Source organism: Streptomyces sp. NPDC004539 (genome assembly GCF_040610055.1).
Classification (GTDB): domain Bacteria; phylum Actinomycetota; class Actinomycetes; order Streptomycetales; family Streptomycetaceae; genus Streptomyces.
Genome location: NZ_JBEXLS010000046.1, coordinates 1 through 52,189, shown reverse-complemented (window position 1 = coordinate 52,189; position 52,189 = coordinate 1). Strand labels below are relative to the sequence as shown.

At 70.5% G+C, this 52,189-nt stretch carries 54 protein-coding genes, 1 rRNA gene and 2 pseudogenes; 28 read left to right on the top strand and 29 right to left on the bottom strand.

What is annotated here, in order from left to right:
- Together rrf and ABZX85_RS47990 are read left to right on the top strand one after the other, a co-directional pair.
- Window positions 1-82: ribosomal RNA gene (gene rrf, locus ABZX85_RS47995) — 5S ribosomal RNA — on the top strand; the annotation flags it as partial.
- A gap of 73 nt (window positions 83-155) precedes the next feature.
- The gene (locus ABZX85_RS47990; RefSeq protein ID WP_355884605.1) at window positions 156-725 is read left to right on the top strand and encodes a GNAT family N-acetyltransferase; all 570 of its coding nucleotides are present in this window, start codon (window positions 156-158) and stop codon (window positions 723-725) included.
- Here ABZX85_RS47990 and ABZX85_RS47985 read toward each other — a convergent pair.
- The 7 genes from ABZX85_RS47985 to ABZX85_RS47955 all read right to left on the bottom strand — a co-directional run bounded on the left by ABZX85_RS47985 (window position 714) and on the right by ABZX85_RS47955 (window position 9,573).
- The gene (locus ABZX85_RS47985; RefSeq protein WP_355884603.1) at window positions 714-2,327 is read right to left on the bottom strand and encodes a type IV secretory system conjugative DNA transfer family protein; all 1,614 of its coding nucleotides are present in this window, start codon (window positions 2,325-2,327) and stop codon (window positions 714-716) included. The two genes, ABZX85_RS47990 and ABZX85_RS47985, sit on opposite strands and share 12 nt — an antisense overlap.
- A gap of 2 nt (window positions 2,328-2,329) precedes the next feature.
- Window positions 2,330-3,748, bottom strand: a complete 1,419-nt coding sequence (locus ABZX85_RS47980; protein ID WP_355884601.1) for an ATP-binding protein — start codon at window positions 3,746-3,748, stop codon at window positions 2,330-2,332.
- A 5-nt stretch (window positions 3,749-3,753) separates the two neighbouring features.
- On the bottom strand, window positions 3,754-5,313 hold the full coding sequence (locus ABZX85_RS47975; protein ID WP_355884599.1) for an SCO6880 family protein: 1,560 nt from the start codon (window positions 5,311-5,313) through the stop codon (window positions 3,754-3,756).
- The gene (locus ABZX85_RS47970; RefSeq protein ID WP_355884597.1) at window positions 5,310-6,644 is read right to left on the bottom strand and encodes a hypothetical protein; all 1,335 of its coding nucleotides are present in this window, start codon (window positions 6,642-6,644) and stop codon (window positions 5,310-5,312) included. Before ABZX85_RS47970 ends, ABZX85_RS47975 begins: the two co-directional genes overlap by 4 nt.
- The gene (locus ABZX85_RS47965; RefSeq protein ID WP_355884595.1) at window positions 6,634-7,467 is read right to left on the bottom strand and encodes a hypothetical protein; all 834 of its coding nucleotides are present in this window, start codon (window positions 7,465-7,467) and stop codon (window positions 6,634-6,636) included. The genes ABZX85_RS47970 and ABZX85_RS47965 overlap by 11 nt, the downstream gene beginning before the upstream one ends.
- A 158-nt stretch (window positions 7,468-7,625) precedes the next feature.
- Entirely contained in the window at window positions 7,626-7,934 is a 309-nt protein-coding gene (locus ABZX85_RS47960) for a hypothetical protein (RefSeq protein ID WP_010355696.1), read from the bottom strand.
- Window positions 7,935-8,256: 322 nt separating this feature from the next.
- The gene (locus tag ABZX85_RS47955) at window positions 8,257-9,573 is read right to left on the bottom strand and encodes a S53 family peptidase (protein ID WP_355884593.1); all 1,317 of its coding nucleotides are present in this window, start codon (window positions 9,571-9,573) and stop codon (window positions 8,257-8,259) included.
- Between the two features lie 241 nt (window positions 9,574-9,814).
- Between ABZX85_RS47955 and ABZX85_RS47950 the strand changes: the two genes are divergently transcribed.
- A complete protein-coding gene (locus ABZX85_RS47950; RefSeq protein ID WP_355884591.1) occupies window positions 9,815-10,447 on the top strand; it encodes a class I SAM-dependent methyltransferase in 633 nt (210 codons plus the stop codon).
- Between the two features lie 281 nt (window positions 10,448-10,728).
- On the opposite strand, the gene ABZX85_RS47945 is transcribed toward ABZX85_RS47950, so the two are convergent.
- Window positions 10,729-11,322 carry a TetR/AcrR family transcriptional regulator gene (locus tag ABZX85_RS47945; protein ID WP_355884589.1) on the bottom strand — a complete coding sequence of 198 codons (594 nt, stop codon included), beginning with the start codon at window positions 11,320-11,322 and terminating at the stop codon, window positions 10,729-10,731.
- 72 nt (window positions 11,323-11,394) lie between these two features.
- On the opposite strand from ABZX85_RS47945, the gene ABZX85_RS47940 reads away from it, so the two are divergent.
- From ABZX85_RS47940 to ABZX85_RS47920, 5 genes are all read left to right on the top strand, one after another.
- Window positions 11,395-12,303: an oxidoreductase gene (locus ABZX85_RS47940; RefSeq protein WP_355884587.1), complete on the top strand. Its 909-nt coding sequence runs from the start codon at window positions 11,395-11,397 to the stop codon at window positions 12,301-12,303.
- A 151-nt stretch (window positions 12,304-12,454) separates the two neighbouring features.
- Window positions 12,455-13,228 carry a serine protease gene (locus ABZX85_RS47935; protein ID WP_355884585.1) on the top strand — a complete coding sequence of 258 codons (774 nt, stop codon included), beginning with the start codon at window positions 12,455-12,457 and terminating at the stop codon, window positions 13,226-13,228.
- A gap of 380 nt (window positions 13,229-13,608) precedes the next feature.
- Complete coding sequence (locus tag ABZX85_RS47930; RefSeq protein WP_355884583.1) at window positions 13,609-14,616, top strand: bifunctional lytic transglycosylase/C40 family peptidase; 1,008 nt, start codon at window positions 13,609-13,611, stop codon at window positions 14,614-14,616.
- Window positions 14,617-14,791: 175 nt separating this feature from the next.
- Window positions 14,792-15,493, top strand: a complete 702-nt coding sequence (locus tag ABZX85_RS47925) for a phosphatase PAP2 family protein (protein WP_355884582.1) — start codon at window positions 14,792-14,794, stop codon at window positions 15,491-15,493.
- Window positions 15,494-15,729: 236 nt separating this feature from the next.
- A complete protein-coding gene (locus ABZX85_RS47920) occupies window positions 15,730-16,344 on the top strand; it encodes a DUF4328 domain-containing protein (RefSeq protein WP_355884580.1) in 615 nt (204 codons plus the stop codon).
- A 40-nt stretch (window positions 16,345-16,384) separates the two neighbouring features.
- Here the strand turns inward: ABZX85_RS47920 and ABZX85_RS47915 are convergent, their stop codons facing one another.
- A complete protein-coding gene (locus ABZX85_RS47915; protein ID WP_355884578.1) occupies window positions 16,385-16,732 on the bottom strand; it encodes a hypothetical protein in 348 nt (115 codons plus the stop codon).
- Window positions 16,733-16,984: 252 nt separating this feature from the next.
- Between ABZX85_RS47915 and ABZX85_RS47910 the strand changes: the two genes are divergently transcribed.
- Both ABZX85_RS47910 and ABZX85_RS47905 read left to right on the top strand, forming a co-directional pair.
- A complete protein-coding gene (locus ABZX85_RS47910) occupies window positions 16,985-17,653 on the top strand; it encodes a methyltransferase domain-containing protein (protein WP_355884607.1) in 669 nt (222 codons plus the stop codon).
- 190 nt (window positions 17,654-17,843) lie between these two features.
- Complete coding sequence (locus ABZX85_RS47905) at window positions 17,844-18,173, top strand: hypothetical protein (RefSeq protein ID WP_355884576.1); 330 nt, start codon at window positions 17,844-17,846, stop codon at window positions 18,171-18,173.
- A 313-nt stretch (window positions 18,174-18,486) separates the two neighbouring features.
- Here ABZX85_RS47905 and ABZX85_RS47900 read toward each other — a convergent pair whose 3' ends face one another.
- Window positions 18,487-19,485, bottom strand: a complete 999-nt coding sequence (locus ABZX85_RS47900; RefSeq protein ID WP_355884575.1) for an inorganic phosphate transporter — start codon at window positions 19,483-19,485, stop codon at window positions 18,487-18,489.
- 8 nt (window positions 19,486-19,493) lie between these two features.
- Window positions 19,494-20,114: a DUF47 family protein gene (locus ABZX85_RS47895; protein WP_355884573.1), complete on the bottom strand. Its 621-nt coding sequence runs from the start codon at window positions 20,112-20,114 to the stop codon at window positions 19,494-19,496.
- 194 nt (window positions 20,115-20,308) lie between these two features.
- Here ABZX85_RS47895 and ABZX85_RS47890 point away from each other — a divergent pair, with 194 nt between their 5' ends.
- Window positions 20,309-20,662, top strand: a complete 354-nt coding sequence (locus ABZX85_RS47890; RefSeq protein ID WP_355884571.1) for a metal-sensitive transcriptional regulator — start codon at window positions 20,309-20,311, stop codon at window positions 20,660-20,662.
- A gap of 42 nt (window positions 20,663-20,704) precedes the next feature.
- On the opposite strand, the gene ABZX85_RS47885 is transcribed toward ABZX85_RS47890, so the two are convergent.
- A complete protein-coding gene (locus ABZX85_RS47885; protein WP_355884569.1) occupies window positions 20,705-20,893 on the bottom strand; it encodes a hypothetical protein in 189 nt (62 codons plus the stop codon).
- A 119-nt stretch (window positions 20,894-21,012) separates the two neighbouring features.
- On the bottom strand, window positions 21,013-21,837 hold the full coding sequence (locus ABZX85_RS47880) for a hypothetical protein (RefSeq protein ID WP_355884567.1): 825 nt from the start codon (window positions 21,835-21,837) through the stop codon (window positions 21,013-21,015).
- 129 nt (window positions 21,838-21,966) lie between these two features.
- On the opposite strand from ABZX85_RS47880, the gene ABZX85_RS47875 reads away from it, so the two are divergent.
- Complete coding sequence (locus ABZX85_RS47875; RefSeq protein ID WP_355884565.1) at window positions 21,967-22,131, top strand: hypothetical protein; 165 nt, start codon at window positions 21,967-21,969, stop codon at window positions 22,129-22,131.
- Between the two features lie 127 nt (window positions 22,132-22,258).
- Entirely contained in the window at window positions 22,259-23,803 is a 1,545-nt protein-coding gene (locus tag ABZX85_RS47870) for an FAD-dependent oxidoreductase (protein WP_355884563.1), read from the top strand.
- 108 nt (window positions 23,804-23,911) lie between these two features.
- Here the strand turns inward: ABZX85_RS47870 and pstB are convergent, their stop codons facing one another.
- From pstB to ABZX85_RS47835, 7 genes are all read right to left on the bottom strand, one after another.
- Complete coding sequence (pstB, locus tag ABZX85_RS47865; RefSeq protein WP_355884561.1) at window positions 23,912-24,688, bottom strand: phosphate ABC transporter ATP-binding protein PstB; 777 nt, start codon at window positions 24,686-24,688, stop codon at window positions 23,912-23,914.
- Between the two features lie 41 nt (window positions 24,689-24,729).
- Window positions 24,730-25,779, bottom strand: a complete 1,050-nt coding sequence (gene pstA / locus ABZX85_RS47860) for a phosphate ABC transporter permease PstA (RefSeq protein ID WP_355884559.1) — start codon at window positions 25,777-25,779, stop codon at window positions 24,730-24,732.
- Complete coding sequence (pstC, locus tag ABZX85_RS47855; protein ID WP_355884557.1) at window positions 25,776-26,768, bottom strand: phosphate ABC transporter permease subunit PstC; 993 nt, start codon at window positions 26,766-26,768, stop codon at window positions 25,776-25,778. The genes pstA and pstC overlap by 4 nt, the downstream gene beginning before the upstream one ends.
- Before the next feature lie 101 nt (window positions 26,769-26,869).
- Window positions 26,870-28,003 carry a phosphate ABC transporter substrate-binding protein PstS gene (pstS, locus tag ABZX85_RS47850; protein WP_355884555.1) on the bottom strand — a complete coding sequence of 378 codons (1,134 nt, stop codon included), beginning with the start codon at window positions 28,001-28,003 and terminating at the stop codon, window positions 26,870-26,872.
- 197 nt (window positions 28,004-28,200) lie between these two features.
- Complete coding sequence (locus ABZX85_RS47845; protein WP_355884553.1) at window positions 28,201-28,632, bottom strand: NUDIX hydrolase; 432 nt, start codon at window positions 28,630-28,632, stop codon at window positions 28,201-28,203.
- A 41-nt stretch (window positions 28,633-28,673) separates the two neighbouring features.
- Window positions 28,674-30,104, bottom strand: a complete 1,431-nt coding sequence (locus ABZX85_RS47840) for a CHAD domain-containing protein (RefSeq protein ID WP_355884551.1) — start codon at window positions 30,102-30,104, stop codon at window positions 28,674-28,676.
- Window positions 30,085-32,310 (bottom strand): RNA degradosome polyphosphate kinase, encoded by a 2,226-nt coding sequence (locus ABZX85_RS47835; protein ID WP_355884550.1) that lies wholly within the window; start codon window positions 32,308-32,310, stop codon window positions 30,085-30,087. Before ABZX85_RS47835 ends, ABZX85_RS47840 begins: the two co-directional genes overlap by 20 nt.
- Window positions 32,311-32,610: 300 nt before the next feature.
- On the opposite strand from ABZX85_RS47835, the gene ABZX85_RS47830 reads away from it, so the two are divergent.
- The 6 genes from ABZX85_RS47830 to ABZX85_RS47805 all read left to right on the top strand — a co-directional run bounded on the left by ABZX85_RS47830 (window position 32,611) and on the right by ABZX85_RS47805 (window position 37,801).
- Window positions 32,611-33,051 (top strand): hypothetical protein, encoded by a 441-nt coding sequence (locus tag ABZX85_RS47830; protein WP_355884548.1) that lies wholly within the window; start codon window positions 32,611-32,613, stop codon window positions 33,049-33,051.
- 115 nt (window positions 33,052-33,166) lie between these two features.
- Complete coding sequence (locus ABZX85_RS47825) at window positions 33,167-33,709, top strand: RNA polymerase sigma factor (RefSeq protein ID WP_355884547.1); 543 nt, start codon at window positions 33,167-33,169, stop codon at window positions 33,707-33,709.
- Between the two features lie 73 nt (window positions 33,710-33,782).
- Window positions 33,783-34,619 (top strand): zf-HC2 domain-containing protein, encoded by an 837-nt coding sequence (locus ABZX85_RS47820; RefSeq protein ID WP_355884546.1) that lies wholly within the window; start codon window positions 33,783-33,785, stop codon window positions 34,617-34,619.
- 52 nt (window positions 34,620-34,671) lie between these two features.
- Entirely contained in the window at window positions 34,672-35,544 is an 873-nt protein-coding gene (locus ABZX85_RS47815; protein ID WP_355884544.1) for an ABC transporter ATP-binding protein, read from the top strand.
- Complete coding sequence (locus ABZX85_RS47810; RefSeq protein ID WP_355884543.1) at window positions 35,541-37,067, top strand: ABC transporter permease; 1,527 nt, start codon at window positions 35,541-35,543, stop codon at window positions 37,065-37,067. The genes ABZX85_RS47815 and ABZX85_RS47810 overlap by 4 nt, the downstream gene beginning before the upstream one ends.
- Complete coding sequence (locus ABZX85_RS47805) at window positions 37,052-37,801, top strand: ABC transporter (protein WP_355884541.1); 750 nt, start codon at window positions 37,052-37,054, stop codon at window positions 37,799-37,801. Before ABZX85_RS47810 ends, ABZX85_RS47805 begins: the two co-directional genes overlap by 16 nt.
- On the opposite strand, the gene mshD is transcribed toward ABZX85_RS47805, so the two are convergent.
- Window positions 37,761-38,678 carry a mycothiol synthase gene (gene mshD, locus ABZX85_RS47800; RefSeq protein ID WP_355884540.1) on the bottom strand — a complete coding sequence of 306 codons (918 nt, stop codon included), beginning with the start codon at window positions 38,676-38,678 and terminating at the stop codon, window positions 37,761-37,763. The two genes, ABZX85_RS47805 and mshD, sit on opposite strands and share 41 nt — an antisense overlap.
- Window positions 38,679-38,837: 159 nt before the next feature.
- Between mshD and ABZX85_RS47795 the strand changes: the two genes are divergently transcribed.
- From ABZX85_RS47795 to ABZX85_RS47785, 3 genes and pseudogenes are all read left to right on the top strand, one after another.
- Window positions 38,838-40,643 carry a bifunctional metallophosphatase/5'-nucleotidase gene (locus ABZX85_RS47795; protein WP_355884538.1) on the top strand — a complete coding sequence of 602 codons (1,806 nt, stop codon included), beginning with the start codon at window positions 38,838-38,840 and terminating at the stop codon, window positions 40,641-40,643.
- Between the two features lie 141 nt (window positions 40,644-40,784).
- Window positions 40,785-40,916: a hypothetical protein gene (locus ABZX85_RS47790; protein ID WP_355884536.1), complete on the top strand. Its 132-nt coding sequence runs from the start codon at window positions 40,785-40,787 to the stop codon at window positions 40,914-40,916.
- Window positions 40,917-40,993: 77 nt separating this feature from the next.
- Window positions 40,994-42,646, top strand: a pseudogene (locus ABZX85_RS47785) (ABC transporter ATP-binding protein); the annotation flags it as partial.
- 116 nt (window positions 42,647-42,762) lie between these two features.
- Here the strand turns inward: ABZX85_RS47785 and ABZX85_RS47780 are convergent.
- Entirely contained in the window at window positions 42,763-43,257 is a 495-nt protein-coding gene (locus tag ABZX85_RS47780) for a hypothetical protein (RefSeq protein WP_355884534.1), read from the bottom strand.
- A gap of 318 nt (window positions 43,258-43,575) precedes the next feature.
- Here ABZX85_RS47780 and ABZX85_RS47775 point away from each other — a divergent pair, with 318 nt between their 5' ends.
- Window positions 43,576-44,280 (top strand): ATP-binding cassette domain-containing protein, encoded by a 705-nt coding sequence (locus tag ABZX85_RS47775; RefSeq protein ID WP_355884532.1) that lies wholly within the window; start codon window positions 43,576-43,578, stop codon window positions 44,278-44,280.
- Between the two features lie 4 nt (window positions 44,281-44,284).
- Here ABZX85_RS47775 and ABZX85_RS47770 read toward each other — a convergent pair whose 3' ends face one another.
- The 5 genes and pseudogenes from ABZX85_RS47770 to ABZX85_RS47750 form a co-directional block, all read right to left on the bottom strand.
- Complete coding sequence (locus ABZX85_RS47770; protein WP_355884530.1) at window positions 44,285-44,974, bottom strand: PH domain-containing protein; 690 nt, start codon at window positions 44,972-44,974, stop codon at window positions 44,285-44,287.
- A gap of 201 nt (window positions 44,975-45,175) precedes the next feature.
- Window positions 45,176-47,218 carry a pectinesterase family protein gene (locus ABZX85_RS47765; RefSeq protein ID WP_355884528.1) on the bottom strand — a complete coding sequence of 681 codons (2,043 nt, stop codon included), beginning with the start codon at window positions 47,216-47,218 and terminating at the stop codon, window positions 45,176-45,178.
- A 38-nt stretch (window positions 47,219-47,256) separates the two neighbouring features.
- Window positions 47,257-47,751 (bottom strand): hypothetical protein, encoded by a 495-nt coding sequence (locus tag ABZX85_RS47760; protein ID WP_355884526.1) that lies wholly within the window; start codon window positions 47,749-47,751, stop codon window positions 47,257-47,259.
- A 79-nt stretch (window positions 47,752-47,830) separates the two neighbouring features.
- Window positions 47,831-47,941, bottom strand: a pseudogene (locus ABZX85_RS47755) (DUF397 domain-containing protein); the annotation flags it as partial.
- Between the two features lie 99 nt (window positions 47,942-48,040).
- On the bottom strand, window positions 48,041-48,205 hold the full coding sequence (locus tag ABZX85_RS47750) for a hypothetical protein (RefSeq protein WP_355884524.1): 165 nt from the start codon (window positions 48,203-48,205) through the stop codon (window positions 48,041-48,043).
- Window positions 48,206-48,345: 140 nt separating this feature from the next.
- Between ABZX85_RS47750 and ABZX85_RS47745 the strand changes: the two genes are divergently transcribed.
- From ABZX85_RS47745 to ABZX85_RS47735, 3 genes are read left to right on the top strand one after another with little or no spacing between them, the layout of a single operon-like run.
- Window positions 48,346-48,576: a hypothetical protein gene (locus ABZX85_RS47745; RefSeq protein ID WP_355884523.1), complete on the top strand. Its 231-nt coding sequence runs from the start codon at window positions 48,346-48,348 to the stop codon at window positions 48,574-48,576.
- Entirely contained in the window at window positions 48,554-49,084 is a 531-nt protein-coding gene (locus ABZX85_RS47740) for a DUF6879 family protein (RefSeq protein WP_355884521.1), read from the top strand. Before ABZX85_RS47745 ends, ABZX85_RS47740 begins: the two co-directional genes overlap by 23 nt.
- Window positions 49,081-49,929 (top strand): helix-turn-helix transcriptional regulator, encoded by an 849-nt coding sequence (locus ABZX85_RS47735; protein ID WP_355884519.1) that lies wholly within the window; start codon window positions 49,081-49,083, stop codon window positions 49,927-49,929. The genes ABZX85_RS47740 and ABZX85_RS47735 overlap by 4 nt, the downstream gene beginning before the upstream one ends.
- Here the strand turns inward: ABZX85_RS47735 and ABZX85_RS47730 are convergent.
- Window positions 49,910-50,083 (bottom strand): DUF397 domain-containing protein, encoded by a 174-nt coding sequence (locus ABZX85_RS47730; RefSeq protein ID WP_355884517.1) that lies wholly within the window; start codon window positions 50,081-50,083, stop codon window positions 49,910-49,912. The two genes, ABZX85_RS47735 and ABZX85_RS47730, sit on opposite strands and share 20 nt — an antisense overlap.
- Window positions 50,084-50,095: 12 nt before the next feature.
- Window positions 50,096-50,950 (bottom strand): helix-turn-helix transcriptional regulator, encoded by an 855-nt coding sequence (locus tag ABZX85_RS47725; RefSeq protein WP_355884515.1) that lies wholly within the window; start codon window positions 50,948-50,950, stop codon window positions 50,096-50,098.
- Window positions 50,951-51,131: 181 nt separating this feature from the next.
- On the opposite strand from ABZX85_RS47725, the gene ABZX85_RS47720 reads away from it, so the two are divergent.
- Together ABZX85_RS47720 and ABZX85_RS47715 are read left to right on the top strand one after the other, a co-directional pair.
- Window positions 51,132-51,590, top strand: coding sequence for an ATP-binding protein (locus ABZX85_RS47720; protein ID WP_355884513.1), 459 nt, complete (start codon window positions 51,132-51,134; stop codon window positions 51,588-51,590).
- A complete protein-coding gene (locus ABZX85_RS47715) occupies window positions 51,587-52,099 on the top strand; it encodes a GNAT family N-acetyltransferase (RefSeq protein WP_355884511.1) in 513 nt (170 codons plus the stop codon). Before ABZX85_RS47720 ends, ABZX85_RS47715 begins: the two co-directional genes overlap by 4 nt.
- Window positions 52,100-52,189: the final 90 nt, after the last annotated feature.

Below are 52,189 nucleotides of genomic sequence, written 5' to 3'. Positions count from 1 at the left end.
CATTCCGAACCCGGAAGCTAAGCCTCACAGCGCCGATGGTACTGCAGGGGGGACCCTGTGGGAGAGTAGGACGCCGCCGAACAATCATTCCGGGAGACCCCCGCACCGTATGGTGCGGGGGTTTTCTGCGTTTAGGGTCTATAGGATCGATTCGTATGGACGACTTTTCGGTACGTGCGATACGGGCTGACGAATGGGCCGCGGTACGAGAACTCCGGCTCTCCGCGCTGCGTGATCCGGCCGCCCCGCTCGCCTTTTTCGAGACGTACGACGACGCGGTGCAGCTGCCGGACTCCTTCTGGCAGGAGCGGGCCGCCGGTGGGGCTGAAGGGGCCGTCGGGGCTCAGCAGTTCGTTGCAGTCGCCGCTGACGGGGAGTGGGTCGGGGGGCTCACCGTGCTGGTCGAGGAGGCCGGCGGGGTCGACTGGGCCGGGCTGCCTGTCGAGCGGCGGCAGGGGCAGGTCGTAGGTGTCTATGTGCGGCCCGCTGTGCGTGGAGGTGGGGTCGTCGTCGGGGCGTTGTTCCGGGCCGGCCTGGAGTGGGCGTGGGGGATCGGGCTGGAGCGGGTGCGGTTGTTGGTGCACCGGGAGAATCTGCGGGCGCGCACGGCGTACGAGCGGATCGGGTTCGTACCCAGCGGGGTCGTCGTGCCTGTCGAGGGGACCGACGGGAGTGAGCTGGAGTTCGTGTGCGCGCGGCCCTCGGGGTGGGGCTCAGAACGGTAGGGCGGTGTCCGGCCAGCGGGACTTCGCCTGTTCCTCCGAGCGGACCAGGGCCAGGGTCGGGAGGCCCTCGGAGGGGCCGGTGCGCAGGAGTTCCGGGAGCGTGGGGATGGGGGCCACCGCCGCGACGTCGTCCAGGATCAGGGTCATTGGTGGGTCGAGGCGACCGGAGGATGACCGTTCGGCCATGCGCCGGCCGCGCTCGACCACGCTTGCGACGAGAGCCGTGAGCAGGGGCATCGCGCCGGGGTTCGTGCGGGGGTCCTCGATGGAGTCGCCCACTACATAGAGGGTGCCCCCCTCGTGGATGAAGGAATCCAGGGTGAGGGCGTCGGTTCGGTTGGGGGTGCAGGCTTCTCTGATGTTGACGGTGGAGAGGGCGGCCAGGGTGCGGGTCGTCAGCTCCTGGGCGATGTCCCTGCGCTCCGGGTGGGCCGTCAGGGCCGCCTCCAGCTCGCCTGCCGCGCCGGGGGCCGCCTTCGGGTGCGTACGGAGTGTCTTGACGGCTTCCTGGACGTGCGTGCCCTGGCTCCAGCGGTGGACGTGTCTGATGGTCCGGCCGTCCAGGGCCGCGGCGTGGAGGTAGCTGCGGAGGAGGGTGTGGGCCGTGTCAGCGATGGCCTGGTCGATCTTGGCGGTGGGGCGGGTGGGGGCGAGGAGGGCTGTTGCTCTCGCGATCGCCGTGTCCTTGTCCTCGCAGCCGGTTGCCGGGGGCCAGTGGAGGCGGGACGGGGTGTCGCAGAGGTGCGTGGGGTCGTACAGGAGCGTGGGGCCCAGCTTTGCCCTCGCGTCCTTGGTGGTGTGCCAGAGGGCGGGGTTCGAGGTGACGACGAGGGCGGGGCCGGGGGCGTCCTGGAGGGCCTGGGTGGCGGTCAGGAGGCGGTCGTCGCGGGGGGCTGCGAGGAGGGTGGGTGCGGGTTGGGTGGGGGCTGGGGGCATGTCGCTCACCCGCGTGTGCGGGGTGCCTCCCCCAAGCTCTTCGAGCAGGGGGGACCCCCAGCCCACCCGTGCTCCGGCGGCACGACTGCCCGCAGCTGGGTGAGGGAGGGATAGCGGGTGCGGATGGGCGGGGGAGGGGGGAACGGGTGTGGTGCTGCCGTCCGCAGTTGGATCGGGCGTGTGGCCGTCTGCGCCCTCCGCCGGTGGCGGAGATGCCCAAATGGCTTTGTCCTGTGCCGAGTCACTCTTGGTGCCCGGCGACGGACCCGCTCCCCTCCCCCGTGCCGCCAGCCGTTCCTCTCGGCGTCCCGCGCGGACGAGTCGCCAGCGGGCCCAGGTGCCGAGGGCGAAGAACGTGAGGGTGAGGAGGATCATCAGCTGGCCGATGAAGAGGCCCCAGAAGAGGCCGTACCCGGAGAGGTCGGCCGGTGGGGTGTCGGGCCAGGCGCCGGGGAGGTCGTCGGGGTGGGAGACGAGGTGGCGCAGGGCCAGCGGGGTGCGCGTGAAGGAGAGGCCCGACGGCCAGGCCGCGTGGGCGAACAGCGCCGACAGGCCGGTGGACGTCCAGGTGAGGACGGTCACCAGCAGGAGCAGCGCGAGCAGCCCGAGGAGCAGGCCGTCGGGGATGCCCCCCTGCTGGCGTTCACGCGCGCGAGCGTCCGGCATGGTCACGCCACCGTGGATTCCGTGCCGTCGAGGTCGGCCATGTGCTGCTCCATGAACGCCGCGGCCCGCTGCTCCGCCTCCAACTCGGCCGCCCGCAACGCGTCGTCGGCCGCGTCGGACGAGGACTCCGTCATCGCGCGGTCGGTGAAGACCAGGGGCCGTTCCGTCTCCGTGACCAGGTGTTTGACCACCTGCACGTTGCCGTTGACGTCCCACACGGCGATACCCGGCGTCAAGGTCGGGATGATCTCGACCGCCCAGCGGGGAAGCCCCAGCACCCGTCCCGTGGCCCGCGCCTCGTCCGCCTTCTGGGCGTAGATCGTCCGGGTGGACGCCATCTTGAGGATCGCCGCGGCCTCCTTCGCCGCGGCTCCGTCGACGACGTCGGAGAGGTGGTGGACGACGGCGACGAACGACAGACCGAGCCGTCGGCCGAACTTCAGCAGGCGCTGGAAGAGCTGGGCGACGAACGGGCTGTTGATGATGTGCCACGCCTCTTCGACGAGGAAGATGCGCTTCTTGCGGTCGGGCCTGATCCAGGTGTGCTCCAGCCACACACCGACGATCGCCATCAGGATCGGCATCGCGATCGAGTTGCGGTCGATGTGGGAGAGGTCGAAGACGATCAGGGGGGCGTCCAGGTCGATCCCGACCGTCGTCGGACCGTCGAACATGCCCCTCAAGTCGCCGTCCACCAGCCGGTCGAGGACGAGAGCGACGTCGAGTCCCCAGGCCCGTACGTCGTCTATGGCGACGTTCATCGCCTCCGCCGACTCCGGTTCGGGGTGGCGGAGTTGCTCGACGATGTCGGACAGCACCGGCTGGCGTTCCACGATCGTCTCGTTGACGTACGCGTGGGCGACCTTCAGCGCGAAGCCGGAGCGTTCGTCGAGGCCGTGCCCCATCGCGACCTCGATGATCGTGCGGAGCAGGGCCAGCTGGCCTGTCGTCGTGATCGCGGGGTCGAGGGGGTTGAGGCGGATGCCGTCGTCGAGGGCGGCCATCGCGTCGAGGCGGATGGGGGTTATCCCCAACTCGCGGGCGATGAGGTTCCATTCGCCGGCGCCGTCCTCGCCCTGGGCGTCCAGGACGACGACTTGGCGGTCCTTGAAGCGCAACTGGCGTAGGACGTAGGTCTTTTCGAGGGCGGACTTGCCGTTGCCGGATTCGCCGAGGACGAGCCAGTGGGGGGCCGGGAGCTGCTGGCCGTAGAGCTGGAAGGGGTCGTAGATGTAGCCCTTGCCGGAGTACACCTCGCGGCCGATGATGACGCCCGAGTCGCCCAACCCCGGTGCCGCGGTGGGGAGATAGACCGCCTGGGCCTGGCCGGTGGAGGTGCGGACCGGGAGACGGGTGGTCTCGACCTTGCCGAAGAGGAAGGCCGTGAAGGCGTCGGTGAGGACGGAGAGCGGGTCCCGCATCTGTCCTACCTCCGGATGCCGGTGGCGAAGGGGAGTGTGTTGACGAACGCCCGGTGGTGCTCGCGGTCGCACCACTCAAGCTTGAGGTACGACTTTCCGGCCGACGCCCTTATCGTCCGCTTGTCGCGGTTGAGGGCTTCGGGAGAGCGGGAGGAGACCGTGATGTAGCCGACCAGGTTGACGCCCGCGGCGCCGCTCGCGAGGTCCTCACCGCGCTGGTCCAGGCGGGAGTTGGCGGCGACGTCGCGCGGGTCGAGGGTGCGGTTCATCTTGGCCTGGCGGGAGGCTTCGGCCTCGTCGTTGGTCTTCTCCGTCAGCATGCGCTCGATGGCGACCTCGGTGGGTTCGAGGTCCATCGTCACGGCGACCGTGCGGATCACGTCCGGGGTGTGGACGAGCAGCGGGGCGAGGAAGTTGACGCCGACCGGGGTCATCGGCCACTCCTTGACCCACGCCGTGGAGTGGCACCAGGGGGCGCGGGTCGAGGACTCGCGGGTCTTCGCCTGGAGGAACGTCGGTTCCATGGCGTCGAGTTCGGCCGGCCAGGCGTTGCGCTTGGTCATCGCCTGGATGTGGTCGATGGGGTGGTCGGGGTCGTACATGGAGTGGATGAGCGACGACAGGCGGCCCTGGCCGAGGGGCTGGCGGACGCGGATGTCGGCCTCCTGGAGGCGCGAGCAGATGTCGGTGAGCTCGCGGGCCATGACGACCGCGAGCCCGGCGTCCCGGTCGACCTTGCGGCCCGCCTGGGGGCGTGCGGCGCGGGCCATCGCGTGGGCCTCGGCGGCGAGTTCACGGCTGTACTGCATGCAGGCGACGAGGTAGGCGCGGTGCTGTTCGCTGCTCGTGGAGACCATCGACTGGAGCTGGTCGTACGAGGACTGGAGCCAGGGGAGGGCCTTGTCGTCGCCGCGCTGGGTGACGTCCTTGGCGTGCGCGTCGGGGTCGGCGGGGAGGGTGCGGGCGAGCATCTGGATGCGGGTGACGAAGCCGTCGCCGTTGGCCACGTGCTTGAGCAGCGTGCCGAAACGGTCCACCAGGGCTTCCTGGTCCTCGCTGTCGCGCAGGCCGACGCCGGGGCCCTCGATCTCGATCGCGGCCGTCACCGTACGCCGGTCGGCGTGCAGGAGGACGGCGATCTCGTCGGGGCCGAAGGGCGCGGACAGCCAGGTGATGCGGCCGATGCCGGGGGGCGGGCCGATCTCGACCTCGCGGCCGTCGAGCGCGATGCCGGCCTCCATGGCGGAGCTGCGGTACGTCGTGCCCTTGCGCAGGCTGCGCTTGTAACTGCGGTTGATCTCGAACCACTTGTAGAACGTGCGGTGCTTGTACGGCACGTAGACCGCCATCAGGGCGATCAGCGGGAAGCCGGTGAGCAGCACGATCCGCAGGGCGAGCACGGGGACGAGCAGACCGCACATCATGCCGAGGAAGGCGCCCACGATGATGAGGGCGATCTCTCCGGTCTCGCGGTTCTTGCCGACGATCGCGTTCGGCCGGGCGCGGCCGATCAGATACGTACGGCGGGGCGCGATCGCGTGCGACACGTGGGACTCGGTCGTCAACGCCCTTCACCTCCCGTGCGGTTGTTGCTGGCGTGCGGGGTGTTGAGCGGGCTGCCCGTGCGGGGGGCGGGTGCGGCGGAGGGGACAGATCCGCCGCCGCCGTTCGAGGGGCGTGAGCCGTGCGCGGCGATGCCGCCGGAGCCGGGGTTCGCGGGGCGCGGGGCGCTGGACGAACTGCCGCCCCCGCCACCGTCGTTGGCCCGGGTGCTGTGCGTCTTGATGCCCTGGGCGACGAGGGTCGCCGGGGAGGAGATGACCGCCGCCGCCTTGCTCTCCGCGCCCTGCATGATGCGGTTGTTGCGGGAGGCGGCGATCTCGTCGCCGAAGCCGGGGACGAAGCGGTAGATCATCGCGCTGGCGAAGATGGCCAGCAGGATGATCGCGAGCCCCGAGACGACCGCCGAGAACGCGTCCGGTCCGCCGTCCCCGGAGAGGGCTCCGGCGAGGCCGAGGACGATCACGATCACCGGTTTCACCATGATCACGGCGATCATGACCCCGGCCCAGCGGCGGACGTGCCCCCACAGGTTCTTGTCGACGAGACCGGCGTACACGACCGTGCCGAGCAGCGCGCCGACGTACAACAGGGCTGTGCGGATGACCAGTTCGAGCCAGAGGATGCCGGCGGCGAGGACCGACACGAGGGAGACCACGATCAGCATGATCGGGCCGCCGCCGATGTTCTCGCCCTTCGCGAGGGCCGTCGAGAACGTCCCGAAGAACGTGTCCGTCTGGTCGCCGGTCGCCTTCGCGAGGACGTCGGTGATGCCGTCGGTCGCCGAGACGACCGTGTAGAGGATCAGCGGGGTGAACGCGGATGCCAGGACCGTCAGCCACAGGAAGCCGACGGCCTCCGAGAGGGCGGTGCCGAGGGGGACGCCCCGGACCGCGCGCTTGGCCACGGCCAGCACCCACAGGACGAGCGTGAGGACCGTCGAGGCGGCGAAGACGACCGCGTACTGCTGGAGGAACTTCTCGTTCGTGAAGTCGACGTTCGCCGTCTCCTGCACGGCCTCGCTGAGCTTCTTGACCGTCCAGGAGGCGGCGTCGGCGCAGCCTTTGGCGAGGGAGGAGAGGGGGTCGAGGGTGTCGGAGACGCCGGGGTTGGTGTTGGTGGTGCCGCTGGTGCCGCGCTCGCAGTACTCCTTGGCGTCGCCGACGATGAGCCGGCACTGGTCGTTGGAGGGCGACGGCGAGGGGGACGGGGCGGCGCTGCCCGAGGGGCTCGGGTCGGGGGTGGGCGCGGCGAAGGCTCTGGCCGAGAGGAGGACGGCGGTCGTCTGTACGGCGGCGAGGACTCCGGCGAACCGGAGCGAGCGCTTACCGGGCATACGTGAACCCTCCGTACTCCTCGATGGCTTTGCTGATCTCGTCGGAGCTGGCGGCCTTGTTGTCGCCGGGGACCGGGGCGGGTCCCGAGGTCTGGCTCTGGGAGGCGACCTTCCAGTCGCCGTCCGTCCACTGGAGCTGGAACGTCCAGGTGCTCCAGGAGGAGCTGACGGGGTCCGTCGAGTTCGTGCCGGACATTCCGATGAGGCCCATGTACCAGACGGCGACCGTGGCCGTGGTGTCGGCGTAGGCGCTGACGGTCGTACCGATGGGGACGGTGCGGGAGACGAACGTGCTGCCCTGGGGGGCGTCGCCGTTCGCGTCGAGACCGGCTCTCGCGAGGAAGTCGGTGGAGTACGCCTTGTCGAGTTCCGGTACGAGTCTGGCGGCCTCGGCGGGGGTGTAGAGGGCGTTCACGAGCGCGTCGCGGCCGGCCTTCTTGAACATCGCCGTGGAGCCGAGGGCGACCGCGTAGTTCGCCGCCGCGGATTGAACGCCCTGCCTGCTCTGCGCGTATCCCGTAGGGATGCCTGACGTCTTGCCGTCCACCGGCTTCGTCCCGGTCGCCGCCGTCGACTCCGCCTGCGGCTTCGTGCCGGAGGCGCCCGAGCCGTTGCCCGCTGTCGTGTTCGAGCCGTCGCCGTTGCCGCGGTTCGCGAATGCGATCGCCGCGATGAGTACGACGACGACGGCGACGACGGTGACGAGGCTGCGGGAGGAGGAGCGGGCCGGGCGGCGGGGGGTGCCGGTCTCGGGGAGGTGGGTGCGGGTGCTCGTGTAGCCACCCGCTGAGGTGTCGTGGCCGGGCTCGTCGGCGGGACTCATGCGGCGTGCGCCCCCTCTGCGTCGTATGCGGCATGCGCGTCGTGGAAGAACGCGGCGCAGTACGACGGTAGCCGTGCTGGTTCCCGCGCGGGCGCGGTGTGGTGACTCGACATCAGGGGGACGCAACCTCAGCCGGGAGGGGAGGGAAGGGGGAGGGGCTAGACGGCCATGCCGTACACGATGGTGAACAGCGTGCCGAGGGAGCCGATGATGAAGACTCCGGTGAGGCCCGCGATGATGAGGCCCTTGCCTTGTTCCGCGCTGAAGGTGTCCCGGAGGGCGGTCGCGCCGATACGTTGCTTCGCAGCACCCCAGACGGCGATTCCGAGGCAGATGAGGATCGCGAACGCCATCACGACCTGGATCATCGTCTTGGCCTCGGTACCCAGGCTGCCGAAGGGGCCCCAGTCCGGAGCGATCCCGCCGATGATGGTGTTGATGTCTCCCTTGTCGGCTGCGAAGAGCATGTAAGTCACCGCCCCTGGTGGGTAGTTCTGATCTTGGCCCGCTGCCGTGCGCAGGGGTCGGGAGTCATTGTCACCGACAATGCCGCTGTCGTATGTCGACTTGGCGGCATTGACGGGTGGGATTCGTATGAATGGTTCGTATCGTCACTCTGTGTATCACGGCAGGTCACGCCGGGCAATGAGGTGAGCGCGGAACCTGAGGTGTGGTTCTGCGGAACCTGTCGGCGCCTCTGTCGTTGAGACACTTTCCCGATGGTCTCACGCTCGTAACGCGAACGGGCCGCGGCTTGTCGCCGCGGCCCGCTGCTGTGTTGATGTGGGGTCAGCTGGTGAAGGCGTCCAGACCCTCGGGGGTGCCCCAGCCGGTCGGGCCGTCGTAGCCGGACGTCGCGGTGCACAGGTAGCTCGCGCTGGAGGAGCAGGAGCCGTTCGAGCCGCTGGTGACGTCGTTCAGCGCGGAGGTGCCGGCCGCGTTGTAGATGTACGACGCCGGGTAGTCGCTGCTGCCGGGGGTGCCGGCGAGGGCGTAGACCGCGGCGATGATCGGCGAGGAGGCGGAGGTGCCGCCGAAGGTGTACCAGCCGGCGGTGACGCCGTAGGAGTCGTACACCGCGACGCCGGTGGCCGGGTCGGCGACGGCCGAGGTGTCGGCGATCGTCCGCTTCGAGCAGCCGGTGTCGGTCTGCCAGGTGGGCTTGGCGTCGTACGAGGAGCAGCCGGAGCCGGTGCCCTCGGTGGACGACGTGTTCCACACGGACTCGGTCCAGCCGCGGCTGTTGGACGAGGTCTTGAGCGCGGTGCCGCCGACGGCCGTCACGTACTTCGACGCGGCCGGGTACTCGGCGCCGTAGCCCTCGTCACCGGCGGAGACGGTGATGGCCACGCCGGGGTGCTTGAAGTAGGAGGTGTCGTACGTGGTGTCGCTGGACGACTCGGAGCCGCCGTAGCTGTTGGAGACGAACTTGGCGCCGAGGGCGACGGCCTCGTTCACGGCCTTGCCGAGGTTGGCCATGCTGGAGGAACTGGCCTCGACCAGGAGGATGTTGGCGTTCGGGGCGATCGCGGAGGCCATGTCGAGGTCGAGGGAGATCTCCTCGGCCCAGCCGCTGTCGGCGGTCGGCAGCGAGGAGGTCGAGCCGGTCTGGGAGACCTTCTTGAAGCAGCCGTTGCTCGTCGTGCAGGCGCTGAGGCCGTAGTTCGAGCGGTACTTGGCGAGGTCGGCCTCGGCGTTGGGGTCGTCGTAGGCGTCGACGATCGCGATGGTCTCGCCGGAGCCGTTGCTCGCCGCCGCGCTGGTGAGGCCGTAGGCGTCCTGGAGGTCGCTCGGGCCGAAGCCGGTGGGGGAGGCGCTGGCGGCCTTCGGGGTGACCGCGGCGTTCTTGTGGGACTTGGCCGCCTTCTCCTTCGAGAACGCGGTGACGCCGCCCGTCACGCGGAAGGAGTTGCAGGTGAGGTCGCCGGCGTGCTTGGGGGTGGAACAGGGGGTCGCCGTCCAGGTGACGGGGGTGTTCGCGGTCGCCGCGTCGGCGTGGGCCGCCGTGCCGAGGCCGGCGAGGACGAGGGCCGCGGTGCCGAAGGCCGCGCCGCCCATGCGGCGCCATCTGCCGGATATGGCGGGGGTGTTGTCGGTCGTACGCAAGGTACTGCCTCCTGGAAGTGGGGTGTTCAGGGGCGGTGCGGGTGAAGCTGTGGGGGGTGTGGGCGGCGGCCCGGCGACGACTGTGGCTTGTTGGGTACGCGACAAACAAGACGGGCGGCGGAATCCTGACTTCCGCGTTACTGAACGGGGTTCGGGGATTGCCCGGGCATGGTGCGGGAATGGCCGTGCGATGGTGGGGGCTTGACCGGGGAAACGTGGGTGTTACGGGAGGGGCGGCGGGATGAGTGGGGCCGGTGACGTGCAGGAAGCGTTTCTGAGGGACTTTCACGCCGGGCGGCCCGGGGTGACGGGGGAGGCGTTCTCGCACGGCCGTTCTCCCGACGGGCGCTCCAGCTACGAGCTGCTGCGGGACCGGGTCTCCGGGTGCGCCCGCGTCCTCGATCTGGGCTGCGGGGACGGGGTGCTCCTGACCCACCTCGCGCGCCCCGGGCGCCGGCTCGCCGGGATCGATCTGTCACCGGAGGCGGTGGCTGTGGCGCGGGGGCGGGGGTTCGACGCGGAGGTGGGGCGGGCGCAGGAACTGCCGTATGCCGACGGGGCGTTCGACGCAGTCGTGTCCCATATGGCGTTCATGCTCATGGCCGATGCGGACAGGGTCGTCGCGGAGGTGGGGCGGGTGCTGGTGCCCGGTGGGGTGTTCGCGTGTGTGATCGGGGGTGGGGCCGTGGGGGGTGAGGCTTACGAGCGGTTCGTCGAGGTGCTGCGGGGGGAGTTCTTCGAGGCCGTGGGGGATTTGGTGGGGGACGGGTGCATTGTGGGTTCGTGGTTCGGGTGGGGGTTCGGGGGAGGGGGTGCAGGGAGGGGGGCGGGTGCGGGTGGTGGGGGCTGGTCGCGCAGTTCCCCGCGCCCCTAAAAGACTGGGTTGCGGTCGGGGAATCCCTGCGGGTTCGGTGGTCGTGGTCGTGGTCGTGGTCGTGGCCGTGTGGCGGGGCCGTGGATCAGGTGCAGTCCCGCGCCCCTGAAGGGCGTGGTGCGGGTTCCGTGTGGGTGGTCGCGCTGGTGCGGCGGAGCCGTGGATCAGGTGCAGCCCTGCGCCCCTGAAGGACGTGGTGCGGGTCGGGGAGAGGGGTGAGGGCTTGGTGTGGGTGGTTGGGTTCGGCTGGTTTTCCTGTTCCTCGTTCCTCTTTCCGTCCCCTACCTCGGTCTCAAGCCGTCCAGTAGCAGGTGGACGTGGGTGTCCAGGGTGGTGAGGACTTCGTCGGCGGGGTAGGCGCCTGCTGCTACTAGGGCTGCGAGGCCGTGGAGGGAGGCGGCGGTGAGGAGCATGATGCTGTCGAGGTCGGTGTTGATCAGTTCGCCTTGGGACTTCGCGTCGGTGATGAGGCGGAGGAAGGTGGAGAGGGAGCGGTCGACCTCGTCGGAGAGCTGGGCGGCGGAGGCGGGGTCGTGTTTGCGGGAGTACATGAGCTCCAGGAGCTCGGGGTGCTGGATGGCGAAGGTGAGGTACGCGCGGGCCAGAGAGGTCAGGCGGGGTTCCAGGGGGAGCGTGGCGTCGTCCGCGGATTCCATCGCCTCGTTCAGGCGCGCGTAGCCGTTCAGCGCGAGCGCGTCGAGGAGCGCCTGTTTGTCCTTGAAGTGGCGGCCGGGAGCGGCGTGGCTCACGCCGGCCGAGCGGGCCAGCTCGCGCAGGGAGAGCGCGGCGGCCCCCTTCTCGCGGAGCGTGCGCTCGGCGCTGGCGAGGAGCGTGGAGCGGAGGTCTCCGTGGTGATAGGGGCGGCTCGCGGACATGCCGGAATCGTAGCGCGACACCCCCCTCATGTTGTCGTTGCCATCATTGTTGTCGGCGTCTACATTGGGGACATGGCTGACTCCAAGCAGAGCAAGTGGAACGTGGACCGGTTGCCGGCGCTGACCGGCCGTACCGTCGTCATCACCGGCGCCAACAGCGGCATCGGCCTCACCGCGGCCCGCGCGCTGGCCGGCGCCGGCGCGGGCGTCGTCTTCGCCGTACGCGACGTACAGCGCGGCCAGGCCGCCGCCGCGCAGGTCAACGGCGACGTCGAGGTACGCCGCCTCGACCTCGCCGACCTCGGGTCGGTCCGCGAGTTCGCGCGGGCCTGGGAGGAACGCCCGCTGCACGTCCTCATCAACAACGCCGGCGTCATGATGGTCCCGCAGGGCCGTACGGCGGACGGGTTCGAGACGCAGTTCGGTACGAACCACCTGGGCCACTTCGCGCTGACCAACCTCCTCCTGCCGTACGTCGAGGACCGCGTCGTCACCCTCTCCTCCGGTGCGCACCGGGGCGGCCGTATCCACTTCGACGACGTCGACCTGGCCTCCCGCTACACCCCCGTCCGCGCCTACGCCCAGTCCAAGCTGGCGAACCTCCTCTTCACGCTGGAGCTCCAGCGCCGGCTCACCGCGTCCGGCTCCTCCGTCCGCGCCCTCGCCGCGCACCCCGGGTGGTCCGCGACGAACCTCCAGAGCCACCACGACAAGGCCGCCGTCCGCTGGTTCATGGCCGTCGGCAACCGGCTCTTCGCCCAGTCCGACCGGGCGGGCGCACTTCCCACGCTCTACGCCGCCACCCAGGACCTCCCCGGCGCGAGCTACGTCGGACCCGACGGGTTCGGGGAGATGCGGGGGGCGCCGACTCTGGTGGGGCGGACGGAGGCGGCGAGCGATGTCGAGGCGGCTCGGCGGCTGTGGACGCTGTCCGAGGAGCTGACCGGGGTGGGGTTTCCTGCGGGGGTGGGGGTGCGGTGAGGCGATGGTGGGTGTCGCCTCCGCCCGGTGTGCGTCGACCGATCGGGTGACGATGTTCGAGTGTGTCCGGCGTCACAGCCATCCCGAGTGTCAGCCGTTCCACAGGCCGGGTTGATGTTTTTCTCACCTTGATGGTCCAGAGTGGGCCCCGATGAACCGCACCCGCCCCCAGGGCAACCGAAGGTTCGCGCTGTTGGGCGCGACGGTGTTGATGGCAGGGAGTTGTGTCCTGGCGTCGGCGGCTGTCGCTGATGACGGAGCGGGGCCGCTGGGGGTGACGGTGGTGGCGTCGGGGGCGGCGGCTGCCGCGCGGGTGGGGGCGCTGTTCGACGCCGATGACGCGGGGAAGCTGGCCGGGGCGCACTTCTGCACGGCGTCCGTGGTGCAGAGCGAGGGGCGGAACCTGATCGTGACCGCCGCGCACTGTCTCGGGGGTGATGACGGGTCCGGGGTGGTGTTCGTGCCCGGGTACCGGGACGGGAAAGCGCCGTACGGGGTGTGGAAGGTGCAGAAGAACTTCCTGCCCGACGGGTGGTCCAAGGAGCAGAGCGAGGACAGCGACCTCGCGTTCGCCACGCTCGCCCCCAACGCCGCGCACAAGAACATCCAGGACGTCGTCGGCGCCAACCTGTTCGCCACGGGGACGACCACCGGGGCCTCGCCGGTGACCGTCACGGGGTACCCGGACACCTCCGACCGGTCGATCACCTGCACCAACCGGCCGTCCGTCCACAGCGGCACACAGCAGCGGATCGACTGCCCCAGCTTCAGCGCGGGAACCAGCGGCAGCCCCTGGGTGAACGGCCACCACGAGGTCGTCGGCGTCCTCGGCGGGCACGAGCAGGGCGGGGACACGGACGACGTGTCGTACAGCGTCGTCCTCGGCAAGGAGGCCGCCGAGCTGTACCGGGACGCCGGCGGCTGAGGACGGCCGAGGGACGCCGACGGCTGGGGGAGGGCGCGGCGTACGATCGTCTGTCGTATCGCGTGTTCTGAACGCTGGATAGAGAAGGTCGTGTCCCCCACCCCCCACCTTCGTACGACCACCCCCCGCATCCCTCTTCCCCGCCGCGTACCCGGCAGTTCCTGGAGCAAGGCCGGCCCGGCCGGACCCGAAGGCGCCCCACCCGTCACCGACGTCCGCTGCCGCCGCTGCGGCACCCCGCACGAAGCCGACGACCCCTGCGGCGCCGGGGATTAGAACGCCCTCGCGATGGACAGTGTCCGACCGGGGCGAACTTACCCGTACGCGGCGAGGTCGGGCCGTAGACTGACGCGCGGTGACTCCCGGCCGGCGAGGGGCGGTTGACGGTGCGTAAGGCGTGGATCTGGGTGACCGTGGTCGCCGGGGCCGGTCTCGCGTTCGTCATGGTGCTCGTCGTCGGTGTCTACCTGGTCGCCGGGAACATGGCCAACGGGGTCGGCGGCGGCAGCAAGGCGCTCGCCAAGGGGTCCGTGCCGGCGGCGTACTCCGCGCTCGTGCAGAAGTGGGGGAACATGTGTTCCGCCATCAACCCCGCGCTGCTCGCCGCACAGCTCTACCAGGAGAGCGGATTCAACCCCCGGGCGCAGAGCGCCGCCGCCGCGCAGGGAATAGCGCAATTCATCCCCGGCACCTGGGCGACCCACGGGGTCGACGGGAACGGTGACGGCAGGAAGGACGTCTGGGACCCCGCCGACGCCATTCCGTCCGCCGCCGCGTACGACTGCGAACTCGCGAAGTACGTGAAGGACGTTCCGGGCGATCCCACGCACAACATGCTCGCCGCCTACAACGCCGGCGCGTACGCGGTCATCAAGTACGGGGGAGTGCCGCCGTACAAAGAGACCCAGAATTACGTGAAGACCATCACGACTCTCGAAGAGAGTTTCGCGGCGCCGGTCGGGCGGGTCTCTCCGTCGGAACAGGCCGCGGGGGCGATCTATTACGCGCAGAAGAAACTCGGCACGCCTTATCTGTGGGGCGGGAACGGCACCGCCGCGGACGGCGGGCGGTTCGACTGCTCGGGGCTGACGAAGGCGGCGTACGAAAGCGTCGGCATCGAGCTGCCGCGGGTCGCGAACGACCAGTACAACGCGGGACCGCACCCCACGCGGGCCGAACTCCTCCCCGGTGACCTGGTGTTCTTCTCCGACGACCTCACGAACTCGCGGGCCATCCGGCACGTCGGGATCTACGTCGGCGGCGGGTACATGATCGACGCGCCGCGCACCGGCGCGGTGATCCGGTTCGACCCGATCGACACCCCCGACTACTTCGGAGCGACCCGGGTGACGGCGGATGGCGCGAAAGCGCTGCCGACCACTGTCTGAAAACGGGCGATAATTCCTTGAAGCGGCCCTGAATCGACCCTGAATCGACCCTGGGCCGAGATGACGCGTCTCCCTTGGATAACGTCTCGGTGATCATTCAGTGGAGACAGGAACGCTCGTGGCGGGGCCGTGCGTTCCTGTTCGAGAACGCCCACGACGAAGGAGCCGCAGCACCATGGCTGGACTCGCCGATTCCGGATCGAACCTCGATGTCGACCTGCTCTACGACATCAATGGCCTCGCCAAGGACGCGCCGCACTGGTTCGACCGGATCGTCGGATTCGTCGGTGAATACGGGCTGTTGTTCGGGATGATCCTGCTCATCGTGTGGTGCTGGTGGACGGTACGGCGCCGGGCCGCGTCCGCGGAGGAGGCGGCGTCGTCCGTCGCCGCGCTCGTCTGGGCGCCGCTCGCGGCCGGGGTCGCCGAGCTGATCAACGTGCCGATCCGGGGGTTCGTGGAGCGGCCCCGGCCGTTCAACGACCATCAGGGGCTTGAGGTCCTCGTCTCCGGCAAGACGGACTACTCCTTCGTGAGCGACCACGCGACCATCATGATGGCGATGGGTGTCGCGCTGTTCGTCGCCGATCGCCGGTTCGGGGTGTGGGGGCTGGTGCTGGGGTTCCTCGGCGGGGTCTGCCGGATCTACATGGGCGTCCACTACCCGACGGACGTCATCGGCGGCTTCGCCCTCGGCACGGCCGTCGCCCTCCTCCTCTCCCCGTTGGCCTCCGCCCTCCTGACCCCCGTCCTGAAGTCCGTCGAGCGCTCGCCCCGCGTGGGGTGGCTGGTCCGGAGCCGGGCGGCCCGGGTCGCGTTCGTACCGGGGGCGCGGAGCGGGGCCGTCGGCGCGGGGGAGCGGGATCTGGCGGCGTGAGGATGCCGAGGGCGGTGTGAGGGGCGGGCCGGGGTGTTGAGGGCGGGGTGCGGGCTGGGCGTGCCTCTGTCGGCGGGGTGCGGGCGGGGCGTGTCTCTTCGGGCGGGGTACGGGTGGGGCGTGCCTCTTCGGGCGGCGGCCCGAAAGTCGTACGCCTGTACGGCGATCCGCGCTTAGGATCGCTCCGCCCCGGCGTCCGCTGCGGCCACCCACGCCGCTCGGACAGTCCGGAGACGATGACGATGACGACCGCCGCCGCCCACAGAGCCCCCCGCACCCTCGCTCGTTTCGCGCAGGCCGCGATACTCGTGGCCGCCGTCGCGGACGTGTTCCGCGAGGTGGCCGTCCGGAATCGCCATCTCCACCCCACGGACGCGTCCCGGCACGACTCGGGGTTCGCCTCCATAGTCTTCGTCTACCTCATGACCCTCGCGGTCGTGCTGTTCCTCGTGTGGCTCGCCCGGTCCCGGCACAACGCCCAAGCTCTGTCACCCGGCGCCTCCCTCCCCGGCCGGGTCTGGACGATCGGTGCCTGGTTCGTACCGGGGGTCCACTTCTTCGTGCCGCGCGGGTTCGTCCTCGGTATCGGGCGGGCGAGTTCCCCGGCGTGGGGGCAGCGGCGGGAGACGGCGCTGGTGAACCTGTGGTGGGGCGCCTGGGTCGGGCATGCGGCGGTGCTGACGGTCGGCGGCCGGGTGGCTCCGGGGTCGATGACGGTCCTCGTGGCGGCCTCGGGGCTCATGTGTGTGGCGGCTGTGCTGTTGGGGGTCGTCATCGAACGCGTCACGGCGTTGCAGAGCACGGCACTCGGCGCCGCCGTCCCGGTCGAGCCCCTTGGTGAAACGGTCTAGGCAGCAGCCTTCTGCCGAGCCGACTCCCGTGCCCGTTGGTTCAGTTCGCGCGCTCGCGTGTTGCCGAGGACAGTGTGGCGTAGTCGTCGAGGAAGGCGTCCCAGGTGGCGCAGGCGGCTTCGAGATGACCTACTTCAAGTTGTCGCTGGGCCAGCAGGCCGTTCGCGTGGGCGTTGCCCTGCTTCTCCAACGGGAGGCGGGCACGGTTGGACGCCTTCATGGCCTCGATGCAACCGGGTACGTCTCCCAGGGCGTAGAGAACGCTCGATACGTGGAACTCGTACGCCGCCCGGTCGTACCCGCCGATCGCGTCCCGCCTGTTGTCCGCCCTCGACAGGGCCTCTTCGGTCTCGCGGAGACGCGTGAAGGCGAGCCGCCCGTCCTTCACCAGGGCGGCTCCGTGAGCCTGTTGGTCATGCAGGAAGGCTTGCAGCCGAGGAGCTGCCGAAGGCGCCGCCTCCGCCGCAGAGTCGGCGCCAACGGCTTCGAGGTCGACTCGGAACTGTGGGAGGTCGACGCAGCCGCCTGCGGTCCGTGCGATGACAAGGTGCCCGACAGTCACTGATCCCACGTGACAGCGTGCGCCGCTCCTCCGCAGGGGCGGCGCACTACCGTTCAACTCATGCTCGAGGGAACCCCGTTGCCTGCCGCCGAACACAACTACGACGACGAACGCGCCGTCTGGAACGCATACGCCGAGTCGACGAAGAAGGACGTCTTCGAGTCGGACCCCGTGTTCCGGTGGACGCAGTACCAGGGACACGGCCCGGGACCGGAGCTCCTCGGTGAACCGGAGAGCGTGCTGGAGATCGGCTGCGGTACGGGACGGGCGCTGGCGTTCCTCGCGCAGCGGGGGGTGAAGGCGCGTGGGGTGGACATGTCCCCGGTCATGGTCGCCCGCACCACCGAACGCTGGGGCCCCCTCGGGGTCGAGTTCGTCTGCGCCGAGGTCCTCGACTTCCTCGCCGAAGACACCCGTACCTACGACGCCGTGTACTCGATCTTCGGTGCCGCCTGGTTCAGTGATCCGCGGCGACTGTTCCCGTTGGTGAAGCAGCGGCTCGCCCCCGGAGGCCGGTTCGTGTTCTCGCAGCCGCCCGCCATTCCTGGGGCGTACGGCCCGCAGGGCATGTACAAGGGGGGGTTCGCGGGACCGGCGACCTACACCTACCGATACAGCCACACCCCGGCCGTGTGGCGAAGTCTCCTGCGGGAGGCAGGTTTTGACGAGGTGTCGGTGCGTGTTCACGACGCTCCCCAGGCGGGCCACATCGGCACGTTGATCGGTCTCGCCGTCGCGCCTCGCTAGGTTTCCCGCCCGAATACCCGACAACTCCTGTCGGGATACAGGGAGTTTGCTGCAACTCGGTGCGTCGGCGCCGATGTTGGTGCTAGCGTGCCCGCAACACAACAAAAAAGTGGCCCCACCAGGACTCGGAGTGCGCGAACACTCCGCTGATGGGGCCGTGACGACATACTCCCTGGAAGGACCTGTCGCCGTGCGCCACTCTATCGCGCGCGCCATTTCGGCGTGCCTCCGCACCCTGCTCTCCCTCGCCCTCCCCGCCACCGGCAGGCGCCGCAAGCACCCCGCCGCAGCGCTCCCGGTCCCGCCGGAGCCGTACGTCAGCCCGTGGTCACGTCCCTGGACCGGGCCCACGAAGGAGGAGGCCGCCGAGATCTTCCGTCGCCAGGCGGAGGAGGACGCCTTGCGGGAACTCCAGGGGGAACGCAGGAGGGCGGCGGCCTACGCGACGCTCGGCGTCGACTATCCGTACACCTACGACGGCGCCCCCTTCGGCGCGGCCGACTTCAGGGCCAGCGCGTGAACCGGGAGGCCCTGATCTCCGACCCGCCGGGCTCGCTCTGGGCCGTCTGCTGTCGCTGCGGACGATGGAGCCGCGCGGCCGTGGAGCTCCGGGGGTTCGGTCCGGGGCCCGTCCGCCACGCCTGCCCCGACTGCGTGCTCATCGTCGCCACCGGCCACTGAGGCCACCCCGCCCGGTCGGCGTCCGGTCCCGTCCGGACGTCGGCCCCGGGACCGTCGTCCCCCTGTTACACCGCTGTGTGCCCACCGACCACTCCACCCCGTACGTTCCCCGCGACCCCGTAGTCCGGACCCGGCCCCCACACGGGTCCGTACTACAGGAACGCCAGTCTCACGATCCAGTACACGACCGCGGCGACCGCCGCCGCGGCCGGCATGGTGATGAACCAGCCGAGGATGATGTTCTTGGCGACCCCCCACCGCACGGCGTTGATCCGCTTGGTCGCGCCGACGCCCATGATGGCGGAGGTGATGACGTGGGTGGTGGAGATGGGCGCCTTGAAGAGAAACGCGGTCGTGAACATGATCGACGCGCCGGTGGTCTCGGCGGCGAACCCCTGCGGCGGGTCGAGTTCGATGATCTTGCGGCCGAGCGTGCGCATGATGCGCCAGCCGCCCGCGTACGTCCCGAGCGACAGCATGACCGCGCAGACGATCTTGACCCAGACGGGGATCGGGTCGCCGTAGTCCTCGACGTCGGCGATGACGAGCGCCATCACGACGATGCCCATCGTCTTCTGCGCGTCCTGGAGGCCGTGGCCGAGGGCCATCCCGGCGGCCGAGACGGTCTGGGCGATGCGGAAACCGCGCTTGGCCTTGTGCGGGTTGGCCCGCCGGAAGAGCCACATGATCGCGGTCATGACGAGATAGCCGACGACGAGCCCGACGACCGGCGACACGAACATCGGGATGACGATCTTCTCCAGCACGCCGTGCCAGTAGACGGTCGTCCCGCCCGCCAGCGCGGCCCCGACCATCCCGCCGAACAACGCGTGCGAGGACGACGACGGCAGCCCGAAGTACCAGGTGACGAGGTTCCAGGTGATCGCGCCGACGAGCGCGGCGAAGAGGATGCCCATCCCCTTCGAGCCCTCGGGCGTCTGGATCAGCCCCTCGCTGACGGTCTTGGCGACCCCGGACCCGAGAAAGGCCCCCGCGAGGTTCATCACGGCGGCCATGGCGAGCGCGGCACGAGGGGTGAGCGCCCGGGTGGAGACGGAGGTGGCGATCGCGTTGGCGGAGTCGTGGAAGCCGTTGGTGTACGTGAAGAAGAGCGCGACCAGGATGGTCACGACCAGGGCGAAGGTGTCCATGAGGGGGTTCAGGACTCCTTGACGGCGATGGTCTCCACCGTGTTCGCCACGTGCTCGAACGCGTCGGCGGCCTCTTCGAGGACGTCGACGATCTGCTTCAGCTTGAGCACCTCGATCGCGTCGTACTTCCCGTTGAAGAGGTGCGCGAGGAGCTTGCGGTGGATCTGGTCGGCCTGGTTCTCCAGCCGGTTGACCTCGATCCAGTACTCCGTGAGGTTCTCCATCGTCCGCAGGTTCGGCATCGCCTCGGCGGTGAGCTCCGCCGCTCTCGCCAGCACCTCGATCTGCTGCTCGACGCCCTTGGGGAGTTCCTCGACGTTGTAGAGGACGACGAGGTCGACGGCCTCCTCCATGAAGTCCATGATGTCGTCGAGGGAGGACGCGAGGGCGTAGATGTCCTCGCGGTCGAAGGGCGTGATGAACGAGGAGTTCAGCTGGTGGAAGATCGCGTGTGTCGCATCGTCACCGGCGTGTTCCGCGGCCCGCATGCGCTCTGCGATCTCGGCCCGGCCGGCGGTGTCCGCCCCGAGCAGTTCCATCAGGAGTTTCGAGCCCGTGACAATGTTGTCCGCGGACGCGGCGAACATGTCGTAGAAGCTCGTCTCCCTGGGGGTCAGACGAAAGCGCACGTGGGGTCCTCTAGATGCATCGGTTTCGGTCAGGCTGATGCTAAGCGCATCATCCGGTCAGGGCTAAGGGGCCGTCCCCCAGTGTCGCCCATCAGGCAGAGTGACCAGCACGGGGTGGGACCAAGGGCCCTATACCCAGCAAACTTGGTTACGATATACCCACTAGGGGTATACGAGACGAACCGGAGGACGCGATGACGACCACAGAGGCCGAGAAAACACCGGCGCCCTCCGAGAAGCCGTCGCCGGAAGCCGCCGAACACGCGACGCACGGGTACCACAAGCAGAAGGACGAGCACCTCAAGCGGCTGCGCCGGATCGAGGGCCAGATCCGCGGCCTCCAGCGCATGGTCGACGAGGACGTCTACTGCATCGACATACTCACCCAGGTCTCCGCCTCCACCAAGGCCCTCCAGTCCTTCGCCCTCCAGCTCCTCGAAGAACACCTCCGCCACTGCGTCGCCGACGCGGCCCTCAAGGGGGGCGACGAGATCAACGCGAAGGTGGAGGAGGCGACGAAGGCGATCGGGAGGATGCTGCGCACGTGAGGGAGGGGCGGCGGGGCGGGGACGCCGGGTGCGGTACGACCGTCAGCGCCCCGCGCCCCCGTCCCGCTGCTCCACCACGCGTACGACCCTCAGCACCTCGTCGATGAAGTCCAGGCTGAGCCGCTCCCCGTCCGCCGCGGACGCCGCGATCATCAGCTCGCCGCACAGCTCGATCTCGGCCAGGGCCACGTGGTCCTGCACCGCCGTCCCACCGCCCGAAGCCACGCGCATCACCCCATCCCTACGACCGGCTTCCTAGAGTAGGCAGCCCCCCACACACGGCGCATGGCACGGAAGGGCTAGTTCTCCCCCACCCGCCCCACCCACCGGCACCGCCCTCCTCGCCCCCCTCACTCCGCGATCCGCCCCGCGTAGATGTCCCGGGACTCCGGCAGCCGTACGACGACCGGTGCGCCGAAGTCGTACAGCAGGACCGTCGACGCCACGGCCACCACGCCCGCCCGTCCGCTGTTGACGAAGCTGAAGCGGTGGCGGAGTTTGCGGATGCGGGCCTGGTCGTCGAGGTAGACGTCGAAGGGGACCCGCGCGGTGGCGAAGCCCTCGGCCGCGGCGGCGAGGGAGGCGCGGTTCCCGGCGGTGGCCCCGCGGGCGGCGAGCGCGAGATCGGCGATGCCCCGGTAGTGGTGCACGGCCACCCCGGCGACCTCCTCCCGCCCGACGTACGACGCCTCCTGCACCCCCCGCAACAGCTCCGCCGCGGCGAACGGATCGGTGGCACCGCCGGTGACGAGATTCCCGTCCGCCAGCGTCGCCGTGTCCACCCGCACCCATTTGTCCGCAGGCACCCCGGCCCCCCGGTTCTTCATGAACAACGCCCCGGGCGCGAGCAGTTCGGTGATCGGACGGTGCTCGCTGACCCCCGTCGGGTCCTGCGGCAGCACCACCCGCAACTCCCCGAGCTGCCGCCGGTAGTCGTACACCCCCTCCCCCCGGATCGTCACCCGCGTCCCGCCCGTCGCCATCTCCATCGACGTCTGCGCCCGCGAACTCCCCGCCGCGAACAGCGTGTCCGCGGCCCGGTGCAGCCTCCCCACCACATCCCCCGAGGCCGCGTCCTCCGCCGCCGCCCCGCTGCTCACACACCCGGAGGCCCCGGCCACCACCCCGGCCACCAGCCCCGCGACGGCCACCGCACCGCCCCGCCTGTACTGCATCCTGCCAACCCCCAGCTCGCGGGCCCCCTCGTCCCCCGGTTCAACGACCGGCAAGTACCACCGTCACGCCCACCCGCCCCTGACCCGCCCCTGAAGAACCCTTTACCGGCCCTGAGTACCGTGGAGTACGTGACGCATCCGGACGGCACCCCCACCCCCTCCGGCGAACATCTCGCCACCACCGTCGAGCAGGGCCGCTTCTGCTTCGCCCGCTGCACCTGCGGCTGGCGCGGCCCGGCGAGACGCGCGAGAAGCCTGGCCCGTACGGATGCGGAGAACCACGCGAAGGGCTGAGACACCAGGGCCCCGCCCCCGTCCCCGCCCCGTCCGCGCCGCGCCGCGCGGGAACCCTCTGTTCCGGAAACTCGTCTCGTTCGGCAGACAGACACGGCGAAGAGCCGCGACGGAGGGCGGAAAGACCATGGAACGGCGCATGTTCATCGGCGGCGCGGCGGCACTCACCGCGACGGCCGCGACCGCCGGCTGCAAGTCGACCCTGACCGGCGGCAGCCCCACCCCCGCCGGCTCCGGCGGCTTCGCCGCCACCTCCCTCGCCTCCGCCCCCACCGACTGGAAGGCCCTCGCCGCCGGCCTCGACGGCCTCCTCGTCCGCCCCGGCGAAGCCGAGTGGGCAGCCGCCCGCCAGCTCTACAACACCCGCTTCGACAATCTGAAGCCGACGGCCGTGGCGTACGTCGCGAACACCGACGACATCCGTACGACGCTGGCGTTCGCCCGCGCCCAGAAGCTCAAGGTCGCCATCCGCAACGGCGGCCACTCCTACGCGGGCTGGTCCTCGGGCGACGGCCGCCTCGTCGTCGACGTCTCCAAGCTGAAGACCATCAGGGTCGGCGGCGGCACGGCCGTGGTCGGCGCCGGCGCCAAGCTGATCGACGTCTACCGCACGCTCACCGCGAAGGGCGTGACGATCCCGGCGGGCTCCTGCCCCTCCGTCGGCGTCTCCGGCCTCGTTCTCGGCGGCGGGCACGGCGTCGTCTCCCGCGCGTACGGCCTGACCTGCGACAGTCTCACGCAGGCGACGGTCATGACCGCCGACGGCAAGCTGCTCACGGCGAACGCGAAGCAGAACCCCGACCTGTTCTGGGCGCTGCGCGGCGCGGGCAACGGCAACTTCGGCGTCGTCACGGAACTCCAGTTCAAGACGCACGCCGCTCCCCAGGCCGTCTCCGGCTACCTGACCTGGCCGTGGGCGAAGGCGGCGGCCGTGCTGCGGGCCTGGCAGGAGTGGGGTCCGTCGCAGCCCGACGAGATCTGGTCGGCGCTGAGCTTCTCGAACTCCCCGGGCGGCACCCCGACCCTCTCGATGGCCGCGTTCTCCCTGGGCACGTACAACGAGCTCCAGAACGCGGTGGACCGCCTCGCCGCGAAGGCGGGCGCCCCCAGGTCCGTCTCCCTGCGCCGCCGTTCCTACGCGGAGGCGATGGAGGTGTACGCGGGCTGCTCCTCCTACGCCAAGGCCGCGAGCTGCCACCTCCCCGGCACCCTCCCCAACCGCACCCCCGGCGGCAAGCTGAGCCGCGAGACGTACACGGCCCGCTCCGACTTCTACGACAGGTCCCTCTCCGAGGCCGGCATCCAGGCACTCCTGAAGCAGATGCGTACGGTCCAGGGCGGCGCCGGCAGCATCGCCCTCACCGCCCTCGGCGGCGCCGTCAACCGCGTCTCCCCCACGGCCACGGCCTTCGTCCACCGCCGCTCCCGCTTCCTCGCCCAGTACATCGCCTCCTGGAAGTCCGGCACCCCGGGCACCGCCGCCCAGTCCTGGCTGAACACCGCCCACAAGGCCATGCAGCCCTACGCCTCCGGCGCCGCCTACCAGAACTACACCGACCCCACCCTCACGAACTGGCGCAAGGCGTACTACGGCGACGCGGCCCCGAAACTGGCGAAGGTGAAGCAGCAGTACGACCCGACGAGGTTCTTCTCGTATCCGCAGGGGATCTAAGGACTGGCCCCGGACGCGCGTGGGCCCGCCTCCTGGGAGCAGGAGGCGGGCCCTTTTACGGCCTCGCGGTGGCACCGCCATGCAGCACCGCGAGGGGATCGGGGGGGCTTAGCCGAAGCGGCCGGAGATGTAGTCCTCGGTGGCCTGGACGGACGGGTTGGAGAAGATGCGCTCCGTGTCGTCGATCTCGATCAGCTTGCCGGGCTGGCCGACGGCGGCGAGGTTGAAGAAGGCCGTGCGGTCGGAGACGCGGGCGGCCTGCTGCATGTTGTGCGTCACGATGACGATCGTGAACTGTTCCTTCAGCTCGCCGATCAGGTCCTCGATGGCGAGGGTGGAGATGGGGTCCAGGGCCGAGCAGGGCTCGTCCATCAGGAGGACCTTCGGCTCGACCGCGATCGCGCGGGCGATGCACAGGCGCTGCTGCTGACCACCCGAGAGGCCGGAACCCGGCTTGTTCAGGCGGTCCTTGACCTCGTTCCAGAGGTTCGCGCCCTTGAGGGACTTCTCGACGACGTCCGCGAGCTCGCTCTTCTTGAAGCTGCCGTTCAGGCGCAGGCCCGCGGCGACGTTGTCGAAGATGGACATCGTGGGGAACGGGTTGGGGCGCTGGAACACCATGCCGACCTCACGGCGCACCGACACCGGGTCGATGCCGGGGCCGTACAGGTCCTCGGAGTCCAGGAGGACCTTGCCCTCGACCCGGCCGCCGGACGTCACCTCGTGCATCCGGTTCAGGGTGCGCAGGAACGTCGACTTGCCGCAGCCGGAGGGGCCGATGAACGCGGTCACCGTGCGGGGCTCCACGGTCATCGAGATGTCCTCGATGGCCTTGTGGGAGCCGTAGTAGGCGGTCAGTCCGCTTACGTCGATTCGCTTGGACATATCTACTTCACTTCCAGACAGTCGCTGACTAGGAGGCCGCGTCAGCGACCGGACTTCGGCGCCTTCCAGCGGGCGATGCCGCGCGCCACCAGGTTGAGGATCATCACGAACGCGATCAGCGTCAGAGAGGCGGCCCAGGCACGGTCGTACGCCGCCTCGGAACCGGCGCTCTGGGAGTACTGCTTGTAGATGTACAGCGGCAGCGACTCCTGCGCACCCTCGAAGGGGTTGTTGTTGATGAACGGGTTGCCGAACACCAGCAGCAGGACGGGTGCGGTCTCACCGGCGATACGCGCGATGGAGAGCATGACGCCGGTCGTGATGCCGCCGATCGCGGTGGGGAGGACGACCTTCAGGATCGTCCGCCACTTCGGGATGCCGAGCGCCAACGACGCCTCGCGCAGCTCGTTCGGGACGAGCTTGAGCATCTCCTCCGTGGAGCGGACCACCACCGGCATCATGAGGATCGCGAGGGCCAGCGAGCCGGCGAAGCCGAACGGCTGCATGTCGAAGATCAGCATGAGGCTGAGGATGAACAGGCCCGCGACGATCGACGGGATGCCCGTCATGACGTCGACGAAGAAGGTGACGGTCTTGGCGAGCGCGCCGCGGCCGTACTCCACCAGGTAGATCGCGGTGAGCACCCCGACCGGGGCGCCGATCGCGGTCGCGAGGCCGACCTGTTCGAGGCTCCCGATGATCGCGTGGTAGATGCCGCCGCCGACCTCGGAGTCGGCGACGATCCCCATGGAGTGGGAGAGGAAGTAGAAGTCGAGGACCTTGACGCCGCGCTGGACGGTCGCCCACACCAGGGAGGCGAGCGGGATCAGCGCGAGCAGGAAGGCGACCCAGACGAAGCTGGTCGCGACCCGGTCCTTGGCCTGCCGGGGTCCCTCGATCTTCGCGGCGATGCCGTAGGTTCCGACGACGAAGAAGACGCCCGCCATCAGGGCCCACTGGATGCTGCTGTCGAGTCCGGCGACGGTGCTGACCAGCAGACCGAGCGCGACGGAGCCGGCGGCGATCGCCCAGGGGGTCCACTTCGGCAGGCTGGCCCCGCGCAGGGTGCTCTTGACGGTCGCGGTGCTCATGCGTTGGCCCCCGAGTACTCCTTGCGGCGGGCGATGATCAGCCGGGCCGCGCCGTTGACCAGCAGCGTGATGACGAACAGCACGAGACCGGAGGCGATCAGGGCGTCGCGGCCGAAGTCGTTCGCCTCGCTGAACTTGCTGGCGATGTTCTGGGCGAAGGTGCCGCCGCCGGGGTTGAGGAGGCTGGCGTGGATGTCGAAGTCGGGGGAGAGGACCGTCGCGACGGCCATCGTCTCGCCGAGCGCGCGGCCGAGGCCGAGCATCGACGCGGAGATCACACCGGAGCGGCCGAACGGCAGGACGGCCATGCGGATGACCTCCCAGCGCGTCGCGCCGAGGGCGAGCGCCGCCTCCTCGTGCATCTGCGGGACCTGGCGGAAGACCTCACGGCTGACGTTCGTGATGATCGGCAGGATCATGATCGCCAGCAGGATCGAGACGGTGAGCAGCGAGCGGGCCGGACCCTCGTCCCACGCGAAGAGGCCGGTCCAGCTGAAGTAGTCGTTCAGCCAGCCGAACAGGCCGTTCATGTGCGGTACGAGGACCAGGGCGCCCCACAGGCCGTACACGATGGACGGCACCGCGGCGAGCAGGTCGATCACGTAGGCGATCGGGCCGCGCAGCCGGCGGGGGGCGTAGTGGGTGAGGAACAGCGCGATCGAGACGGCGATCGGGACGGCGATGAGCATCGCGATCAGCGACGAGACGATCGTGCCGAACGCGAGGACGGCGATGCCGAACTTCGGCGGGACGAGGCTCGTGTTCCACTCGAAGGTGGTGAGGAAGTTGCCGTCGTCCTTGCTGATCGCGAGGACCGCGCGGTACGTCAGGAAGACCGCGATCGCGGCCATGATGACCAGCAGGAAGATGCCGGAGCCGCGCGAGAGGCCGAGGAAGACCTTGTCGCCGAGGCGGCCCGTGCTCTTCTTCTTGATCACGGGCGCGGGTGCCGTGGGGGGAGGTGCGTCGGTTATCTGTGTCGTGTCCATGTCTGGGTTCTCCGGTCTGCGGGAGCCGGTGGGCCCCGGGCGGCGGTGCACCGGATGGCACGGCCCGGGGAGCGTCGCGCTCCCCGGGCCGTGCCGTCAGATCAGCTCAGGCCCTCGATGGTGGAGCGGACCTTCGTGATGATCGCGTCGGGGATCGGCGCGTAGTCGATGCCCGACAGGACACCCTGGCCGTCGGTGGAGGCGATGTAGCGCAGGAACGCCTTCGTGGCGGGCAGGCTGTCGGCCTTGTTGCCCTTGTCGCAGACGATCTCGTACGTCACCAGGGTGATCGGGTACGCGCCCTCGGCCTTGGTGGTGTAGTCGAGCTTCAGCGACAGGTCGGAGCCGGTGCCGACGACCTGGGCCGCGGCGACGGCCTTCGTCGCGCCGTCCGAGGACGCCTTGACCGGGGTGGCCGCGCCGGTGTTGATGGCGACCGCGTTCAGGCCGTCCTTGGCGTACGACAGCTCCATGTAGCCGATGGCGCCGTTGGTCTGCTTGACGCCCTGCGCGACACCGGAGGAACCCTGGGCGGACTGGCCGCCCTTCGCCTGCCACGCCTTGCCGCCGGAGAACGTCCAGTCGGTCGGGGCGGCGGCCTTGAGGTACTTGGTGAAGTTGTCCGTCGTACCCGACTCGTCCGAGCGGTGGTACGCCTGGATCTTCAGGTCGGGGAGCTTGGCGCTCGGGTTCAGCTTGGCGATCGCCGCGTCGTTCCAGTTGGAGATGTCGCCCTTGAAGATCTTCGCGATCGTGGGAGCGTCGAGCACCAGGTCGGAGACGCCGGAGAGGTTGTAGGCGACGGCGATCGGGCCGGCCACCATCGGGAGGTCGATGCCCTGGCCGCCGGAGCAGATCTTCTTGGAGGCGGTGACCTCGTCGGGCTTCAGCGCGGAGTCCGAGCCGGCGAAGGCGACCGTGCCCTGGTTGAACGCGGTGATGCCCGCGCCGGAGCCGGAGCCCTTGTAGTTGACCTGAACACCGGAGCACGCCTGCGTGAAGTTCTTCACCCACGCGTCGATCGCGTTCTTCTGCGCGGAGGAGCCGTCGGCGAGGAGCTGGCCCTTGGCGTCGTCACACTTGACCGAGCTGTTCGACGTGGCGGCCGAGGAGCTGCTGTTGTCGCTGGCCTTGTCGCCCGTGTCGTCGGAACCGCACGCCGTGAGGGCCAGGGCGCCGGAGACGGCGAGGGCGCCGAGAGCGAGAACTCGCCGGTTCTTGCGCTGAAGCTTCACTTGAGGGAGATCCTTCCAGGAGCCGCCGTCCTGAATCCGGCGGCGTGCGGGGCGAAGACTTGTGGCCCGAGAACGTCCGTCGTGCCGCGTTCCGTGCCGTGTAAGGCCGAAATTAAGCAGATCAGGTGAAGGCGCCGATGGGCTCATATGAACGGCGGGTGAACCCCTGAAGGCGGTGTGGTTAGGTCACGGAACGCTTACGTCTGAGACACGGTGGAGCGTCCGGTCGCGGTCAGCAGCGCGTCCACGAGGTCGCGGTCCCTCGGATGGGTGAGGCGGTTCCTGGCCGCGGTCGGGGAGAGCCACAGAATGCGGTCCACCTCGTCGTTGGGAGCGAACGCGCCGGACGCCGCCCGCGCCGCCCAGTAGCGGACCTCCTTGGGGCGGCCGTTCACCTCGTACGCGAGGGTGAGGAGACGGGCCCCCGGGGTCGCCGTGTACCCCGTCTCCTCCTCGACCTCGCGCAGTGCGCCGTCCAGGGGGTGTTCGTCGCGCTTCAGCTTGCCCTTGGGGTGCGACCAGTCGTCGTACTTCGGGCGATGGACGAGGCACACCTCCAGCGCCTCGTCGATCGGCGAGATACGCCACAGGACGCAGCCGGCCGCCTGGATGGTGTCCTCGTTGTTCATACGATCCGCCTTTGCCTCTGCGCGCGCCTCTGCGCCTGCCTCTACGACGACGGTGTCAGCATCCGCGTCTGCCAGCTCTGCTGGAACGCGTACCGGGCGGCCTCGACCTCGTGCCGCTGGTCCGCGTGCAGGACGCCCAGCGCGTACGCCGTCGCCGGGGCGATCCTCGGGGTGCGGGCCGCCTGGGCCGCCGCCGCGGCGGCCTCCGAGGCGTCCCGGTGCCGGTCCAGCGCCTCGCCCGCGGGGCTCTGCGGGAACTCGCCGCCGTTCAGCACCTCCAGGGCGTACCGGTGCAGGCGCAGCAGCAGGCGGACCTGGTGCCAGGGGGTGTCCTGGGGGTGCGGGGCCGGGTCCGGGGAGAGGCCGTGGATCAGGGCCTCCGCGTTGTAGGGGTGGCCGGCCGTGAGCAGCGGGAGGCCCGCGATCGCCGCTGTCAGGCGCTCCTCCGCCGCGCCTGCCAGGGGGGCCAGGGGGGTGGCCGGGGCCGCCGGGGTCAGCGGGACCTCGCTGGCCAGTAAAGCGATCTTGTCGGCGACCGCGTGGAAGCGGCTCGACCCGAGGGCCTGGAGGGCGGTGCTGTGCGCGCGGGTGCGGGCGAGGGTGAGCTGGCGGTCCAGGAGGGCGCCGGCCTTGGCGGCGCCCACGGTGAGGGTGCCGCGTTCGGGGGCGGTGGCGGGGGTGGCCGCGGTGGCGGCCGTGGGGGCGGTTCGGCCGGGCGCGGCGGCCGGGAGGGTGTCGGCCGGGCCCGGGTGACCGGTGCCGGACGTCTCGGCGGCGCCCGGGGGCGTCGTACCCGTCCGGGCGCGTGCCGGCTGTTCCGGGAGGGCGGGGGCGCCCGAGAGGCGGTGGAGGGCGAGGAGGAGGCGTTCCAGGCGGGCCTCGCAGGAGTGTTCCAGGGCGAGGGTGCCGGAGAGCCAGGCCAGTTCGGGGCGGATCTGTTCCGCCCAGTCGGGGTCCAGGAGGGGGCGGAACGTGTGGAGGCTGCCGCTGATCCGCCGCGCGGAGCGGCGCAGGGCGCGGGCGGCGTCCGGTGAGTCGTCCACCGGGGCGGCGCCCGCACCGGTCTCGCGGTGCAGGCGCAGCGCCCGGAGGAACTCGGTGGCCTGGGAGCGGAGGTACGCGGCGAGGAGGTCGCCGGTCGTGGTGGCGCGCGCGCCCGCGCCTGCGAGCGCCGGGGCGGTGGGGGCTGCCGGGTCCGCGAGTGCCGGGCCGGTGAGTGCGGGGCCGGTGGGTGCAGGGCCGGTGGGTGCCTGGCTTGTGAGCGGCGGGCTTGTGAGCGGCGGGCGCTCCCCCCTGCCGTCGGACGGTCCCCCGGTCACCACGTCACTCCTCCCCCGGTCACCCCGGGCCACGGCACTGTCGGTGCCCTGGGCGAGGGCGTCGTACGTGTTCCCGGTGGTGGCGTTCCGGACCGCGGCCGAGGCCCCGGCGGGGGCCCGGCCGGTCAGGTCGTCATGGTGTCGCTGTGCCACGCCGGCGCCTCCGGGCGTCTATGAACATCTCCTGGATGTTGCGCAGGGGCTGGCCGTCGGCGTCGGTGGCGTGCCGGGTCCACTCGCCGTCGGGGCCGAGGTGCCAGGAGGCGGTCGTGTCGGACATGCCGGTCTCCAGCATGCGGTTCAGGGCGGCGCGGTGACCGGGGTCGGTGACCCGGACGAGGGCCTCGATACGGCGGTCCAGGTTGCGGTGCATCATGTCGGCGCTGCCGAACCACACCTCGGGCTCGCCGCCGTTGCCGAAGGCGAAGACCCGGGAGTGCTCCAGGAACCGGCCGAGGATCGAGCGGACCCGGACGTTCTCCGAGAGACCGGGTACGCCGGGACGGATCGCGCAGATGCCCCGGACCCACACGTCGACCGGGACGCCCGCCTGCGACGCCCGGTACAGCGCGTCGATGATCGCCTCGTCGACCATCGAGTTGACCTTGATCTTGACGTGCGCCGGACGCCCCGCGCGGTGGTGCTGCGTCTCCTTGTCTATGCGGGAGACCAGCCCGTCCCGCAGCGACTTCGGGGCCGTCAGCAGCCGGCGGTACGTCTCGCGGCGGGAGTACCCGGAGAGCCGGTTGAACAGGTCGGAGAGGTCCGCGCCGACCTGCGGATCGGCCGTCAGCAGCCCGAGGTCCTCGTACAGCCGGGCCGTCTTCGGGTGGTAGTTGCCGGTGCCGACGTGGCTGTAGCGGCGCAGCGTGTCGCCCTCCTGGCGGACGACCAGCGACAGCTTGCAGTGCGTCTTCAGCCCGACGAGGCCGTAGACGACGTGGCAGCCGGCCTCCTCCAGCTTCTTCGCCCACTTGATGTTCGCGTGCTCGTCGAACCGGGCCTTGATCTCGACGAGGACCAGCACCTGCTTGCCGGACTCGGCGGCGTCGATCAGCGCGTTGACGATCGGCGAGTCACCGGACGTCCGGTACAGCGTCTGCTTGATCGCGAGGACGTCCGGGTCCTCCGCGGCCTGCTCGACGAACGCCTGCACCGACGTCGAGAAGCTGTCGTACGGGTGGTGCAGCAGGACGTCCCGCTCGCGCAGCGCCGCGAAGATGTCCGGCGCGGACGACGACTCGACCTCGGCGAGGTCGCGGTGCGTGCCCGCGATGAACTTGCGGTACTTCAGCTCGGGCCGGTCCAGGCCGTGGATGCGGAACAGGCCGGTCAGGTCGAGCGGGCCCGGCAGCGGATAGACCTCCGCCTCGGAGATCTTCAGCTCGCGCACCAGCAGGTCCAGGACCTCCCGGTCGATGGACTCCTCGACCTCCAGGCGCACCGGGGGGCCGAAGCGGCGCCGCATGAGCTCCTTCTCCAGCGCCTGGAGGAGGTTCTCCGCGTCGTCCTCCTCGACCTCCAGGTCCTCGTTGCGGGTGAGGCGGAAGGCGTGGTGCTCCAGCACCTCCATCCCCGGGAACAGCTCCTCCAGGTGCGCGCCGATGACGTCCTCGATCGGGACGTACCGGCCGGGCGCGCTCTCCAGGAACCGCGACAGCAGCGGGGGCACCTTCACGCGCGCGAAGTGCTTGTGCCCGCTGACCGGGTTGCGCACGACGACCGCGAGGTTCAGGGAGAGGCCGGAGATGTACGGGAAAGGATGTGCCGGGTCGACCGCCAATGGGGTGAGGACCGGGAAGATCTGGTGCCGGAACAGGGTGAACAGGCGGGCCTGTTCCTTCTCCGTCAGCTCCGCCCAGCGGACCAGGTGGATGCCCTCCTCCGCGAGCGCGGGGGCGACGTCCTCGTGGTACGCGGCGGCGTGCCGGGCCATCAGTTCGCGCGAGCGCGCCCAGATCATCTCCAGCACCTCGCGGGGCTGGAGGCCGGAGGCGGAGCGGGTCGCGACGCCGGTCGCGATGCGCCGCTTCAGGCCGGCCACCCGGACCATGAAGAACTCGTCCAGGTTGCTGGCGAAGATGGCCAGGAAGTTGGCCCGCTCCAGGAGCGGGGTGTTCGGGTCCTCCGCCAGCTCCAGGACCCGTTCGTTGAACGCGAGCCAGCTGCGTTCCCGGTCGAGGAACCTGCCCTGCGGCAGTTCGGCGCCGTTCTCGTCGTACGCGTCGAGGTCGGCGTCGATGTCGGGTTCCAGGTCGGACACCGTCGAGGGGGAGACCGTGTGCGGCCGGTGCGCCGCTATGGACCCCACCGAGGGCTGTGCGTGCTGGGCTTCTGCCTGGGCATTGGACTGGCTCATAAACCCATTCTTCCGCGCATGGGGCAGGACGGGCGCGTCGGAACGTGCGGGGACGAGGGGGGCGACACCCGCGGACGACCGATCCGTGGGCAGATCCGTGTGATGCGTGCTGTTCGTGGGGGGCAGACCCTCGGGCGGCGGCGAAGGCTCGGGCACGGCCTGGTTCATTTCCCGAGCGTCGCAAGCCCGTCTGAATCACTGGTTACGGAGACATGACGTGCGGGATAGCGGGGGGTGTTCGGGCGGGGACGCCTTCCCGGCGGGGCCGGGCGGGGGGCTCGTACAGGATGGGGGACGGACATGTACGAGGGACAGGGGGCCGGGATGGCTGAGGGCGGCGGGGGACTTCCCGACGAGACCGTGATCGTTTTCGACCGGGACGGGGTGCTGTACGCGTACGAATCGTTCACGCAGGTCACGGATGATCTGGAGGCGATCGACGTCGACGAGGGGGAGTATCCGGCGGTGTACTCGCCGGACGGCGGCGTCCTCGAACTGACCGCTCCCCAGGCGTGGAAGGGGCCGGTGGTGCTGCGGCGGACCGGGGCGAGCGATCCGGGTGGGCTGGAGGCGTGGGTCGGGCGGTACTGGGCCCGGTACCGGGTCGGGGAGGTGCCGCTCGGGGTCGAGGAGACGGTGCGGGCCGTGCTGGCAGAGGAGGCGGATCGGGGTGGGGCGTTCGGTGCGTTGTGGGGTGCGTTGACGGGGGCGTTGCGGAGGGGGGTGTCGCGGCGGTTCTGATGGGCGGGGGCGGTTCGGGGGCGGGAACGTGCAGGTCAGTGGTGGTTTCGGGTGGGGTGGGAAAAAAGTTGGGCGGATCGTGAACCGATTCGTGGGGTCGGAGCGATGAGGGGGTGTGAGCGAAACGAGAAGTGACGGGGAGCTGCTGCGGGCCGTCGCGGCGGACGGGGACCGTCACGCCTTCGAGGAGCTGTACCGGCGGTACGCGCCGTGGCTGGCGGCGAGGCTGCGCAGCCGGTGCGCGGACGCGGGGGTGGTGGACGACGTCGTGCAGGAGACGTTCCTCGCGGTGTGGCGCGGCAAGGCGCGGTACCACGAGGAGGGGGACGTCGCGGGCTGGCTGTGGCGCATCGGGGCGAGACGGCTCGTGGACGCGCTGCGCCGCGACGGCGCCCGGGGCCGCCTGCGCCAGGCCCTCTCCCGCCTGCGCCACCGCGACGAGGCGTCGGCGGAGGAACGCGTCCTCGCGGGCGTGGAGCACGGCGATCTCGCGGGCGCCCTGTCCCGCCTCTCACCGGAGCTGCGCGCGGTCATGCAGGCCACCGTCATCGACGGCCTGAGCACCCGCGAGGCGGCGGCCCTCCTCGGCATCCCGGCCGGGACGGTCAAGACGCGGGCGCTACGGGCCCGCAAACAGCTGAGGGAGGCCCTGACGTGAGGGCGCGGACACGCGAAGACGCCCACATCGGCGTGACGACGGAATCGGCCCGGACCGACGGAAGGAGCACGGCATGAGCTGGCATGTCGGCGATGAGGAACTGCGTGCCTACGCGCGGGGCGAGCTCTCGGCCCCCCTGCTCTGGTCGACGGACACCCACCTCGCGTCCTGCGCCCGCTGCCGGGCCGTCCTCGCCGAGGCCGCCGACCCGGTCGCGCTGGACGCCGGCTGGGAGCGCCTCGACGCGGAGCTGGACGCCCCGAGCCGCACCCTCTCCGAGCGCCTCCTCGTCCGCGTCGGCGTCTCCGACTCCACCGCCCGGCTCCTGACGGCGACGCCGATACTGCGCCGCTCCTGGCTCCTCGCGGTGCTGTCGGTCCTGGTGATGACGGTCCTGATGGTCCGTACGGCCGACGACCCGGGCCTCTTCCTGGGCCTCGCCCCCCTGCTGCCCCTGGCAGGCGTCGCCCTGTCCTTCGGCCGCGCCCTGGACCCGACGTACGAGATGACGCTGGTCGCCCCCCTGCACGGCTTCCGCCTGCTGATGATCCGCACTGTCGCGGTCCTCGCCGCGAGCCTCGTCCTCAACGGCCTCACGGCCCTGGCCCTCCCGGGCTACGGCCTGCTGGCCCTGGCCTGGCTCCTGCCGGCCCTGGCGCTGACGGCGACGGGCCTCGCCCTGACCGCCCGCCTCGGCGCGGTGATCGCCCCCGTCCTGACCGGCGCCGTCTGGATCGCGATCCTCCTGTTCGCCCGCTCCCGCACCACCGAGACCCTGGCCCCCTTCACCGAGCCGGGCCAGCTCGCCGCCGCCGCGGTGGCGCTCGTCGCCGGCCTCGCCCTCTACCGCTCACGGGACCGCTTCGACATCCGCCCGATGGGCGGCTTCCAGGAAGGAGGGGCGATGTGACCCCGCCCAGGACACCCCGCCCCACCGACCACGACACCACCCGGAGGACCCCATGACCGGCCCCCTCGACCCGACCCTGACCGCCACCGGCCTCACCCTGCGCTACGGCGGCACCCGCGCCCTGGACGGCGTCTCCCTGGCCCTCGGCAGGGGAGTCACCGGCCTGCTCGGCCCGAACGGCGCGGGCAAGACGACCCTGCTGCGGGTCCTCGCGACGGCGGTCCCGCCGGACGGCGGCGAGTTCCGGGCCCTGGGCCACGACCCGAGCACCGGCGCCGGCCGCCTCGCCCTGCGCCGCTCCCTCGGCTACCTGCCGCAGAACCCCGGCTTCCACCCGGACTTCACGGCGTTCGAGTTCGTCGACTACGTCGCGATCCTCAAGGAGCTCACCGACCGCAGCGCCCGTATCCGCGAGGTGCGGCGCGTCCTGGAGGCCGTCGACCTCGGCGACCACCGCAAGACGCGGCTCAAGCGCCTGTCCGGCGGGATGCGCCAGCGCGTCGCGCTCGCGGCGGCGCTCGTCGGCTCCCCGGGCCTCCTCGTGCTGGACGAGCCGACGGTCGGCCTCGACCCCGAGCAGCGCATGCGCTTCCGGGAGCTGATCGCCCAGGCGGGCGAGGGCCGCACGGTCCTGCTGTCGACGCACCAGACGGAGGACGTCGCGATGCTGTGCCACCGCGTGATCGTCCTGACCCAGGGCCGCGTCCGCTTCGAGGGCACCCCCGCCGAACTGACCGCGCGGGCCGCCGGCCGGGTCTGGACCAGCGTCGAGCGGGACCCGGCGGCGCGGGCCGGCTGGCGCACCGGAACCGGCGGCTTCCGCAACATCGGCGACCCGCCCGAGGGCGCCGAACTCCTCGAACCCACCCTGGAGGACGGCTACTTGCTCACCCTGGACGGCGAGAGCGCGGAGGTCTCCGCATGAGCACCCTGACCGCCCCGCCCGCCACGGCGGCCCAGCCCCGGGCCGCGGGCCCCCGCCGGTTCGCCTCGGTGGTCGCGCTGGCCCGCTTCGAGGCCCGCGAACTCGCCCTCCAGATCCCGGTGGCGGCCGTCACGGTCCTGTGGATCGTCCTCACGGTCCTCCGGCTGACCAGGGAGGAGGGCATGGACGACTTCCCGGTCCTGTTCATGGCGGACCGGGACACGCAGGACTTCCCGCAGCTCCTCGCCCTGGCCGTACTGATCTCGGTGAACACGGGAGTGCTGCGCGGGCACCGGGACAAGACGGTCGAGCAGTTCTCCATGCTCCCGCTGGAGCCCTGGCGCCGGACGCTGGGGCACGTCCTGTCGATCGTCCCGTTCGCCCTGTTCACGGCGGTGGCCGTCGGCGTCGACTTCGCCTTCTCGGCGCTGAAGCCGGGCGCGGTCGGCTCGGGCTCGGTCGGTGAACTCCTGGTGGGCCCGCTGACGGTGATGTTCGCGGGGATCATCGGGATACTGCTGGCCGGCCTGTGGCCGCTGACGCTGGTGCCGGTGATGCTGGCGGTCGTCGCGTACCTCACGCTCGTCGGATCGGTGGCGCTGACGGGTGACTGGTCGCAGTGGTTCTCCCCGGTCGTCGGCGACACCGGGGGCGGCATCCCGAACCCCTCGAACCTCCTGGGCCGCCCGGCCGGCTGGCACGCGCTGTACCTCGCGGCCCTGTGCGTCCTGCTCGCCTGCGTGGCGCTGCTCGTCAAGGGCGGCCGTACGACGGCCCTCAAGGCGGCGGCGGTCCTGGCGCTCGCGGTCACCGTGGCCGCCGCGTTCGGCCAGCGGCCCGTGGACGGCACGGCGCTCGCGGAGGCGCGGCGGACGGTCTCCGAGCACCCGGAGAAGGTCCAGTCGTGCGAGGAGCGCGGCGGTTCGACGTACTGCTCGTTCCCGGAGTGGAACGGCCAGCGGGCGCGCTGGGCACAGGTCGTGGACCGGGTCCGGGCCGCCTCCGGCAGCACGGCCCCCCTGACCGTGCGACAGCGGATCGACGTCACGGGCGGGATCGAGCGGGACGCCGCGCTGGAGCCGCAGACCGGCGCCGGTCAGGTCACGATCGGCACCCGCTGGGGCGGCAACCACGTCCCCGAGTTCGCGGTCGGCGTCGCGTCGGTGCTGGTCGCGGGTACGGAAGGGGCGGCCTCGGAGAACCTGTGCGGCGCGCGCGGGGTGACCGTCATGTGGCTGACCCTGGCGGGCGATCCGACCCCCGAGGACACGTTCAAGGCACTCCGCATCGACGACAGCAACGTCGGCTCCGGCATCGTCCGCGCCCCCACCGACTCGTTCGGCCTGACGGCCCGGCAGACCGACGTCGTCAACAGCGTCCTGGACCGTCCCGCCGCCGAGGTCACGGCCGCGGTCAAGGCCCACTGGAGCGAATTGACCTCACCGCGGACGACGACGGCGGACGCGGCGCGCCTGCTGGGCGTCGAGGTCCCGAAGGGAGCGGACACGTGCAACGAGCACTGACCCCGGCAACGGCGCCGACGCCGACCCCCACCCCCGCGACCTGGCCCGCCCTCGCCCGGGCCCTCGCCCTCCCCACCTGGCGCGCGACCCCCCGCCTGGCCCCCGCCCTCGCGGCCGGCACCGGCCTCCTGCTCGCCGCGTCGACGCGCCTGGCGGACATCGCCGCCGACCCGGTCTCGGGTCTGGCGCTCCTCAGGTGCACCGCTCTCCTGGGCGCCCTGGCCCTGGCGTTCCTGCTGGACGACCGCTCCCGCAACAGCACGGAGACGACCCCGGCCCCCCGCCCCCTGCGGGTGGCCCTGCGCCTCACCGCCGCGCTCCCCCTGGCCGCGCTGTGGTGGACGGCCGCCGTCCTCCTCGTCCCCGCCGGCGCCCGCCCGCCGCTGCTCCCGTCGACCCTGGAGGCCGCCGCGCTGGCGGCGACCGCGACAGCCCTGGCGACGGCCCGTATCCGCTTCACGGCGAGCGCCGAACCGGGCGGCGCGGCGGCGATCTGGACGCTGACGGCCTTCGCCGTGGCCGCCCTGGTCCCTGCCCGCTGGGGCCTGTTCGCCCTGCCGGACGAACCGCACTGGCCGGGGGCGCACTGGAGGTGGGCGCTGGTGCTGGCGGCGGCGCTCCTCGCGAGCGCGGCGTGGACCCCGCAGCCCCTGGAGCGCGGGGTCCTGCGGACCCTCGGGAGGCTGCCGGAGCTCAGCTCTCGGCGCGGTACATCAGGTCCGTCTCATGTGTGAGGAACCCGAGCCGCTCGTACACCGAGACCGCCGCCTTGTTGTCCGCGTCGACGTACAGCATGGCGGTGGGCAGGCCCTGGGCGGCGAGGTGGCGCAGCCCGATCGTGGTGAGGGACTTGCCGAGCCCCCCGCCCTGGACGCCGGGCTTCACGCCGAGGACGTACACCTCGCCGAGCCCCTCGGCGGCGTGCACCTTCGTCCAGTGGAAGCCGATCAGCTCCTCGCCGCGGAAGGCGAGGAAGAAGCCTGCCGGGTCGAACCAGGGCTCGGCGGCGCGCGCGTCGAGGTCGCGCTGGGTGAGGGAGCCCTGCTCCGGGTGGTGGGAGAAGGCGGCGGCGTTGAGATCGAGCCACCCGGCGTCGTCCTTGCCGGGGACGAAGGCGCGGACGGTGACGCCCTCGGGCAGCACCGGGTCCGGGAGGCTCAGGTCCGTCAGCGGGCGGCGCATCTGCCGCAGTTCGCGGAACAGCGTCAGGCCGAGGACCTGGGCGAGATGCCGGGCGGCGGGGTGCCCGCCATGCGCCCACACGCGCAGCCGCTTGCCGGTCGCGCTCAGCAGCGCCGTACCGAGCACGCGCCCGTGCCCGTGCCCCCGGTGCGCCGGGTGGACGACGAGTTCGGCGGCCGGTGCCTCGACCGGGTCGGTGTCCTCCAGCTGGGCGTAGCCGACGAGTTCGGGGCCGGTGGACAGGAGCAGGTGGGAGATGCCCTCGCGGGCACCGCCGCGCAGGTTCAGCCGGCCCTGCTCGGACACCGCCTGCTGACCGTCGGTACGAGCGGCGTCCGCGAGCAGGGCGAGGACGGCGTCGACCTGCCCGGGGTCGAGAGCGGGGAGGGTTTCCAGGGAACGGGGCCGTGCGGTGTCGTCGCTGGTCATGCGTACGAGGGTACGGGGAGGGGCGGCGCGACACCGTCAGCAAAGGGAAGGGCAAAGGGAAACCAGGATGTAACCATGAACCCCCTGTCGTGCTACGCGCGTTGAATCTAGGCTGCGCCGGACGGGGCCACACGTTCACTGCCATCTCCAGGGGGGCTCATGCCAGCCAGTTCCCAGCCACTTCCCAGCCGCAGACGGACGACGCGGATTCTCGCGGTCGCCGCCGGGCTCGCCACCGTGGGCGCGTTGGCCGCCGCACTGCCCGCGGACGCGCACGACAACAAGCACCACCACGGCAAGCCGCAGCCGAGCCGCTACCAGGACGTGCAACTGCTGTCGTTCAACGACCTGCACGGCAACCTGGAGCCGCCGTCGGGCTCCTCCGGCCGGGTCACCGAGCTCCAGGCGGACGGCACGACGAAGACGATCGACGCGGGGGGCGTCGAATATCTCGCCACGCACCTGCGCAATGCCCGCAAGAGCAACCCGTACTCGATCACCGCGGCCGGTGGGGACATGGTCGGCGCGTCGCCGCTGATCTCGGGCCTCTTCCACGACGAGCCGACCATCGAGGCGCTCAACAAGCTGGACCTGGACGTCACGAGCGTCGGCAACCACGAGTTCGACGAGGGCGCGAAGGAACTCGCCCGCCTCCAGAACGGCGGCTGTCACCCGACGGACGGCTGCTACACGGACAAGAAGTTCAAGGGCGCCGACTTCCCCTACCTCGCGGCGAACGTCCTCGACGAGAAGACGAACAAGCCGATCCTCAAGCCCTACTGGGTGTGGCGGAAGAACGGCGTCAAGGTCGGCTTCATCGGCGTCACCCTGGAGAACACCCCCGGCGTCGTCTCGGCGGAGGGCGTCAAGGGCCTCAAGTTCAAGGACGAGGTCGACACGATCAACAAGTACGCCCGCGAACTCCAGCGCCAGGGCGTCCAGTCGATCGTCGCGCTGATCCACGAGGGCGGCGCGCCCGCCTCCGCGTCGTACAACTACGACTGCGACGCCCCGGGCGCGGGCGACGGCATCTCCGGGCCGATCGTCGACATCGCGAAGAACGTCACCCCGGCCGTCGACGCCCTGGTCACCGGCCACACGCACGCCGCGTACGTGTGCACGATCAACGACCCGTCGGGCAAGCCCCGCATGGTCACCTCGGCCGCGTCCTTCGGCCGCCTCTACACGGACACGACGCTGACGTACGACCGCTGGACGGGTGACATCGCCCGGACGGCCGTCAAGTCCGCGAACCGCGTCGTCACCCGGGACGTCCCCAAGGCGCCCGACATGACGCAGCTCATCGACAAGTGGAACACCCTCGCGGCGCCCATCGGCAACCGCGCCATCGGCTACATCTCGGCCGACGTCCCGAACACGGGCACGGAGTCCCCGGCGGGCGACCTCATCGCGGACGCCCAGCTCGCGTACGGCCGTCAGCTCGACCCCGAGACCGACCTCGCGCTGATGAACCCCGGCGGCGTGCGGGCCGGCTTCACCTTCGCGGCCAAGGGCGCCGAGGGCGACGGCGTCGTGACGTACGCCGAGGGCTTCACGGTCCAGCCGTTCGCCAACACCGTCAACCTCCAGGACTTCACCGGCGCACAGGTGATCCAGGTCCTGAAGGAGCAGGTCACGGGTACGAACGCGGCCTCCCCGAAGATCCTCCAGCCGTCCGCGAACCTCACGTACACCCTCGACCTGACGAAGTCGGGCGCGGACCGCGTGGTCACGGACAGCATCCGCCTCGGCGGCGCGCCGATCGACCCGGCCGCCACCTACCGCGTCGCGACGAACAGCTTCCTCGCGGGCGGCGGCGACGGCTTCACCACGCTCGGCCTCGGCACGAACGACCTCGTCGGCACCGACGACCTGGCGGCCCTCGCGCAGTACCTCACGGCGAACTCGTCGGCGTCCGCGCCGCTGGCGCCGCCGGTCGCGAACCGGATCACGATCGTGAAGTGAATTCTGTGTAAGGCCACATAAAGTTCCGAGAGCCCCCTGAAAAATAGTTTCAGGGGGCTCTCACTTTTTCCTCAGAGAGCTGCCCTAGGTTTTTCCTTGTCGAAAGCGAACGGCGCTTACGACAGAAAAAGGAGACCGGAAATGAGCTTCCGCAAGATCGCCCCCATCGCCAAGAACCACCGCAAGAACGAGGCTCCCAAGCCGGTCGCGAAGAAGCCGGCGGCGCCGAAGAAGGCCGCGCCGAAGCGCCGTCCGGTCGCGCACCAGGGCTGATCGGCGGACCGGTCGATCCGGAGGCGGGGCCTTCTCTCGGGGGCCCCGCCTCGGGTGCGTGCGGAGGAAGGTGTGGAGTGCGGGAGGCGTTTCGGCGGTTCTGGCCGCTGACCAAGGGAGATCGGCGCTGGATGGCGGCGGTCGTCGGGTGCGTGGTACTGGCCGCGCTCGCCGAGACCGTCGCCGTCCTGCTGTTCGGCGAGCTGACCGACACGGCGCTCGCGGCCGGGTCGATCGAGGCGTTCTGGGGACCGGCAGGGGCATGGCTCGCGGTGGCGGCGGCCGGTGCCGTCGTCGGTTATCTGGGTAATTCACTGGCTAATTGGATCGCCGAGAGATTCGTTCTCCGGCTGCGCGCGAAAGTATTCCGGCACGTTCAGTCTTTGCCACCGCACTTCTTCCAGAAATACCGGCGCGGTGATCTCGTCGAGCGGCTGACCGGGGACGTCGAGTCGATCGAGGCGCTCGTCGTCTCGGGGGTCGTCGGGGCCGCCTCCGCCCTGGTCTCCGTCCTCTTCTACTCCGCCGCCGCCCTCTGGCTGCGCTGGGACCTCGCCCTCGTGACCTTCCTCCTCGCGCCGCTGTTCCTGCTCGCCGCCCGCCGCTTCGCCGGGCGCATCCGGTCGGCCGCGCGGGACGAGCGGGCCGCCGACGGGGCGATCACCTCCGTCGTGCAGGAGTCGCTGGCGAACGTCGCCCTCACCCAGGCGTACGGTCTGGGCGCCGCCGAGGAGGCACGGCTGGAGAAGGAGGCGCGGGCCTGGATGCGGGCCTCGCTGCGGGGCGCTCGGCTGGGGGAGGCGTACGAGCAGTTCGTCGAGGTCGTCGAGACGGTGTGCGTGCTCGCGGTGATCGGGCTCGGGGTGTGGGAGATCGCCGCCGGGCGGATGACGCTCGGGACGCTGCTGTCGTTCGCCGCGTTCGTCGGGTACCTGTATCCGCCGGTCCGCTCTCTGGGGCAGCTGGGGCTCACGGCCACGGCCGCCGGGGCGGGAGCGGAGCGGATCGCGGAGGTGCTGGACGCGCGCCCGGCCGTGCGGGACCCGGCAACTCCGGTTGCTGCCTGGCCTGTTCGGGGGGTGGTGCGGTTCGAGGGGGTGTCGTTCCGGTATCCCGGTGCGGCCAAGGGGGCTCTGAGCGGCGTCGACCTCACGGTCCGGCCGGGGGAACTGGTGCTGGTGACGGGGGCGAGCGGGGCGGGGAAGTCGACGCTGTCGAAACTCCTCACACGGTTCTACGACCCCGACGCCGGCGTCGTGTCCCTGGACGGGGTGCCGCTGGACGCCGTACCGCTCGCCTTCCTCCGGGACAACGTCACCCTGCTTCCGCAGGAGACGTACGTGGTGAGCGGGACGATCCGGGAGAACATCGCCTGCGGGCGGCCCGGGGCGACGCAGGAGGAGATCGTCGAGGCGGCTCGTTCGGCCGCCGCGCACGAGTTCATCGCCGAACTGCCGCAGGGATACGACACGTTGCTCGCGCCCGGGACGCCGGTGCTCTCCGGTGGGCAGCTTCAGCGGGTGGCGATCGCGCGGGCGATGCTGCGGGGGGCGCCGGTGCTGGTGCTGGACGAGCCGACGGCGGGGCTGGACACCGTCGCCGCGCGTCAAGTGGTCGAGCCGCTGCGGGAGTTGATGGCGGGGCGGACGACCGTGATGATCACGCATGAGCTGGGGTTCGCGGAGTATGCGGATCGGGTGCTGGTGGTGGATGGGGGGCGGGTGGTGGAGGTGCGGGAAGGGGCTGGGGTGCGGGGGTAGGGGGGTAGGGGGGGTAGGGGGGCAACTCGGTTTGGGCTGAAGGGCGTTGGCCGTCAGACCTTGGCTGTTGTTCGCCGGCCGCGGGCTCAGCCCTCCGCCAGCCACCCCTCCAGCACACCCTCCCGATCCCGTGAACTCAGCACCTTCTCCGGCCGGTTGGCCCGCCACCACTCCGTCATGACCGTGGGCGAGAACTCCCCACGGGTCATCCGTGCCAGCAGCCCCAGGGAGAGGTCGACCTCCCGCTGGGTGTAGGCGACCGACGCCCCGGAGTAGACCGGCGTCTCCAACTCCCCGTCCCCCGTGGCGATTACCACCGTCATCTCCGGTGGGTCGTCGGGAGTCCACGCGTCGACGGCCGCCGCCGCGACCGTGACGGCACGGATCGCCCACCGGGCGGCGGTGGACCGCACCGGCGCGTCCGGCACCCGCACCTCCAGCACCTCGGCCCACGCCCACGCCTGGGGTTCGAGCCCCTCGACCCGGGGCCCCGCCGCCGTCAGCGCGACACCTGGCGCCGGTTCGACGGGCGGCGTCCCCACGTACGCCGTCTCCTCGCCGATCCAGAAGAGGCCGACCATGCTGCCCCGGCTCCGGGACGCCGTCGATCCGGGTTCCGGCGACCGGGGTTCTGTCGATTCGGGTTCCACTGTCAGCTCCTGCTTCCTTCCCTGCGCGGCCACTGCGAGGCACTGCGAGGCACCGCGAGGCCACTTGTGAGGACAGCCTGTGACGGCGCCCGGTTCCGCCGCGCCGTCACCCGCCCGCCGAGACATCCCCCTACGGGGTTGATTCCCCCGGATCGGTCACCCTTCGTGGTGATCCGGTGATGTGCCCGGACCGGCGACGCCGGTAGGAAGGAGGCCCGCTTCTCGCGAAGCCGCACAGGAGACACCCCCATGAACGAGCCCCTCCCGCCCCACCTCCGCGCCGAGGGCGTGGGCAAGACCTACACCCTGCGCGAGGCGAGCTTCGACATCCTGGACGGCGTCACGTTCACCGCCGAGGCCGGTCAAGTCACCGCGCTCGTAGGCGACTCGGGCTCCGGAAAGACCGCGCTGCTCCACATCCTGGCACTCCTCGACCGCCCCGACCGAGGACGCGTGTTCCTCTGCGGCGACGACGTCACGGCCCTCGACGACCCCGCCCGAGCCGACGTACGACGCCGTCGGCTCGGCCTCGCCCTCCACCCGCACGACCTCCTCCCCGGACAGCCCGTCTCCCGCAACGTCCTGCTCCCGCACACCGGCCCCCGCGACACCGCCGACCACCGGGCCCGCCAACTCCTCGACCGCGTAGGTCTGTTGCCCCGAGCCTCCCACCTCTGCGGCGACCTCTCGCCCGGCGAACGCCAACGCGTCACCCTCGCCCGCGCGTTGATCAACGACCCGCCCGTCGTCCTCACCGACCACCTCACGGGCACCCTCGACCCCGACAGCCGACGGCAGTTGCTCGGGTTCTTCCGCGAACTCGCCGACGAGGGACGGGCGGTGGTGCTCGTCACCGACGACCCGACCGTCTCCGCCGCCGCGGACACCGTCCACCGGCTGGCGCGGGGCGCACTGGTCACGGACGCCGAGGACGACGTGCCGGTCACCGTGTGAACGGTCAGGACGCCTGGGCCGCGCGGGACTCGCCGAGCCGGTCGAAGAGGAGGAAGAGGACGAACAGGGCGGCCAGTGGCACCGGGACGATCAGACCGGTGGCGAAGGAGGGCCCGTCGAGGAGCAGTGCGAGGACGACGCCGGCGATCGTCACGGCGAGGGCGACGACCGCGCCCCGGCTCGCCCGGTTCCAGGCGGCCCGGCGGCGTTCACCGCGCGCCACCAGCGGGGTCACCGCACCGGGTGACCAGAGCCCGAGCTCGCCGGCCGTGGCGAGCAGCTCTGCCAACTCGGCCTGCGGACGGTCGAGTTCACGCTCGTCGAAGTGGGGGAGGCGTAGGCTGCGGCCCGCCGTGTCGTAGAGGTGGACCGGGAACCGGGCCTGCCAGCGGGTGCGGGCGGAGTCGTCCGCGAGGCGCAGGGCGTAGACCTCCGACCAGGGGACGTGCCGGGCGCGCAGCGGCCCCTGGACGGTGAAGCCGGACGCGTCGACGGTCGTGTACGCCCGGTAGCGGTCCAGGAGGATGACGGCGCCGGCCGCCAACCCCAGCACGATGTACGGGAGTTCGTGCCACTCCGGGGTGTCGTTCGCGGGGGCGACGAGGAAGGCGATCACGAGCAGGAGCAGTACCTCGGGCAGCGGGAGGGTACGGCTGCCCCGGTACGTGCGCTCGATCTGTGGCCCGCTGCTCATGTCGCCTCCCGGGGATCGTCTTTCCGGCGCGTGGTGTCGACGCGCCGTCTCGGGGCGATCATACGACCGCGTTCGCGCCCCTGGTAGGAGGGGTTTGTGGCGCTTCGGGACGGCGCTTCAGGACCGCCCTTTCAGGGCCGCCCTTTCAGGGCCGCCCTTTCAGGGCCGCCCTTTCAGGGCCGCCCTTTCAGGGCCGCCCTTTCAGGACGCCGACGGCGTCCAGTCCCCCAGCCAGTCCGCGACCTCCTGCCCGCTCGCCTGGGAGTCGGTCAGCTGGGGACGTTCCGAGGACGCCGCCCCCGAACCGGCCCCCGTGTTGCGGTACTCGGCGAACCGGTCGTCCTTCCAGGAGAAGCCGCCCATGTCGGACCACGGGGTGGACTTGACGGCCGCGCTGAGACTGGTCTCGCGGACGGTGGTCTGCGGGTCGACGGTCGTGTCGCCGCCGGGGTGCCAGTTGCGGCCGAGGTAGAAACTCCCGCCGGAGACATCGCCGTTGACGGTGGACTTGTTGATGAGGATGCCCTTGCGGCCGGCCGCGGTGCTGGGCGCGGTGATGTACCCGGCGGAGGTGCCGTTCCAGCGCTTCTTCAGCGTGATGACCGACTTGTCCACGACGGCGGTCGCGCGGCCGAAGATGAAGTCGACGTTCCCGGTGATGTACGAGTTGGTGACGTAGACCCGGCCGAGCCCGCCCTTCGCCGCGGTCTCCAACTCCAGTGTGTCCTGGTCCCCGTTGACGATCGCCCCGTCGATGACGATCCGGTCGGCCTGCGTCAGCAGCGCGACCGCCTGGTTCGCGATGTCCTGGTGCGCGGCCTCGTCGAAGTCGTTGGTGACGGTCAGGTTGCGGATCTGGGAGTCGTCCGAGAGGACGGAGAGGGTGGCGCTGCCCGGCGTGCCGTAGGTGCCCGAGCCGTCGGGCTTCGTCATCCCGGCCGCGTTCCCGTAGACGATGACCGTGTCCTTGCGGCTGGCCCCGGCACCCTGGATCGTGACGTGCGGCTTGTTCGCGGGCACCTTCACGACCTCGCGGTACGTCCCCGGCTTCACCGAAATCACCACGCGGGACGGGTTGTTGACGGGGACGGCGTTCACGGCGGCCTGAACGGTGCGGTACTGGCCGGTGCCGTCCTGGGCGACGGTCAGCGTCGTTGCCTTGAGCGCGGCCGTCTCTTTCGCTGCCGTACCGATTGAACTCCTCGGCCCAGTACCGGACTTGAGCAGCGCCGGGACGTTGGCCGCCGCGTCCAGCGTGTACGGGTAATAGCTCTTCGGGTCCCACTTGGCGCCGTTGCCGCCGCTCTCGTTACGGCCGCTGGTCCCCGAGAACACGTTCCCGCGCTGCACGAGCGTCGCCGAACTGTCCCTGATCACCGGGTTCTTCATGCCCTGGAAGTACGAGTTCTCCAGCACCATGTTCGTGTTGCCGCGCGCGTAGTTCCCGTACGACGAGTTGATCGCCGTGTTCGCCTCGTCCTCAAGGTAGTTGTTGTAGAGGTGGGCGTGCGCGACGTTGTCCGTCGAAGGGTTGCGCTGCTCCGTCTCCCTGATCCAGTTGTGGTGGATCGTGATGTCAGCGGTCGTGTTCTCCGTCCAGCCGATGCCGAACGCCTTGTTCTCCTGGCTGAGCCTGTTCCAGGAGACCGTCAGGTACGTCGTGTCCTTCCGGCTGTCGATCAGCCCGTCCGCCATGTGCCGCAGATCGTTGTGATCGATCCAGACATGATGCGCCCCATCCATCTGGATGGCGTCGAAGTCGTGTTCCTTGTCGTTCCAAGTCCCTTGGTACGCATCCCTGATGGTCAGATTCCGGATGACGACGTTGTGCACGCCCTGCCCCAGAAAAAATCCGCCGCCGACGATGTGCCCGGACGTCCCGGACCCCACGATCGTCTTGTCCGAGGCGACCTTGATCTCCTTGCCGACCGGATTCATGTCGATCGCCGCGGCCACCACGATCACGTACGGCTCACTCGCCGTCGCGTACTTCTCCAACTCGGCGAGCGTCCTGACGGTGACGGTCTTCCCGTCCCGCCCGCCATAAGTCCCGTCCTGCCCCAGCGCGTTGACCGAAGCGAACCCGTCCGCCGCCGCCGTGGCCCACCCCGGCGCCGCCGCCGACGCCTCCTCACCCGACCCGTACCCATAGACGAACACACCACTCACCACCAACGCGAGCGGCAACCCCACCGCCAGCGTCCTGTTGCGCCGCCGATGCCTGGAGAGTGCCTTCCGGCTCATGTGGGGGCCCTTCTTTCCATTCGGGGGAGAGTCGCCGCTCAGTCGCCACCCCGGGGGGAAAGGTTGCCGCCCTCCAGAGCTGCCGGGCAGGGGAGTTGGGGTCGCGCACGGTTCGGGGTGCAGGCGATGAGCGCGAGGTGGAGGTAGGCGGGGCGTTCGAGGTAGAGCCCGAGGGCGACGTCGTTGCCGGCTCGGAGCCGTACGAGGGCGGCGGCGGCCAGTGCGGTGAGGTGGGCCAGGGCGCGGTCTCTGACGGCGGCGAACCGAGGTGCGTACGTGCGGAGTTGGCTGCCGAGCCACGCGGCGGCTTGGTCCGGGTCGGTCCAGGTGCCTCGGATCAGGGATTCGGGTTTGACGAGCCAGTAGGCGGGTTCGATGGGCGGAAGGTCGGAAGCGGGGAACTCGGCGGAGACCTCCCGGTAGCGCTGGAGCAGGCGTTCCCCGGCCGGGTCGGTGGGGGTGGGGGGTGGTTGCGGGTGCGGGGGCCGTCGTAGGGCCTCGTTGTCGAAGCGGTCTTTCGGGCCGGTCCACAAGTAGGCGTGGTGGTGTACGAGTTGGTCCCGTCGACGGGGTCCGGACTCTCCTTGTGGGGAGGTCCGGACTCTGTACAGGTCAGACGCCGATTCCGAAGCGGGCCGGGTCGATGCCGGCGGCGTCGAGTTCGGCGGTGGTGAAGCGGAGGGGCTGCGCGTCGGGGCGCTTGCTGTCGGCCAGTGCCCAGGCGGACACGGCCGCTTTATGGAGCCGCCGCCGTCCGAATGCCATGCAGTGGACGGGAGTTGAGGGGAGCGAGAGGTGACGGGGACGTCGGTCTCGTGGACCTCAGTGCGCTTCGGCGAGGTGCCTGCGCAGCAGGACGTTCGCGTCGGTCACGGCGCTGTGGTCGTACGTCGGGCGGGCGTTGCGTCTTGCCGTCACGTGGGACAGGCGCTGGCCGCAGCCGGGTACCGGGGAGGGTTCGGGCAGGGGGTAGGGCTGGGGTTCCATGGAGGGCCTCCCGGTCGGGTCAACCTCCCTGGTCAGGGGGGGTGATCAGGGGGTTCGTAGAAGTTCGTGCAAGTTTCTGGCTACGGAGGGTTGTTGGGGGCAAGACTGTGAGTCATCCCCGATAGCGGAGGAGGTTGGCCGTGGCGTTGGTCAAGCTGGGTCAGGACCCGGAGAGTGACGACGGCAGGTCGCCGACCGTCCACCTGGACGAGGAGACGGGCAACTACGTGCTTCAGGGTTGGCGGGTGAGTCCCGAGAAGCGGAAGCAGATGGACATCCCGGAGCATGAGACGGCGATCGAGTTTCCTCGCCGCATGATGCAATTCTTCCCGGAGGTCATCGGGCGAGATGGGTCTGGAACCAACGCTTGAGGATCGGCTGCGAGCGTGTAAGCGCTCGGCCCTTCATCTGGAGATGCGGGACGGCTACATGCAGTCGGACCCCGCGTTCGTCGCCTGGCAGAACGGTGTGCGTGGTGATCCGGCGAGGGACGATCCTGATATGCGTCCCTGGCTGCGGTTGATCTCCGACGTCACGGCGAAGGGGGTCGAGGTGCGACGAGCCCGCATTGTCTCCGAACCGGTCTCGGACTACATCAGGTTCGAGCACGAGTCGACCGCCGCGAACGTGTCGGCGGGTGAACAGGTCAGGTGGCTGCCGCGGCGCCGCGCGTCCGCGCTGACGCTCCCCGGCAACGACTTCTGGCTCTTCGACGACAGTTCGGTGCTGTTCTACTTCTTCACCGGCGACGGGGAAGTGCCGGACGCTCCTGACGACGAGGAGTTCACGCAGGACCCGGAGATCGTGAAGCTCTGCCTCAGCGCGTTCGAAGCGGTCTGGGATCTGGGAGCCGACCACTCGGAGTACGTCCTGCGTTGAGCAGTCCGTCCTCCAGCGTCACCGAAGCCCGCAAGGCTCTCGACCGGCGCCTGCGCGAGATCCGGAGGGAATCCGGCCTCACAGGGCGGGCGTTGGCCGAGCGCGCGGGCTGGCACGAGTCCAAGTGCAGCCGTATCGAGCACGGCCGGACGCCTCCGGCGGACGCGGACATCCGTGCGTATACGTTCCACTGTGGCGCGCAGGGTCAGACGGCCGACCTGATTGCCGCCGCCCGCGCTGTCGAGGGTATGTACATCGACTGGCGTCGCATCGAACGAGCCGGTCTCAAGCACCTTCAGCAGATCTCGACACCTCTGTACGAACGGACGCGCCACTTCCGTGACTACCAGTCGGGGGTGATCCCGGGGTTGCTTCAGTCGGCGGCCTACACGCGTGCCGTGCTGAGAACCGTCGTTCACCTCCGACAGGCGCCCGGTGACATCGAGGAGGCGGTGAGCCTCCGCATGGACCGCCAACGCGTCCTGCACTCCGGCGGACGCCGCTTCGTCTTCCTCGTCGAGGAATGGGTCCTGCGTACGGTCATCGGCGACGCGGGGACGATGGCGGGTGCGCTCGGCCACCTGATCTCCGTCGCGTCGCTCCCCTCGGTGTCTCTGGGGATCATCCCCATGGGCGTGCCACGGGGTGGGGATTGGCCGACGGAGTCCTTCCTGATCTTTGACGACAGCCTGGTCAAGGTCGAACTGGTCTCGGCGAGGCTGTCGGTGACTCAGCCGAGCGAAATCGCCGAGTACACAAGGACGTTCGCGGAGTTGTCGGCGATCGCGGTGCGGGGAGTTGACGCAAGGAGGTTGATCACGGCGGCTATTGACGTACTTGGGTGAGGAAGTGGGTCCAGGTGGAGTGGAGGAAGGTGAGGTGAGGAGTGGCGGGGGTTTTGGAGTCGCGGATGTGGAGGGTGGTGGGGGAAGGGGCTATCTCTACGCAGTTGGAGCCGTCGCCGCTGTAGGAGGACTTCAGCCAGTTGAGGGTCTGCACGGTGGATGCCTTTCAGAGGTCCCGGTCGAGACGGCGGATGAAGTCCCGGGTGCGGGTGGGGTCGAGGGCGCAGGTGTCCATGCGGTCCAGTACAGCCCGGTACTTGTCCAACTGGGTTTCGGCGTCGAGGAATTCACAGGCACCGTGGTGCGAGTCGAGCTGAACCGTGTCGAGTTGAGGGACAGGTCCCTCCACGTAGTCGAAGGACTGACCCGTGCTCGGGAAGTCCTCCGCACCGAACGGGACTATCCGGATGGTGACATGAGGGAGTTCGCTCATGTCGAGCAGGTGCTTGAACTGCCCGCGGGCGACGGAAGGGCCGCCGAAGTTCATCCGCAGCGCGGCCTCGTGGATGATCGCGGTGTATGGGGGTGGGACGGCGCGGTGCAGTACACCCTGCCGCTTGACGCGGTGCGAGAGCCGGTGCTCCGCCTCGTACTGGCGCATGGGCGGCACGACCGACCGGAAGAGCGCACGGGCGTGGTCGGTGGTCTGGAGCAGCGCCGGGATGTGGACGACGAGGGCGACGCGCAGTGCCGTGGCGTGGTGTTCGAGTTCCGCCAGATCCACGAGGGCGACGGGTACGTGGTCCCGGCTCTCCTCCCACCAGCCGCGACCCCGTCGCCCGGTCATCGTCCCCAGCGCCTCGACCAACGCCTCGTCCGTGCAGTCGTACGCCGAAGCCATCCCCCGGACCCGGTCGGCACTCAACGCGCTGCGCCCCGTCTCGATCATGCTGACGCGCCCCTGGTTGACGCCCAGATGCGCGCCCGCCTGCGTGACCGTCAATCCGGCCCGCTCCCGGAGTTTGCGCAGTTCCACACCGAGGCGCCGTTGACGGTAACTGGGGTTGTTCGTGGGCGGCACGGCACCTCCTGTCAGGCCGCAGCGCGGCGCTCTCGTCACCCACACGAGGGAAACGAAGGTACATCTCCGGGAACTGGAAGATAAATCTCCCGAGCGGCTCTACGGTAGTTCACGCACCGCCCAACTCCGTACCCCGCACGGCAGTTGGCCCGCGACGTCCCCTTCCTCCCGGAGTTCACCCATGAGCACCGTACCCAACCCCGACACCTGGACCTACTCCCTCCGCCTCCCCCACGACCCCCGAGCCGCCCGCATCGCACGCATGACCGTACGTGCCGCCCTCACCGCCTACTCCATGCACGAACTCCTGTACTCGGTCGAACTGTTGACCTCCGAACTCGTCGCCAACACGTACCGCCACACCACCGGCCCCGCCTCCGTCCGCCTGACCGCCCCGGGCAACGGCGGGCTCCGTGTGGGTATTTGGGACACCCACCCGCACATCCCGGAACCCTTCGCGCACCCCACGGCCGGCCGCACCCCGATGCCCCCGGCGTACAAGGAGGGCGGCCGGGGCCTGTGCCTCGTGCAGCGGTACGCGTGCGCCTGGGGCGGCTGGCCCCTTCAGGACGACCCCGGCAGCCCCGTCACCGGCAAACTCCTCTGGTTCGAGGTCCGCCCCACTACCCTCGCCCCATGATCCTCACCCCCCTCCCCCTCACCCCCGACCACGACATCCCGGCCCCCCTCCTCACCGAGCTCACCGCGCTCTACGCGGCGAACGAGACGTTCTTCGCGCTGAGCGGGGACTTCCCGGACCCGGCGGACATCCGGCCGGAGCAGATCGCGAGGGAGCTGGCCGACGAGCTGGCGAACCCGGAGGTGGAGGTGCTGCTGGCGCGGAGTGAGGGTCAACTCGCGGGGATCACGGTGACGTTGGGTCGGCACCCGGACCCGGCGGACCCGGACCCGTGGATCGGGTTCCTGATGGTGGGGGAGCGGCGGCGGGGCCACGGCCGGCGGATCGCGGAGGCCGTGGAGGACAGGTTCAGGGAGGCGGGCCGGGAGGCCGTACGGCTCGCCGTGCTCGACAACAACCCGATGGGCATGGCCTTTTGGACGGCTCTCGGGTACGAGGTCATCGACCACCGGAAGGACCGCCGACTCGGGCGCCCCTGCGCGGTGTTGCGCAAGCCGCTGGCCGACTAAGGATCTTCAGCGTGGCCACTGATTCCCAATCAGGTTGTCAAGTGGCTGTGGTGACATGCGGTGAAGGCGTCATGTCGCTGCGGCACCGGC

What these genes read in the sequence shown, in the direction of transcription:
- ABZX85_RS47990 (WP_355884605.1), top strand. Translation starts at nt 156, where the DNA reads ATGGACGACTTTTCGGTACGTGCGATACGGGCTGACGAATGGGCCGCG.
- ABZX85_RS47985 (WP_355884603.1), bottom strand. Translation starts at nt 2,327, where the DNA reads ATGCCGGACGCTCGCGCGCGTGAACGCCAGCAGGGGGGCATCCCCGAC.
- ABZX85_RS47980 (WP_355884601.1), bottom strand. Translation starts at nt 3,748, where the DNA reads ATGCGGGACCCGCTCTCCGTCCTCACCGACGCCTTCACGGCCTTCCTC.
- ABZX85_RS47970 (WP_355884597.1), bottom strand. Translation starts at nt 6,644, where the DNA reads ATGCCCGGTAAGCGCTCGCTCCGGTTCGCCGGAGTCCTCGCCGCCGTA.
- ABZX85_RS47965 (WP_355884595.1), bottom strand. Translation starts at nt 7,467, where the DNA reads ATGAGTCCCGCCGACGAGCCCGGCCACGACACCTCAGCGGGTGGCTAC.
- ABZX85_RS47960 (WP_010355696.1), bottom strand. Translation starts at nt 7,934, where the DNA reads ATGCTCTTCGCAGCCGACAAGGGAGACATCAACACCATCATCGGCGGG.
- ABZX85_RS47950 (WP_355884591.1), top strand. Translation starts at nt 9,815, where the DNA reads ATGAGTGGGGCCGGTGACGTGCAGGAAGCGTTTCTGAGGGACTTTCAC.
- ABZX85_RS47945 (WP_355884589.1), bottom strand. Translation starts at nt 11,322, where the DNA reads ATGTCCGCGAGCCGCCCCTATCACCACGGAGACCTCCGCTCCACGCTC.
- ABZX85_RS47940 (WP_355884587.1), top strand. Translation starts at nt 11,395, where the DNA reads ATGGCTGACTCCAAGCAGAGCAAGTGGAACGTGGACCGGTTGCCGGCG.
- ABZX85_RS47935 (WP_355884585.1), top strand. Translation starts at nt 12,455, where the DNA reads ATGAACCGCACCCGCCCCCAGGGCAACCGAAGGTTCGCGCTGTTGGGC.
- ABZX85_RS47925 (WP_355884582.1), top strand. Translation starts at nt 14,792, where the DNA reads ATGGCTGGACTCGCCGATTCCGGATCGAACCTCGATGTCGACCTGCTC.
- ABZX85_RS47920 (WP_355884580.1), top strand. Translation starts at nt 15,730, where the DNA reads ATGACGATGACGACCGCCGCCGCCCACAGAGCCCCCCGCACCCTCGCT.
- ABZX85_RS47900 (WP_355884575.1), bottom strand. Translation starts at nt 19,485, where the DNA reads ATGGACACCTTCGCCCTGGTCGTGACCATCCTGGTCGCGCTCTTCTTC.
- ABZX85_RS47890 (WP_355884571.1), top strand. Translation starts at nt 20,309, where the DNA reads ATGACGACCACAGAGGCCGAGAAAACACCGGCGCCCTCCGAGAAGCCG.
- ABZX85_RS47885 (WP_355884569.1), bottom strand. Translation starts at nt 20,893, where the DNA reads ATGCGCGTGGCTTCGGGCGGTGGGACGGCGGTGCAGGACCACGTGGCC.
- ABZX85_RS47880 (WP_355884567.1), bottom strand. Translation starts at nt 21,837, where the DNA reads ATGCAGTACAGGCGGGGCGGTGCGGTGGCCGTCGCGGGGCTGGTGGCC.
- ABZX85_RS47870 (WP_355884563.1), top strand. Translation starts at nt 22,259, where the DNA reads ATGGAACGGCGCATGTTCATCGGCGGCGCGGCGGCACTCACCGCGACG.
- pstB (WP_355884561.1), bottom strand. Translation starts at nt 24,688, where the DNA reads ATGTCCAAGCGAATCGACGTAAGCGGACTGACCGCCTACTACGGCTCC.
- pstA (WP_355884559.1), bottom strand. Translation starts at nt 25,779, where the DNA reads ATGAGCACCGCGACCGTCAAGAGCACCCTGCGCGGGGCCAGCCTGCCG.
- pstC (WP_355884557.1), bottom strand. Translation starts at nt 26,768, where the DNA reads ATGGACACGACACAGATAACCGACGCACCTCCCCCCACGGCACCCGCG.
- ABZX85_RS47845 (WP_355884553.1), bottom strand. Translation starts at nt 28,632, where the DNA reads ATGAACAACGAGGACACCATCCAGGCGGCCGGCTGCGTCCTGTGGCGT.
- ABZX85_RS47835 (WP_355884550.1), bottom strand. Translation starts at nt 32,310, where the DNA reads ATGAGCCAGTCCAATGCCCAGGCAGAAGCCCAGCACGCACAGCCCTCG.
- ABZX85_RS47830 (WP_355884548.1), top strand. Translation starts at nt 32,611, where the DNA reads ATGTACGAGGGACAGGGGGCCGGGATGGCTGAGGGCGGCGGGGGACTT.
- ABZX85_RS47820 (WP_355884546.1), top strand. Translation starts at nt 33,783, where the DNA reads ATGAGCTGGCATGTCGGCGATGAGGAACTGCGTGCCTACGCGCGGGGC.
- ABZX85_RS47815 (WP_355884544.1), top strand. Translation starts at nt 34,672, where the DNA reads ATGACCGGCCCCCTCGACCCGACCCTGACCGCCACCGGCCTCACCCTG.
- ABZX85_RS47810 (WP_355884543.1), top strand. Translation starts at nt 35,541, where the DNA reads ATGAGCACCCTGACCGCCCCGCCCGCCACGGCGGCCCAGCCCCGGGCC.
- mshD (WP_355884540.1), bottom strand. Translation starts at nt 38,678, where the DNA reads ATGACCAGCGACGACACCGCACGGCCCCGTTCCCTGGAAACCCTCCCC.
- ABZX85_RS47795 (WP_355884538.1), top strand. Translation starts at nt 38,838, where the DNA reads ATGCCAGCCAGTTCCCAGCCACTTCCCAGCCGCAGACGGACGACGCGG.
- ABZX85_RS47790 (WP_355884536.1), top strand. Translation starts at nt 40,785, where the DNA reads ATGAGCTTCCGCAAGATCGCCCCCATCGCCAAGAACCACCGCAAGAAC.
- ABZX85_RS47780 (WP_355884534.1), bottom strand. Translation starts at nt 43,257, where the DNA reads ATGGTCGGCCTCTTCTGGATCGGCGAGGAGACGGCGTACGTGGGGACG.
- ABZX85_RS47775 (WP_355884532.1), top strand. Translation starts at nt 43,576, where the DNA reads ATGAACGAGCCCCTCCCGCCCCACCTCCGCGCCGAGGGCGTGGGCAAG.
- ABZX85_RS47770 (WP_355884530.1), bottom strand. Translation starts at nt 44,974, where the DNA reads ATGAGCAGCGGGCCACAGATCGAGCGCACGTACCGGGGCAGCCGTACC.
- ABZX85_RS47765 (WP_355884528.1), bottom strand. Translation starts at nt 47,218, where the DNA reads ATGAGCCGGAAGGCACTCTCCAGGCATCGGCGGCGCAACAGGACGCTG.
- ABZX85_RS47750 (WP_355884524.1), bottom strand. Translation starts at nt 48,205, where the DNA reads ATGGAACCCCAGCCCTACCCCCTGCCCGAACCCTCCCCGGTACCCGGC.
- ABZX85_RS47740 (WP_355884521.1), top strand. Translation starts at nt 48,554, where the DNA reads ATGGGTCTGGAACCAACGCTTGAGGATCGGCTGCGAGCGTGTAAGCGC.
- ABZX85_RS47720 (WP_355884513.1), top strand. Translation starts at nt 51,132, where the DNA reads ATGAGCACCGTACCCAACCCCGACACCTGGACCTACTCCCTCCGCCTC.
- ABZX85_RS47715 (WP_355884511.1), top strand. Translation starts at nt 51,587, where the DNA reads ATGATCCTCACCCCCCTCCCCCTCACCCCCGACCACGACATCCCGGCC.